Annotated in this window: 52 protein-coding genes (1 of these 52 only partly in view); 22 read left to right on the plus strand and 30 right to left on the minus strand. The window is 69.1% G+C overall.

What is annotated here, in order from left to right; genetic code table 11:
• The first annotated feature begins 32 nt into the window (after positions 1-32).
• Positions 33-3497: a bifunctional proline dehydrogenase/L-glutamate gamma-semialdehyde dehydrogenase gene (locus KIH31_RS01390; protein WP_214425271.1), complete on the plus strand. Its 3465-nt coding sequence runs from the start codon at positions 33-35 to the stop codon at positions 3495-3497.
• Between the two features lie 148 nt (positions 3498-3645).
• Here the strand turns inward: KIH31_RS01390 and menD are convergent, their stop codons facing one another.
• Both menD and KIH31_RS01400 read right to left on the minus strand, forming a co-directional pair.
• Positions 3646-5358, minus strand: coding sequence for a 2-succinyl-5-enolpyruvyl-6-hydroxy-3-cyclohexene-1-carboxylic-acid synthase (gene menD, locus KIH31_RS01395; protein ID WP_214425272.1), 1713 nt, complete (start codon positions 5356-5358; stop codon positions 3646-3648).
• A 128-nt stretch (positions 5359-5486) separates the two neighbouring features.
• The gene (locus KIH31_RS01400; protein WP_214425273.1) at positions 5487-6515 is read right to left on the minus strand and encodes an o-succinylbenzoate synthase; all 1029 of its coding nucleotides are present in this window, start codon (positions 6513-6515) and stop codon (positions 5487-5489) included.
• A 101-nt stretch (positions 6516-6616) separates the two neighbouring features.
• Between KIH31_RS01400 and KIH31_RS01405 the strand changes: the two genes are divergently transcribed.
• The gene (locus tag KIH31_RS01405) at positions 6617-6979 is read left to right on the plus strand and encodes a VOC family protein (RefSeq protein WP_214425274.1); all 363 of its coding nucleotides are present in this window, start codon (positions 6617-6619) and stop codon (positions 6977-6979) included.
• A gap of 61 nt (positions 6980-7040) precedes the next feature.
• Positions 7041-7991, plus strand: a complete 951-nt coding sequence (locus KIH31_RS01410; protein ID WP_214425275.1) for a phosphatase PAP2 family protein — start codon at positions 7041-7043, stop codon at positions 7989-7991.
• Here KIH31_RS01410 and KIH31_RS01415 read toward each other — a convergent pair.
• The 6 genes from KIH31_RS01415 to pdhA all read right to left on the minus strand — a co-directional run bounded on the left by KIH31_RS01415 (position 7955) and on the right by pdhA (position 15327).
• Positions 7955-9169, minus strand: a complete 1215-nt coding sequence (locus KIH31_RS01415; RefSeq protein ID WP_307857496.1) for an MFS transporter — start codon at positions 9167-9169, stop codon at positions 7955-7957. The two genes, KIH31_RS01410 and KIH31_RS01415, sit on opposite strands and share 37 nt — an antisense overlap.
• A 30-nt stretch (positions 9170-9199) precedes the next feature.
• Positions 9200-10849, minus strand: a complete 1650-nt coding sequence (locus KIH31_RS18030) for a MinD/ParA family protein (RefSeq protein WP_250545336.1) — start codon at positions 10847-10849, stop codon at positions 9200-9202.
• 121 nt (positions 10850-10970) lie between these two features.
• Entirely contained in the window at positions 10971-11786 is an 816-nt protein-coding gene (locus tag KIH31_RS01425; RefSeq protein WP_214425276.1) for an MBL fold metallo-hydrolase, read from the minus strand.
• A 41-nt stretch (positions 11787-11827) separates the two neighbouring features.
• Positions 11828-13180, minus strand: a complete 1353-nt coding sequence (locus KIH31_RS01430; RefSeq protein ID WP_214425277.1) for a dihydrolipoamide acetyltransferase family protein — start codon at positions 13178-13180, stop codon at positions 11828-11830.
• A gap of 1 nt (position 13181) precedes the next feature.
• Entirely contained in the window at positions 13182-14207 is a 1026-nt protein-coding gene (locus KIH31_RS01435; protein ID WP_214425278.1) for an alpha-ketoacid dehydrogenase subunit beta, read from the minus strand.
• Between the two features lies 1 nt (position 14208).
• Positions 14209-15327 carry a pyruvate dehydrogenase (acetyl-transferring) E1 component subunit alpha gene (gene pdhA, locus KIH31_RS01440; RefSeq protein WP_214425279.1) on the minus strand — a complete coding sequence of 373 codons (1119 nt, stop codon included), beginning with the start codon at positions 15325-15327 and terminating at the stop codon, positions 14209-14211.
• Positions 15328-15487: 160 nt separating this feature from the next.
• Here pdhA and KIH31_RS01445 point away from each other — a divergent pair, with 160 nt between their 5' ends.
• The gene (locus tag KIH31_RS01445; RefSeq protein WP_214425280.1) at positions 15488-15940 is read left to right on the plus strand and encodes an Lrp/AsnC family transcriptional regulator; all 453 of its coding nucleotides are present in this window, start codon (positions 15488-15490) and stop codon (positions 15938-15940) included.
• Between the two features lie 17 nt (positions 15941-15957).
• Entirely contained in the window at positions 15958-17508 is a 1551-nt protein-coding gene (locus tag KIH31_RS01450; protein ID WP_214425281.1) for an FAD-dependent monooxygenase, read from the plus strand.
• Between the two features lie 34 nt (positions 17509-17542).
• Here KIH31_RS01450 and KIH31_RS01455 read toward each other — a convergent pair whose 3' ends face one another.
• The 9 genes from KIH31_RS01455 to KIH31_RS01495 form a co-directional block, all read right to left on the minus strand.
• On the minus strand, positions 17543-18313 hold the full coding sequence (locus tag KIH31_RS01455; protein ID WP_214425639.1) for an enoyl-CoA hydratase/isomerase family protein: 771 nt from the start codon (positions 18311-18313) through the stop codon (positions 17543-17545).
• A gap of 80 nt (positions 18314-18393) precedes the next feature.
• Positions 18394-19563 (minus strand): 1,2-phenylacetyl-CoA epoxidase subunit PaaE, encoded by a 1170-nt coding sequence (gene paaE / locus KIH31_RS01460; RefSeq protein WP_214425282.1) that lies wholly within the window; start codon positions 19561-19563, stop codon positions 18394-18396.
• Positions 19563-20108 (minus strand): 1,2-phenylacetyl-CoA epoxidase subunit PaaD, encoded by a 546-nt coding sequence (gene paaD / locus KIH31_RS01465; RefSeq protein ID WP_307857526.1) that lies wholly within the window; start codon positions 20106-20108, stop codon positions 19563-19565. Before paaD ends, paaE begins: the two co-directional genes overlap by 1 nt.
• Positions 20109-20124: 16 nt before the next feature.
• Positions 20125-20958: a 1,2-phenylacetyl-CoA epoxidase subunit PaaC gene (paaC, locus tag KIH31_RS01470; protein WP_307857497.1), complete on the minus strand. Its 834-nt coding sequence runs from the start codon at positions 20956-20958 to the stop codon at positions 20125-20127.
• A complete protein-coding gene (gene paaB / locus KIH31_RS01475; RefSeq protein WP_214425283.1) occupies positions 20955-21266 on the minus strand; it encodes a 1,2-phenylacetyl-CoA epoxidase subunit PaaB in 312 nt (103 codons plus the stop codon). The genes paaC and paaB overlap by 4 nt, the downstream gene beginning before the upstream one ends.
• Positions 21263-22273: a 1,2-phenylacetyl-CoA epoxidase subunit PaaA gene (paaA, locus tag KIH31_RS01480; protein ID WP_214425284.1), complete on the minus strand. Its 1011-nt coding sequence runs from the start codon at positions 22271-22273 to the stop codon at positions 21263-21265. The genes paaB and paaA overlap by 4 nt, the downstream gene beginning before the upstream one ends.
• 340 nt (positions 22274-22613) lie before the next feature.
• Entirely contained in the window at positions 22614-23762 is a 1149-nt protein-coding gene (locus tag KIH31_RS01485; protein ID WP_214425285.1) for a mannitol-1-phosphate 5-dehydrogenase, read from the minus strand.
• On the minus strand, positions 23759-25780 hold the full coding sequence (locus KIH31_RS01490; protein ID WP_214425286.1) for a PTS mannitol transporter subunit IICBA: 2022 nt from the start codon (positions 25778-25780) through the stop codon (positions 23759-23761). Before KIH31_RS01490 ends, KIH31_RS01485 begins: the two co-directional genes overlap by 4 nt.
• Before the next feature lie 14 nt (positions 25781-25794).
• Positions 25795-26562, minus strand: a complete 768-nt coding sequence (locus KIH31_RS01495; RefSeq protein WP_214425287.1) for a TetR/AcrR family transcriptional regulator — start codon at positions 26560-26562, stop codon at positions 25795-25797.
• A gap of 71 nt (positions 26563-26633) precedes the next feature.
• Here KIH31_RS01495 and KIH31_RS01500 point away from each other — a divergent pair, with 71 nt between their 5' ends.
• From KIH31_RS01500 to KIH31_RS01515, 4 genes are all read left to right on the plus strand, one after another.
• Complete coding sequence (locus KIH31_RS01500) at positions 26634-28784, plus strand: S9 family peptidase (protein ID WP_214425288.1); 2151 nt, start codon at positions 26634-26636, stop codon at positions 28782-28784.
• Between the two features lie 105 nt (positions 28785-28889).
• Positions 28890-29351, plus strand: coding sequence for a hydroxyphenylacetyl-CoA thioesterase PaaI (gene paaI / locus KIH31_RS01505; RefSeq protein ID WP_214425289.1), 462 nt, complete (start codon positions 28890-28892; stop codon positions 29349-29351).
• A gap of 107 nt (positions 29352-29458) precedes the next feature.
• The gene (gene paaK / locus KIH31_RS01510) at positions 29459-30724 is read left to right on the plus strand and encodes a phenylacetate--CoA ligase PaaK (RefSeq protein WP_214425642.1); all 1266 of its coding nucleotides are present in this window, start codon (positions 29459-29461) and stop codon (positions 30722-30724) included.
• A gap of 42 nt (positions 30725-30766) precedes the next feature.
• Positions 30767-31375, plus strand: coding sequence for a TetR/AcrR family transcriptional regulator (locus KIH31_RS01515; protein WP_214425290.1), 609 nt, complete (start codon positions 30767-30769; stop codon positions 31373-31375).
• 86 nt (positions 31376-31461) lie between these two features.
• Here the strand turns inward: KIH31_RS01515 and KIH31_RS01520 are convergent, their stop codons facing one another.
• Positions 31462-32232 carry an alpha/beta fold hydrolase gene (locus KIH31_RS01520; RefSeq protein WP_214425291.1) on the minus strand — a complete coding sequence of 257 codons (771 nt, stop codon included), beginning with the start codon at positions 32230-32232 and terminating at the stop codon, positions 31462-31464.
• Positions 32233-32537: 305 nt separating this feature from the next.
• Between KIH31_RS01520 and KIH31_RS01525 the strand changes: the two genes are divergently transcribed.
• Positions 32538-34232: a phospholipase C gene (locus tag KIH31_RS01525; protein WP_214425292.1), complete on the plus strand. Its 1695-nt coding sequence runs from the start codon at positions 32538-32540 to the stop codon at positions 34230-34232.
• 104 nt (positions 34233-34336) lie between these two features.
• On the opposite strand, the gene paaZ is transcribed toward KIH31_RS01525, so the two are convergent.
• The gene (gene paaZ / locus KIH31_RS01530; protein WP_214425293.1) at positions 34337-36439 is read right to left on the minus strand and encodes a phenylacetic acid degradation bifunctional protein PaaZ; all 2103 of its coding nucleotides are present in this window, start codon (positions 36437-36439) and stop codon (positions 34337-34339) included.
• A gap of 178 nt (positions 36440-36617) precedes the next feature.
• Between paaZ and KIH31_RS01535 the strand changes: the two genes are divergently transcribed.
• Together KIH31_RS01535 and KIH31_RS01540 are read left to right on the plus strand one after the other, a co-directional pair.
• Entirely contained in the window at positions 36618-36977 is a 360-nt protein-coding gene (locus KIH31_RS01535; RefSeq protein ID WP_250545409.1) for a hotdog fold thioesterase, read from the plus strand.
• A gap of 61 nt (positions 36978-37038) precedes the next feature.
• The gene (locus tag KIH31_RS01540; protein WP_214425295.1) at positions 37039-38127 is read left to right on the plus strand and encodes a glutamate--cysteine ligase; all 1089 of its coding nucleotides are present in this window, start codon (positions 37039-37041) and stop codon (positions 38125-38127) included.
• A gap of 67 nt (positions 38128-38194) precedes the next feature.
• Here the strand turns inward: KIH31_RS01540 and KIH31_RS01545 are convergent, their stop codons facing one another.
• Genes KIH31_RS01545 through KIH31_RS01555 form a run of 3 tightly spaced genes read right to left on the minus strand, consistent with a single transcriptional unit; the run spans position 38195 to position 41033 of the window.
• The gene (locus KIH31_RS01545) at positions 38195-39049 is read right to left on the minus strand and encodes a 3-hydroxyacyl-CoA dehydrogenase family protein (protein ID WP_214425296.1); all 855 of its coding nucleotides are present in this window, start codon (positions 39047-39049) and stop codon (positions 38195-38197) included.
• A complete protein-coding gene (locus KIH31_RS01550; protein ID WP_214425297.1) occupies positions 39046-39849 on the minus strand; it encodes an enoyl-CoA hydratase/isomerase family protein in 804 nt (267 codons plus the stop codon). Before KIH31_RS01550 ends, KIH31_RS01545 begins: the two co-directional genes overlap by 4 nt.
• Positions 39849-41033, minus strand: a complete 1185-nt coding sequence (locus tag KIH31_RS01555) for an acetyl-CoA C-acyltransferase (RefSeq protein WP_214425298.1) — start codon at positions 41031-41033, stop codon at positions 39849-39851. The genes KIH31_RS01550 and KIH31_RS01555 overlap by 1 nt, the downstream gene beginning before the upstream one ends.
• 190 nt (positions 41034-41223) lie before the next feature.
• Here KIH31_RS01555 and KIH31_RS01560 point away from each other — a divergent pair, with 190 nt between their 5' ends.
• From KIH31_RS01560 to KIH31_RS01575, 4 genes are all read left to right on the plus strand, one after another.
• On the plus strand, positions 41224-41436 hold the full coding sequence (locus tag KIH31_RS01560; RefSeq protein ID WP_214425299.1) for a VOC family protein: 213 nt from the start codon (positions 41224-41226) through the stop codon (positions 41434-41436).
• A gap of 135 nt (positions 41437-41571) precedes the next feature.
• Positions 41572-42516, plus strand: coding sequence for a 1,4-dihydroxy-2-naphthoyl-CoA synthase (locus KIH31_RS01565; protein ID WP_214425300.1), 945 nt, complete (start codon positions 41572-41574; stop codon positions 42514-42516).
• Between the two features lie 33 nt (positions 42517-42549).
• Complete coding sequence (gene menE, locus KIH31_RS01570) at positions 42550-43665, plus strand: o-succinylbenzoate--CoA ligase (protein ID WP_214425301.1); 1116 nt, start codon at positions 42550-42552, stop codon at positions 43663-43665.
• A gap of 20 nt (positions 43666-43685) precedes the next feature.
• Positions 43686-44567: a 1,4-dihydroxy-2-naphthoate polyprenyltransferase gene (locus tag KIH31_RS01575; RefSeq protein ID WP_214425302.1), complete on the plus strand. Its 882-nt coding sequence runs from the start codon at positions 43686-43688 to the stop codon at positions 44565-44567.
• Here KIH31_RS01575 and KIH31_RS01580 read toward each other — a convergent pair.
• Positions 44564-44881: a DUF4229 domain-containing protein gene (locus tag KIH31_RS01580; RefSeq protein ID WP_214425303.1), complete on the minus strand. Its 318-nt coding sequence runs from the start codon at positions 44879-44881 to the stop codon at positions 44564-44566. The genes KIH31_RS01575 and KIH31_RS01580 overlap by 4 nt on opposite strands.
• A 66-nt stretch (positions 44882-44947) precedes the next feature.
• Between KIH31_RS01580 and KIH31_RS01585 the strand changes: the two genes are divergently transcribed.
• The 3 genes from KIH31_RS01585 (at position 44948) to KIH31_RS01595 (ending at position 47584) form a co-directional block, all read left to right on the plus strand.
• The gene (locus KIH31_RS01585; protein ID WP_214425304.1) at positions 44948-45319 is read left to right on the plus strand and encodes a PLD nuclease N-terminal domain-containing protein; all 372 of its coding nucleotides are present in this window, start codon (positions 44948-44950) and stop codon (positions 45317-45319) included.
• A 70-nt stretch (positions 45320-45389) separates the two neighbouring features.
• Positions 45390-46325, plus strand: coding sequence for an ABC transporter ATP-binding protein (locus tag KIH31_RS01590; protein ID WP_250545337.1), 936 nt, complete (start codon positions 45390-45392; stop codon positions 46323-46325).
• Between the two features lie 5 nt (positions 46326-46330).
• Positions 46331-47584 (plus strand): ABC transporter permease, encoded by a 1254-nt coding sequence (locus tag KIH31_RS01595; protein WP_214425305.1) that lies wholly within the window; start codon positions 46331-46333, stop codon positions 47582-47584.
• An 11-nt stretch (positions 47585-47595) separates the two neighbouring features.
• On the opposite strand, the gene KIH31_RS01600 is transcribed toward KIH31_RS01595, so the two are convergent.
• The 6 genes from KIH31_RS01600 to KIH31_RS01625 all read right to left on the minus strand — a co-directional run bounded on the left by KIH31_RS01600 (position 47596) and on the right by KIH31_RS01625 (position 52785).
• A complete protein-coding gene (locus KIH31_RS01600; protein WP_214425306.1) occupies positions 47596-47844 on the minus strand; it encodes a hypothetical protein in 249 nt (82 codons plus the stop codon).
• 17 nt (positions 47845-47861) lie between these two features.
• Complete coding sequence (gene ccsB / locus KIH31_RS01605; RefSeq protein ID WP_214425307.1) at positions 47862-48926, minus strand: c-type cytochrome biogenesis protein CcsB; 1065 nt, start codon at positions 48924-48926, stop codon at positions 47862-47864.
• On the minus strand, positions 48926-50632 hold the full coding sequence (locus KIH31_RS01610; protein WP_214425644.1) for a cytochrome c biogenesis protein ResB: 1707 nt from the start codon (positions 50630-50632) through the stop codon (positions 48926-48928). The genes ccsB and KIH31_RS01610 overlap by 1 nt, the downstream gene beginning before the upstream one ends.
• Before the next feature lie 20 nt (positions 50633-50652).
• Positions 50653-51402 (minus strand): cytochrome c biogenesis CcdA family protein, encoded by a 750-nt coding sequence (locus KIH31_RS01615; RefSeq protein WP_214425308.1) that lies wholly within the window; start codon positions 51400-51402, stop codon positions 50653-50655.
• Complete coding sequence (locus KIH31_RS01620) at positions 51402-52043, minus strand: TlpA disulfide reductase family protein (protein WP_214425645.1); 642 nt, start codon at positions 52041-52043, stop codon at positions 51402-51404. Before KIH31_RS01620 ends, KIH31_RS01615 begins: the two co-directional genes overlap by 1 nt.
• 79 nt (positions 52044-52122) lie before the next feature.
• On the minus strand, positions 52123-52785 hold the full coding sequence (locus KIH31_RS01625; protein ID WP_214425309.1) for a histidine phosphatase family protein: 663 nt from the start codon (positions 52783-52785) through the stop codon (positions 52123-52125).
• 221 nt (positions 52786-53006) lie between these two features.
• Here KIH31_RS01625 and KIH31_RS01630 point away from each other — a divergent pair, with 221 nt between their 5' ends.
• The 3 genes from KIH31_RS01630 to KIH31_RS01640 all read left to right on the plus strand — a co-directional run bounded on the left by KIH31_RS01630 (position 53007) and on the right by KIH31_RS01640 (position 55054).
• Complete coding sequence (locus KIH31_RS01630) at positions 53007-53555, plus strand: YceI family protein (protein ID WP_214425310.1); 549 nt, start codon at positions 53007-53009, stop codon at positions 53553-53555.
• A 134-nt stretch (positions 53556-53689) separates the two neighbouring features.
• Positions 53690-54280 (plus strand): hypothetical protein, encoded by a 591-nt coding sequence (locus KIH31_RS01635; RefSeq protein ID WP_250545339.1) that lies wholly within the window; start codon positions 53690-53692, stop codon positions 54278-54280.
• A gap of 114 nt (positions 54281-54394) precedes the next feature.
• A complete protein-coding gene (locus tag KIH31_RS01640; RefSeq protein WP_214425311.1) occupies positions 54395-55054 on the plus strand; it encodes a hypothetical protein in 660 nt (219 codons plus the stop codon).
• A 3-nt stretch (positions 55055-55057) separates the two neighbouring features.
• Here the strand turns inward: KIH31_RS01640 and KIH31_RS01645 are convergent, their stop codons facing one another.
• Positions 55058-55726 carry the 3' portion of a redox-sensing transcriptional repressor Rex gene (locus tag KIH31_RS01645; RefSeq protein WP_374224834.1) on the minus strand. The gene runs 54 nt beyond the window's last position, so the window shows 669 of its 723 coding nt (coding positions 55-723); the start codon falls outside the window, past its right edge; it ends in the stop codon at positions 55058-55060.

Raw genomic sequence — 55726 nt, forward strand, 5'->3', positions numbered from 1 at the left:
CCCTGACGAAAAGAATGAAGACAAAGCCCACCATGACTCACTCCCTCCAGACGGCCCGCACCGCCGGGATCTCCGAAGCCGACGCCGCCGCCGGCACCCTTGCCGACGACGCCGTGCGCCTGGTCCGCCGCTGGCTGGCCGAAGCGGCCACCATCCCGTCCGACGCACAGGCGCAGCAACTGGCCGGCGTCCTCAAGGACCCGGACGGGCTGGGCTTCACCGTCGGCTTCGTGGACGGGGTGATCCGGCCGGAGGACCTCTCCGTCGCTGCCGCCAACCTGGCGGCACTGGCCCCGCGGGTGCCGGGCTTCCTGCCCTGGTACATGCGCAGCGCTGTTCGTGCCGGCGGTGCTTTGGCACCGGCACTTCCGTGGCTGGTCATCCCGGCCGCGCGCAAGGTCCTCCGCGGGATGGTCGGCCACCTGATCGTGGACGCCACGGATGCCAAGCTCGGACCGGCCATTGCCAGGATCCGCAAGGACGGCGTGCGGCTGAACGTGAACCTGCTGGGCGAAGCTGTGCTCGGCGAGCGGGAAGCAGCACGGCGCCTGGCAGGCACCCATGCGCTGCTGGCTCGGGACGACGTCGACTACGTCTCGATCAAGGTCTCGGCGACCGTCGAGCCCCACTCTCCGTGGGCGTTCGACGAAGCCGTGGCCCACGTGGTCGACAAGCTCACCCCGCTGTTCGAGCGCGCCGCCGCATTCCCGCGGCCCAAGTTCATCAACCTGGACATGGAGGAATACAAGGACCTGGACCTGACCATCGCGGTCTTCACCCGGCTCCTCGACAAGCCGGAGTTCAAGAACCTCGAGGCCGGCATCGTGCTCCAGGCCTATCTCCCGGACGCCATGGCTGCCATGATCCGGCTGCAGGAATGGGCCGCGGCGCGGCGTGCCGCGGGCGGCGCGGGCATCAAGGTCCGGGTGGTCAAGGGCGCCAACCTTCCAATGGAGCAGGTCGAAGCCTCCCTCCACGACTGGCCGCTGGCGACCTGGGGAAGCAAGCAGGAAAGCGACACCGGCTACAAGCGCGTCATCAACTATGCGCTGGACCCGGAGCGAATCAAGAACGTCAGGATCGGCGTCGCCGGCCACAACCTGTTCGACATCGCCTACGCCTGGCTGCTGGCCAAGCAGCGCGGCGTCGAAGCAGGCATCGACTTCGAGATGCTGCTGGGGATGGCGCAAAGCCAGGCCGAAGCGGTCCGGCGCGAGGTCGGATCCCTGCTGCTCTACACCCCGGTGGTGCATCCGGCCGAGTTTGACGTCGCCATCGCCTACCTGATCCGCCGGCTGGAGGAAGGCGCCAGCCAGGAAAACTTCATGTCCGCGGTCTTCGAACTCTCGGCGAACGAGCCGCTGTTCGAGCGCGAGAAGAACCGCTTCCTCGCCTCGCTCGCTGCCCTGGACGACTCCGTTCCCGCCCCGAACCGGAAGCAGGACCGCAACCGCCCCGAGGAGCCCGCCCCGCGGGACTCGTTCGCCAACACCCCGGACACGGACCCGTCACTTCCGGCGAACCGGGACTGGGGACGGGCCATTCTGCGCCGCGTGCCAGGCTCCGTCCTGGGCAACGACACCGTCGCGGCGTCCGCCCTGGGCGATCCGGAGTCGTTGAATGCCGTGATCGACGACGCGGTCGCCGCCGGCACGGCGTGGGGCTCCCTCTCCGGAGCCCAGCGTGCGGAGGTCCTCCACCGCGCCGGGGACGCATTGGCCGCCAACCGGGCGAAGCTGATGGAAGTAATGGCGTCCGAGACCGGGAAGACCCTGGACCAGTCCGACCCTGAGGTCTCCGAGGCCATCGACTTCGCCCACTACTACGCCGAGCTCGCCCGCGGGCTGGACGATGTCGACGGCGCCGCGTTCATCCCTTCCCGCCTCACCGTGGTGACGCCGCCGTGGAACTTCCCGGTCGCAATCCCTGCCGGCTCCACGCTCGCTGCCTTGGCCGCCGGCTCCGCCGTCGTCATCAAGCCGGCAGGACAGGCCCGCCGGTGCGGCGCCGTCATGGTTGAAGCGCTCTGGGAGGCCGGCGTGCCCCGCGATGTCCTTAAGCTGGTGCAGCTGGACGAGCGGTCGCTGGGACAGCAGCTCATTGCGCACCCCAAGGTGGACCGCGTCATCCTCACGGGTGGGTACGAGACCGCTGAGCTGTTCCGCTCCTTCCGCAACGACCTGCCGTTGCTGGCCGAGACCTCGGGCAAGAACGCCATCATCGTCACTCCGAGCGCGGACTTCGACCTCGCCGCGAAGGACGTCGCCCAGTCCGCTTTCGGCCACGCGGGGCAGAAATGCTCCGCAGCGTCGCTGGTCATCCTGGTGGGCTCGGTCGCCAGCTCCAAGCGGTTCCGCAACCAGCTGATGGACGCCGTCCAGTCCCTGAAGGTGGGCTACCCCGTCGATCCGCTCACCCAGATGGGCCCGGTCGTCGAACCCCCGCAGGGCAAACTGCTCGAGGGCCTGACCGTCCTCGGCGAGGGAGAAACATGGGTGCTCAAGCCCGAGCAGCTGGATGATTCCGGCCGGTTGTGGAGCCCGGGCGTACGCGCCGGCGTCAAGCCCGGTTCGCACTATCACCTCACCGAATTCTTCGGTCCGATCCTCGGCGTGATGACCGCCGACACGCTGGAGGATGCCATCCGGATCCAGAACCAGGTCGACTACGGCCTGACGGCCGGCCTCCATTCCCTCGACCCGGAAGAGCTGGGGCTGTGGCTGGAGAACGTCCAGGCCGGCAACCTCTACGTCAACCGGGGCATCACCGGCGCCATCGTGCGGCGCCAGCCCTTCGGCGGCTGGAAGAAGTCGGCTGTGGGCGCGGGAACCAAGGCCGGCGGCCCCAACTACCTGGTCGGGCTCGGCGACTGGCGCACCGCGGCGGCCGCCTCGACGTCGCCGGTTACGCACCCGGGCGTCCAGCGGCTTCTCGCGGCAGCGCGCACCAGCAGCGTGGTGGACGCCGACGAGATGCGGATGCTCGAGCGCTCCGCGGCCAGCGATGCGCACGCGTGGGACACCGAGTTCGGACGGGCCAAGGACGTTTCAGGCCTGGCGGCCGAGCGCAACGTGTTCCGTTACCGGCCGTTGCCGGTCACCGTCCGGCTGGGAACCGCGGGGTCCGTGGCGCGGACCGTCCGGGTACTGGCTGCCGGGGTGCTGGCTGGCTCCGAGGTCAGCGTGTCCACCGCCGTCGAGCTGCCGCAGGAACTGATGCGGGTGCTTGCTTCCCTCGGCATCCGCTGCGCCGTGGAGGACGACGACGCCTGGCTGGCTCAGGTGCGCCGCGCCTGCCCGCACCGGGTCCGCCTGGTAGGCGGGGATGCGCAGGCACTGGCGGCCGCGGTCGCAGGGAGGCCGGACCTGGCGGTGTACTCGCACGAGGTCACCGAGGCCGGACGCGTGGAGCTGCTGCCGTTCCTGCATGAACAGGCCGTCAGCATCACGGCGCACCGGTTCGGCACCCCGAACAGGCTCTCCGAACACCTGATCTGACAACTGGGTCTGAGAGCCTGGTCGGAGGGCCGGGGGCAGTGCCGGGCGAGGAATTCGTCCGGCACTGCCCGCGGCCCTCATCTTTGCTTTCAGGCCCATCATCCCTGCCTTCGGGGCGGCGTTTCTGCCTTGCGGGGCGCCCGCGAAGTCAGCCGACGGCGGAGGCCACCGCCGCGCGGATGCCCGCGTGCAGCGCCCGCAGCCCGGCCCGGCTCCCCCGGACCTCAAAGACCGAGCGCCCCGCCACCGGCGCCGCGAGGGAGGCACCGAGCTGCCCGGCGTCGGCCGCCTGCGCATACTCCAGCCCGTAGGCCGCGGCGAGGGCCCGCAGATCAGCCCGCTGCGGGGTCCCGAAAAGCCGTTCCACCGCGGAAGTATAAGCCGCATGCTCACCCAGCGCACCGTGCTCCAGGGTGGAGAAGATTCCGCCCCCGCCGTCGTTGAACACCACGAGCTGCAGCTGCGGCTCCGGTTCGCCGGGGCCCAGCAGGAGACCCCCGGCGTCGTGCAGGAAGGTCAGATCGCCCAACAGCGCGCGCACCGGCCTGCCGGTGGCGAGGGAGATGCCGCTGGCGGTGGCGACGGTCCCGTCGATCCCGGCCAGGCCGCGGTTCGCGTAAACCTTGCCCTGCTGCTGCGCCGCCGGGGTTCCGGTGAGGTCAACGTCCCGGATCGGGTTCGAGGAGCCAAGGACCAGGTCCGCGCCGCCTGCTCCCCAGACCGCGCGGGCCACGTGCAGCCCGGTGAGGCCAGGGGCGGCGGCGAGGACGGTGGACACGGCGGCATCCGCCTCGGCGCCGGCGCGCTGCCAGCGCTCGAGCCAGCCGTCCTCGCCGTCGCCGGCGAAGCAGCCCAGCTCGTCCAGGTCGCTGATGATGTGTTCGGGACGCCGTCCCGGGGTGAACCAGGCCGCCGGGCCGGGCAGGTACAGGGCGCGCTCGACGTCGGTGCGGGCCAGCAGCGCGGCGACGGGGCGGGAGAGCGTCGGGCGGCCGAAGACCACGACCCGCTCGATGTCCGGGCCGATGTGCCCGAGCAGCAGCCGGTACGGGCCGATGGCAAGGGGGCCGAACCGGGCGTTTGAGGAGGGTTCGGCGAGCAGCGGGAGTCCGTGGCGGCGCGCGAACGTCTCGGCGACGGGCCCGGCCGCATGCCCGGCGACGACGACGGTCCGTCGCCGCGGGCGGCTCCCCTCGGCCGAACGGCCACTAACGGCGGCTTCCGGCGCCGGAAGCCCGCCGTTAGCGGCCGTTCGCGCGGGATCCGGACCGGCGTCGGGAGCGGGCGGCGTTGGCTCCGGGACCCAGACCGGCTCGGCCGCGCCGGGCACCAGCGGATCGCGGAAGGCCAGATTGAGCTGCACCGGACCGGCCGGCCGCTCGTTGCCCCCTCGGGCCGCGGCCAGACCCTCCCGCACGGCGGGGCCGGGATCCGCGCCGGCGGCGACGTCGACGGCGTAGCGCACATGGGTGCCGAACAGGCCGGCCTGGTCAGTGGTCTGGTTCGCGCCGGTGCCGCGCAGTTCCTCCGGCCGGTCCGCCGACAGCACGATCAGCGGGACCGCGGCGTGGTTCGCCTCCATCACGGCCGGCAGCAGGTTACCGACCGCCGTGCCCGACGTCGTCACGACGGCAACCGGGCGGCCGCTGCCGAGTGCGAGCCCGAGCGCGGTGAAGGCGGCGTCGCGCTCGTCAATCCGCACGTGCAGCCGGAGCCGGCCCGCGGCCTCGGCTGCGGCCAGGGCATACGCCAGCGGCGCGCTGCGGGATCCGGGGGCGACGACAACGGAGCCGACTCCGCCGTCGATCAGCGCCTGGACGGCGAGCCGGGCTGCGGCCACGGAGCCAAGGGATTCAGTCACCCCTCCATTCAACCGCACCCCGCCCACGCCGGCGCCCCGCACCAACGCCGCCCGCCCCAGCCCCGGCGCCCCGCACCAGCCCTGCGCGAACGGCCACTTAAGGCGACCTCCGGCGCCCGGAGGCCGCCTTAAGTGGCCGTTCGCGCGGGGGACGAAGCGCCTTCCTGCGACTCGAGCAGGCCGTGGACGCGGCGCAGCCGGTCGAGCCACCACTGCCGGCGCTCGGGGCTGGCGGCGTGACGCTGCAGCAGCTCCTCGTCCACGTCGGGCTCACGGACCTGCAGGTACCCGTCCTGCGGCACCAGCGGGGTGCGGGCGACGTCGGCGGCCATCAGCGAGACGGTTCCGAGCCCGCAGGCGTACGGCAGCTCCGGCAGGGCGGCCGCGAGCGCGAGGCCTGCCCGGATGCCCACCGAGGAGTCCAGGGCCGAACTGACGACAGCGGGAAGCCCCGCTCCGGCGACGACGTCGAGGGCGCGGCGCACGCCGCCGAGCGGGGCCACCTTCACCACGATCAGGTCCGCGGCGCCCCGGCGGGCCACCAGCAGCGGGTCGGTCTCCTTGCGCACGCTTTCGTCGGCGGCGATCAGCACCGGCACTCCGGCTGCAGCAAGGCGTTCGCGCAGTTCCGCGAGCCCGTCGATCTCCGCCACCGGCTGCTCGGCGTATTCCAGCCCGAATTCGGAGAGCCGCGCGAGCGCCGCAACAGCCTCCGGCACGGACCAGCCGCCGTTCGCATCGACCCTTAGCTTCGCGGCCGGCAGTTCGCGCCGGACGGCGGCGACCCTGGCCAGATCGTCCTCAAGCCGCTGGCCCCGCTCGGCCACCTTGATCTTCACCGTGCCGGCGTCCCCGAACGGTGCGAGCACCGCAGGCACCGCTCCGGCCTCCACCGCCGGGACTGTTGCATTGACCGGGATGCGCGTCCGGCGTTCGGCCGGGAAGCCACGCCATCCGGCCTCGACGGCGGCGGCCAGCCAGCGGGAGCTCTCCGCGTCGCCGTATTCCGTGAACGGGCCGAACTCTGCCCAGCCGGCAGGCCCTCGCAGCAGCATGGTCTCCCGGGTAAGCACCCCACGGAACTTCACCCGCATCGGCAGGGCCACCACCCGGGCTCCGGCGGCCACTTCCTCAAAGCTTGGGGTCCCGTTCGTCATCCGACCACTGTACGCCGCGACCCCATCGGAGCCGCCCCCGCCCGCGCAGCGGCTCCTGCCCGCCCGTTCCCTCCGCTTTCGGCTCATGGCAGGATGACGGCATGAAAATCAACCGACAAATCGTTGTTTTCGACGCTGCTGACCTTTCTGCCGAAAGCTCTTTCTGGGCGGCCCTGCTCGGCGGGACCGTCCAGGCGGACGAGGACTGGCACACCGTCTACGTGGAGGGTGAGCCGCGGCTGGCCGTCCAGCTTGCGCCGAACCATGTGGCACCCGAGTGGCCGCATGGGACGCCGCAACAGATCCACCTCGACCTGTACGTCGACGACATCGACGCCGCCCACGGCGAGGCTCTCACACACGGCGCGAAACTGCTGCAGGAAGCCGACGACCTCAGGGCCGCCGAGGGGTTCCAGGTCTACGCGGATCCCGCCGGACACCCGTTCTGCCTCTGCTGGGGCTGACCGCACGCAGCCGCAGCACCGGCCAGCGCATCCTCAGGGTGGTGTGCGACCCTAGATAACAATGAGATCGCAGTCCGCCGACAAACCCCGGCTCCGCCCGGCCCAGGTGCCCGCGGCTTCCCACCCGAGCCTCTTCCTGCTTGCCGCGGGGATCTGCCTGGTCGGCTTGATCGGCGTCTACCTGTTCTTCGTGCGCACCACCACGGGCCAGTACATTGACGAGTCCGCCCTTGAGGAGGCGACCGCACTCGCCCAGGGTCGTACGGCGAAGGCCACCACCCAGTTCCTGGACTACCTTCCGGTGATTTCACTGGTCCTTGCCAGCGCAGCCGTGCTGTTCGTGGCCGTGCGCTTCCGCCGCCGGCTCGCGGCCGTGGTTGCCGTCGTCACCGCGGCCGGGGCGAACCTGTCCACGCAATGGCTCAAGGCCGACGTCTTCGACCGCCCGTTCCGCGGCATCTCCACCCTTGACTTCAATTCGCTGCCCTCCGGGCACACCACTCTCGCCGCGTCCGCCGCTGCGGCGGTGTTCCTCGTCGTCGCACCCCGCTGGCGTCCGCTGGCAGCATTCGGGGGCGGAAGCTACGCCGTCGCCACGGGCGTCTCCACCCTGGTCAACCAGTGGCACCGGCCGGCCGACGTCGTCGCCGCCTTCCTCGTGGTGGGATTCTGGACCGCCCTGGGCGGGCTGGCCATCCTGCGGACCGGAACGGACTGGAACACCTGGGACGGCTACGGCGAACACTGGGCCTCCTCGCAGCTCTGGCCGCTGCTCTCGGCCCTTGCCGGCGTCGGGGCGGCGGGCGTCGCGGTGTACTCGTTGGCGCAGATCGCTCCCGGCTCGGCGCAGCACGTGAGCACCGTGAACTACCTCTGGGCGGGCGCCTGCCTGATCGTGATCTTCGGTTACCTGCTCACCGTTGCCGGGACGGTCCTGTTCGGCGGCGCGGCGGGCCGCCGTCCCCGTCCCGAGCTTCAGTCAGCTGCGCGCCGGGTGCGCGGCACCCAGTAGCCCAACGCCGCCGCGGCCGCGAAGCCCAGCAGCGCGGTCGCCAGGATCCCGGCGGTCAGCGACACCGCCGCAGTGACGCCGGACAGAATGGCCGGGCCGCCCGAGGAGCCAATATCGGAAAGGAACCGCCAGACGCCCAGGAACTGCGGCCTGCCGTGCGCCGGCGAGTAGTCGGCTCCCAGGGTCATCACCATGCCCGAACCGATGCCGTTGCCGAAGCCGATCAGCAGCGACGCCAGCAGCAGGGACACCGGGCCCACCGTGAAGGGCATCAGCAGCAGCGCCGTCCCCATCAGCACCATGGACGGAATGGTCACCCAGGACCGGCCGCGGCGGTCCATCACCTTGCCCGCCGGGTAGAACATCAGCATGTCGATGGCACCGGAAAGGCCATAAATGATTGACGTCGACGCCGGGTTCAGTCCCAGATGGTCCGCCCACAGCGGGATCACCACCTGCCGCGAGGCCCGCACCGCGCTGACCAGCAGCACACCCAAGCCCACTGTGAGGAAGACGCGGGAGTGGCTGCGGGTGATGGAGCGCAGCGTCGGCGGAGCCTGCGGGGCTCCAGGTGCCTTGAGGCCGTGGGCGGGAAGGTCCGGCAGGGTCAGCGCGACGCCGCCGGCCACGAGCAGCACGGCCACGCCCACCCAGTAGGCCCCGGGCAGGCCGGCAAAATGCATCACCCCGGCGCCGATGAACGGGCCGAGGAAGATGCCGATCCGCATCACCCCGCCGAGCGTGGACAGCGCCCGCGCCCGGAAGGCCGGGGGCACGGCCTCGGTGAGGTAGCTCTGCCGCGCAAGGTTGAACACGGCCGAGGACATCCCCACCATGAACACTCCGGCGGCAAAGAGCCACAGCCCCGGTGCGAGGACGCAGGCCAGCAGTCCCGTCGCACCCCATAGGGCCGCCACGATGATGGCGCTGCGCTCGCCGAAGCGGGCGGTGATCAGGGAGGCGGGGATGTTCGTCAGGAGCGATCCGATGCCCAGCAGGGTCACGATCAGGGCAGCCAGTGCCACGGAGGCACCCAGGCTCTTCGCGCTGAGGGCGAGCACCGGCAGCACGGCACCCTCGCCGAGCCCGAACAGCAGCGAGGGCCCGTACGCGGCCACGGCGATGCCCCGGAAGCTGAATCCGGAGGGCACTGTTTCGTCAGGAGTTGGCAGGCTCACTGCTGACTACGCTCGCGACCGCGGCCGGACTCAGCGGTAGCCGTCGACGATCGCGGCAGCGATCTGCTTGTAGGCGCGCTTGGTGGCGGGCCGGAGCGCGTCGAGGGACACCAGGTCGCCGTCGGCCACTCCCCTGTCGTGCGGGACGGCGATCAGCTCGCGGCAGATGCCCGAGAGGTGGTCCATGATGGCCTTCTTGTCCACCCGGGAGGACACCTCGTCCTTGTCGGTGATGACGACGACGGCGTTGCGCGCCAGTTCCTCGTAACCGTGGCTGGCCAGCCACAGCAGCGTGCTGCGCGCCCGCTTGGCCCCGCTGACCGCGTAGCCGGCGGCGATGATCAGGTTGTCCGCGGACTGCAGGATCCCGCTCATGGCGTTGTGGGTCACGCCGGTGCCGCAGTCGGTCAGCAGCACGGAATAGTAGTTGGAGATCAGCGCCCTGACCCGCAGGTAATCCTCCGCGGTGAGGGAGTCGGAGAGCTCCGGGTCCTGCTCGCCGGCGATGAGGTGGAACCGGCCTGCGTGCTGGGTGTAGCGCGAGAGGGCGGTCAGCGACTGGACGGAGTCCAGGTTGGCGAGCAGGTCAGTGATCGTCTTGGGGCTCGAGGACTCGTAGATGCTCTCACCGAGGGCACGTTCGGCCAGGTCGCCCGAGTCCGGGTTGGCGTCGATGGCGCACGGCGGGTCCCCCCGGTATTTGGCCAGGGTCAGCCCCACGCCCACGGTGGTCGAGGTCTTGCCGATGCCGCCCTTGAGCGAGAGGATCGCCGTGTTGAAGCTGCCCTGGAGCTGGCGGGAAATCCGGCGCTCAAGGTCGTCGTCGTACTGCTGGCGGGCACTCGGGCCCAGGTTGAGCTTGCCGCCGGTCATCGAATACAGCGCGGCGCGGACGCCGGTGGTCGGGCGCGGCTTGGCCGGGCGGATGAACGCACCGGGCTGCTCGGCCGGTTCCGCGGCGTAAGAGCGTTCCGGCACCCGTTCGACGGCGGCGCGCTGGCCCGGCGCCCGGCGGGGGCGCATCGGAGGGGCTGCGGCCATGCTCCGCAGCGGCGCGCCCGCCTGAAGCCCGGCCCCGGCGGCGGATGGACCGGAGTCGGGGAACGGCTCCTGGTGGTGCCGGTGTTCCTGGGCCTCATCGGCCGGCCGCGGGTCGCGGCGGGGCTCCGGGTCGATCCGGGGCTCCGGGTCCTCATCCGCGGGCTCTGCGGGCAGGCGTCCGGGTTGCTCCGGCCACGCGGCCGGCTCGTCGGGGTCTGCTGCGTCGGGGTCTGGCGCCTCGGGGTCTGCTGCGTCAGGGTGTGCTGCCTCGGGGTCTGCTGCCTGGGGGTGTGCTGCCTCGGGCTGCAGGGCGGCCGTGGAGAGCGCGCTGGTCTGCACCGGCCGGTACGGTTCGGCGGGATCCGGACCGATGCCGCCGTCGTCCGAAAGCTCATCCGGACCGGAAACCCGCTCGCTCAGGGCATCTTCATCCACGAACACCCAGTGGTCCGAGGCGGTCCGGTGGTCGATGCCGCGTACGAGGACCCGCCGGCCCTGCCGCCGGGCTTCTTCCGCGAGCAGGGCGTAGGCAGCGGACCGTCCGTCGGGGAATCCCTCCGTGCCGATGCGCTCGTCATCGATGGTCGCAGTGCCATCCAGATGGACTTCGACCACAAAATGTTCGGTCGTTTCGGGCATTTCGGCTTCTCCGTCGTCCTGGTGTGCCGACGCGTCGCCCCGTCCGCCCACTTCCCCTTGGGTTCGAACCAGTCTAGGCACATGCGCTCATGCAGCGGCTAATCCCCGCAGCAGGCGTTGGTCACACCCCGCGGTGCAGCTTCATCAGCCGGTGGATGAACCAGCGCGACTGTTCGGGCCCGTACGGCAGGATCGGGACGGCCTTCGTGGCGTCGTTGGGCATCTCGCGGGTGGCTTGCCGGGCGGACCGGACGGCTGTGGCCATCGTGTCCGCCATGGTGCGGACGAAGGCGTCACCGACGGGTTCGCCATGGCCCGGGACAAGGTATTCGTAGTTGTGCCGCAGTGCCGACACATGGCGCAGCACGTCCACCCAGCGTTCCGGATAGGAATCCTCGAAGGACGGGTGGAACCCCTGCTCGACGATGTCGCCGGCGAAGAGGCAGTGTTCGGTGCCCACCAGCAGGTCCCCGTCGGTGTGGGCCGGGCCGAGGTGAAACAGCGTGGCGGTGCTGCCGCCGAGGTCCAGCTTCACCGGTTCGGTGCCGACGAGCCGGTTCGGCACCACGATGCCGCAGTCCTCTGCGTCCGGGTCCGCGACCTCCGGCTCCACGGAGGCGGCCAGCTTGCGCTGCTCTTCCCCGTGGTTCTGGATGGCCGCGGCGCAGTTGCCATGCGCCCAGAACTCGGTGACTCCCGCCTTCGCAAAAACGGCGTTGCCAAAGAAGTGGTCGAAATGGGCATGCGTGTTGACGACCACCAGCGGCAGTTCAGTCACCTCCCGGACGGCAGCCAGGATCTCGTTCGCCTGCCGGGGCCCGCACCCGGTGTCGATCACCAGCGCCCGTTCCTCCCCGACCACCAAACCGGTGTTCAAAGCTGCCCCGGACGTACCGAGCACGTAATTTCCCGGTCCGACCTCGCGCCACTGCGACATTGCTTCGCCACCCTTCCACTGCTGTTTGGCCTTGTGTCCTATCAAAGGTCTACCAGCACCGAGCCCGGGTTTTCCACGGCATCGGCAACGAACCGCAGGAATCCGCCGGCCGTCCCGCCGTCGCAGACCCGGTGGTCGAACACCAGCGCCAGTTCCGTCACCTTCCGGACTGCCAGCTCACCATCCACCACCCACGGCTTGTCGATGATGCGGCCGACGCCGAGGATCGCCGCTTCCGGGTAGTTGATGATCGCGGCAGAGCCGTCGACGCCGAACACCCCGTAGTTGTTCAGCGTGAACGTGCCGCGGGTGAGCTCTTCCGGGCTGGCTTTGCCGCTGCGCGCGACGTCGGTGAGCCGACGGATCTCGGCGTCGAGCTGGCGCACGCTGAGCAGGTGGGCGTCCCGGACGGAGGGCACGACGAGCCCGCGGTCCGTCTGCGCCGCGAACCCGAGGTTCACGCCGCCGAAGGAGACGATGCTGTCGCCCTCGACGCGGGTGTTCAGTTCGGGGTACCGCTGCAGGCCGGCGGTGACGAAGCGGGCGATGAAGGACAGCAGCCCGGGGGCGTGCGGATCCTTCCGTTTGAGGGATTCGCGCATCCGGACCAACTCGGTGGCGTCCACGTCGACCCAGACGGTGGCCTCGGGAATCTCCCGGCGGCTGCGGACCATGGCTTCGGCGACTGTCCGGCGCACTCCGCGCAGCGGCGTCCGGGTGACGGACAGGCCGGTGCGCGGGTCGGTCCCTGACCCGGGCGTCTCTGCACCGGGTGGCTGTGTCCCGACTGGCTCCGCCCCGGTGGCCTCCGTCCGGCTGGCCGCCGCGGGGATTGCTTCGAGGACGTCCCGGCGCAGGATCAATCCGCCGGGGCCCGACCCGGTCAGCGCGTCCAGGGCCACAGCGTTGTCCCGCGCCAGCCTGCGCACCAGCGGCGAGACCACCAGCGGAGGCTGCCCCCGGCGGGGCGCCGGGAAGTCAACGACCACGGCACCGGACGGCGCCTGGGCCGCGGCAGCGGCACCGCGGGGCCGGCGGCTGCGCTTGGCTTCCCCGTGGCCGGAGGTGCCGTAGCCAATCAGCACGTTGCCGGATCCGGCCTTCTCCTCCTCGCGGTAGGCCTCGGCCGCCGGGTGCACGGGCTCCTCTTCGGCCGGCGCCACGGTGACCAGCGGCTTGCCGACGTCGATGCTCTGTCCCGGTTCGGCGTGCAGCACCGCGACCACCCCTGCATACGGGGACGGCACCTCGACGACGGCCTTGGCGGTCTCGACCTCCGCGACCGGCTGGTCCACCTCGATCTGCTCGCCCTGCTTCACCAGCCAGGTCACGAGCTCGGCTTCGGTCAGGCCCTCGCCCAGGTCGGGCAGCAGGAAAACCTTGGGTTCGGGCATCTCAGTCCTCCCACTGCAGGTCGTCGACGGCGTCCAGGATCCGGTCCACGCCGGGCAGGTGGTACTTCTCCAGCTTCGGCGCCGGGAACGGGATGTCGAACCCGGTGACGCGGCGCACCGGCGCGGCCAGTGAGTGGAAGCAGCGTTCCTGGACCCGGGCGACGATCTCGGACGCCACGGACGCAAACCCCGAGGCCTCGGCCACCACTACCGCCCGCCCGGTGGAGCGGACGGCGGCAGTGACGGTTTCGTCGTCGAACGGGACCAGCGAACGCAGGTCCACTACCTGCAGCGACCGGCCCTCGGCGGCCGCGGCGTCGGCGGCGGCGAGGGCCGTCGGCATGGATGGTCCGTACGTGATCAGGGTGGCGTCGGTGCCCTCGCGGGCGATCACGGCCCTGCCGATGCGCGGCTCACCCGGGGCTCGCAGCGCGTCCAGTTCGACCGTGTCCTTGGACCAGTAGAGCTTCTTCGGCTCCAGGAACACGACCGGGTCCGGATACTCGATCGCTTCGCGGAGCATCGCGTAGGCATCGGCGACCGTGGCCGGTGCGAGCACTGTCAGGCCCGGGGTGTGCGCGTAGTAGGCCTCGGAGGAGTCGCAGTGATGTTCGACGCCGCCAATGCCGCCGCCGTAAGGAATGCGGATGACCATCGGGAGGCTGACGTGGCCCTTGGTCCGGTTGCGCATCTTGGCGACGTGGCTGACCACCTGCTCGAACGCAGGGTAGGCGAAGGCATCGAATTGCATCTCCACGACCGGCTTCATGCCGTTCATCGCCATGCCCACGGCCATCCCGACGATCCCCGACTCGGCCAGCGGCGTGTCGAAGCAGCGCTCCTCGCCGAAGCGCCGGGTGAGTCCGTCGGTGATGCGGAAGACGCCGCCGAGGGGCCCCACGTCCTCGCCGAACACCACCACGCGCGGGTCCGCCTCCATCGCGTCGGCGAGCGCCGTGGTGAGCGCCTTGGCGAAGGTGAGCTGCTGGCCGGCTGTTGCGGCCGGGGCCTCGGTCACGGCTGTCATGTCAGGCCTCTTCCCGGGAAAGTTCGTCACGCAGCAAGGCTTCCTGCTCGCGCAGCTGGGGGGTCTGCTCGGCATAGACGTGCCGGAACAGTTCGGTCGGGTCCAGCCGGGGCTCGGCGTTGAGTCCGTCGCGCAGCACGCGGGCCATGTCCTCGGCGGCCGCTGCGATGCTGGCCTCCTCCTCCGGCGTCAGCAGGCCGGCGCCGGACAGGTAGGCCTGCATCCGGCTCAGCGGGTCGCGGGCCAGCCAGGCTTTGACCTCGTCGTCGCTGCGGTAGCGGGTCGCGTCGTCGGCGTTCGTGTGCGCCTGCATCCGGTAGGTGTGGGCCTCCACCAACGACGGGCCGCCGCCCTGGCGGGCGCGCTCCACCGCGTGGCCGAGGACGGCGAGGACCGCGGCGACGTCGTTGCCGTCCACGCGCTCCCCCGGCATCCCGTAGCCGACCGCTTTGTGGGCCAGCGACGGGGCAACGCTTTGGTGGCGCAGGGGTACGGAGATGGCGTACTCGTTGTTCTGCACGAGGAAGACCGCCGGCACATGGAAGACCGCTGCGAAGTTGAGGGCCTCGTGGAAGTCGCCCTCGCTGGTGGCGCCGTCGCCGCAGAGGGCCAGCACCACCGTGTCCTCGCCTTTGAGCTTCGCCGCATGGGCGACGCCGACGGCGTGCAGCAGCTGGGTGGCCAGCGGCGTGGCCTGCGTGGCCACCTTGTGCTCGTACGGGTCGTAGCCGCTGTGCCAGCTTCCGCGCAGCAGTTCGAAGACGCCGACCGGCTCGACACCGCGGGCGATGACGGCGACCGTGTCGCGGTAGGTGGGGAACAGCCAGTCCTCGTCCCCCAGGCAGAGGGCGGCTGCCACCTGGCAGGCTTCCTGCCCGTGGGAGGACGGGTAGACCGCCATCCGCCCCTGCCGGACCAGCGCACCGGCCTGGTCGTTGACGCGGCGGCCGATCACCAGCTGCCGGTAAGCCTCCAGCAGTCGCGCCCCGTCCGGCAGCAGGTAGCCACCGTCCCCGCTGCCCGGAACCAGCCGGCCGGCTTGGTCGATCAGCTGCACCGGTGCGGCGGAGGGAAGGAGGAAATCCCCGCCCCGGACCTCGGCGTCCACGGAAGAAGTCATCGTTGAGCTCCTCACAAAGATGTTGTGTTCCACCAGTATGGATTCGCGGCGCTTTTCGTATCCAGGTATCCGCAAAACTGTGGAATCTCTCCCCCAAAATGCCTATCCTTGTGAACAGATTGTCTTTGTGACGCGGCTAACAGCGGGAGGGTGTGGACGAATGGCGGAGACCGCCCCGGTGCCCTTGGACGAAGTGGACCGCCGGATCATTTCCGAGCTGACGCAGGACGGCCGGATGTCGGTCACCGCGGTGGCCGAGAAGGTGCACATTTCGCGTGCTCACGCCTACTCCCGGATCTCCCGGCTCACCGGCGAGGGCGTGCTGACCAAGTTCACCGCGCTGGTGGACCCGATCAAGGCGGGGTTGAAATCCTCCGCCTACGTCACGCTCAAGGTCCGCCAGCATTCCTGGCGGGAACTGCGCGAGAAGCTGCGGGCCATCCCCGAGGTGCACCACATCGCCCTCGTCGGCGGGGACTTCGACGTCATCCTGCTGGTGCGCGCGGTGGACAATGTGGACCTGCGCCGGGTCATTTTCGACCAGCTGCAGTCGATGCCGGGAGTGCTCGACACCCAGACCTTCCTGGTTTTCGAGGACCTCGACACCCGCTGAGCCACAGAGGAGTTGCCATGACTGCGTTGCCGTCCACTGAGTTGCCGACTACAGCCGACGTGCTCGTCGTCGGCGCCGGACCCACCGGCCTGATGCTCGCCGTCTGGCTGCGGCGGCTTCGGATCGACGTCGTTCTGGTGGACGGGAAATCCGGTCCCACCCGGGAATCCCGGGCGCTCGCCCTACAGGCCCGCACCATGGAGATCTACGAGCAACTCGGACTCGTCAGCGCGGTGCTGGCCCAGGTCCAGCCCGCCGCGGCGCTGCGCCCCGGATTCGAGCGCCGGGCGCTGGGCGTCCTGCCGATCGGCTCCTTGGGCACGGGTCTGACGCCGTTTCCGCGGCTGTACATGATGGAACAGAGCAAGACAGAACGCCTGCTGGGCGAGGAACTGGTCCGGCTCGGCGGCACGGTGCACTGGGATACCCGGCTCGAGGCCCTCACCCAGCACGCGGCGGTGGACGGGACACGTCAGGTGACCGCGGAGGTGGGAGGGCCGGCAGGCTCAACCACGATCACCGCCCGCTACTGTGTCGGAGCCGACGGCGGGTCCTCCACCGTGCGGCGGCTCTGCGGCATCCCGTTCGAGGGCATCACGAACGCCCAGACCTTCTACGTCGCCGATGCCGTCGGAGTGCAGGGCCTGGATCATGGCTCCATCAATCTGCGCTTCGGCAGCCGCAACCTCCTCCTGTCCTTCCCGATGGTCGGAGAGGACCACCACCGGCTGCTCGGCACTGTGCCGGATGACAGCACCCTTGATCTGTCGGAGGACGCCGCGCGCCGGATCCTGAAGGAGACGTTCGGCGTGACCTACGCGGAACGGACCTGGTTCTCTACCTACCGCATTCACCACCGCGTAGCCTCCGCCTTCCGGCAGGGGAACGTATTCCTGGCCGGCGACGCCGGGCACGTGCACTCCCCCGTCGGCGCGCAGGGGATGAACACCGGCCTGCAGGACGCACACAACCTCGCCTTCAAACTCAGCGACGTCCTCCGCGGGAAGGCACCTGACACGTATCTGGACCGCTATGAGGCGGAGCGGCGGCCGGTGGCACTGCGCCTCGTGGGCACCACGGACAAGCTGTTCCACGCCGTCACCTCCCCGGGCCGGGCTGCCCGGGCGCTGCGCAGGATCGCCCCGGGGCTGATCTTTCCGGTGGCGACGCGCGTTGTCCCACGGCTTCCCGGAGCCTCCCGGTTCTTCCAGTACGTCTCGCAGATCCGGATCCATTACTGGATGAGCGACGAGGAAAAAGCTGCCTCGGGCGGCAAACGGGACCGCGTCGTCGGCCGGCGCCTGCCGTGGACCGGACCAAACTTCGCCCCGCTGCAGGACCTCTGCTGGCAGGTGCATGCCTACGGCGCCGCGGACAGGGAACGTCTGACGGAGTTGGGCCGGCGGCTCGGTGTCCCGGTGCACGCCTTCCCCGCCGCGGCGGACGCCGGGTTGGAGGAAACCAAGTACTACCTTGTGCGGCCGGACGGTTTCGTGGCGGCCGCCGCCGCCCGCGGGGAGGCCGAGTCAGTGCTGGCCAAGGCGCTGCCGTGGACGGTCATGGGGTGACCAGCGCGGGCTGCGGCGGCTGAGCCGGCGACGCTCAGGCGCCCTTGAACACCGGCCTGCGCTTCTGCTGGAAGGCGGCGAACCCTTCCGCGTAGTCGGCGCTGCGGCACAGCTCGCCCTGCGCCGCGTTCTCTTCGTCGATGGCGGCCCACAGGCCCAGCCGTTGGTCGCGGATGCGGGCCACGAGCTCCTTGCTCGCGGCGAAAGCACCGGTGGCACCGTCGGCCACCCGGGCGACGATCCCGCGGGTCGTCTCCAGCAGCGACGCCTCGGGCATTGCCCGGCTGAACAGGCCCTGGGCAACGGCGTCGGAACCGCTCATCAGTTCCGCGGTGTAGATCAGGTCCAGGGTGCGGTGCGCCCCGAGCCGCTCGGTGAAGAGCCAGTGTCCGCCCGAGTCGAGGGTGGCGCCCAGGTTGGCGAACGGGGATCCGATCTTCGCTGTCTCGGCCACGTAGACCACGTCGGTGGCCACCAGCAGGCCCAGGCCGACGCCCAGGCAGGCGCCGTGGGCGGCCGCGAAGGTCGGTGCCGGGAACGCGCTCATCTTCTTCAGCAGCGGCGTGACCAGGCCGCCCAGGTAGCCGAGCGCGTCGTCGGTCTCGGGGGAAACGCCGGCGATGTCCCGTCCGGCACAGAAGGCCCGGCCCTCGCCGCGCAGCAGCAGCGCCCTGACCTCAGCAGCTGCGGCGTCGTCGTAGGCACGGCCCAGGTCGGCCAGCGCCTGCTCATCGAGGGCGTTGAGCTTCTGCGGTGCGTTGAGCACAATTTCGGCGATGCCGTCCCGGACAGACAGGTCGATCATTGACATTCAGACTCCTTGGCTGGGGTTGGCCGGGCGGGTCGGCCAGGCTTCGGGGTTCGTCAGGCGGGCTCGGTGAAGCATCAGGCGTCGAAGTCGACGGCCACCTCGTCGGTCGTCGGGTGCGACTGGCAGGTCAGCACGTAGCCCTTGGCCACCTCGTCCGGTTCGAGGGCGTAGTTCTCATCCATCTCGACCGAGCCGGAGACCACCTTGGCCCGGCAGGTGCCGCAGACTCCGCCGGCGCAGGCGAACGGCACATCCGGCCGGACCCGCAGCGCCGCGTTCAGGATGGACTCGCGGGCGTGCGTGGGGCTGGAAACCTTTCCGGTCAGCCCGTCGAGCGTGAAGCTGATCGAGTAGTTCCTGGCGGATTCGTCGACGACGACGGGCCGGCCGGCCTGGCCTTCCGGCCGGTCGGGGGTGCCGGTGCTGAACAGTTCGAAGCGCACCTTTTCGGCGGCCACGCCGCGGGCCGCGAGGGTGTCGCGGCACAGCTGCACGAGCTCGAACGGCCCGCACAGGAACCATTCGTCGACGTCGTCGGTGTCCAGCACCGTTTCGAAGAGCGTGGCGAGCTTCGCGGCGTCGATCCGCCCCGAGAGCAGGGGCGAAATGCGCTGCTCGCGCGAGAGCACGTGGTGCAGACCGAGCCGGGACGGGTACTTGTCCTTCAGGTCCGCCAGTTCCTCGAGGAACATCACATCCATCGCGGCCTTGTTGGCGTAGACGAGGTCGAAGGTGGTCTCCGGCGACGCCGCCAGCAGCGTCCTGGCTATTGCGATGACCGGGGTGATGCCCGAGCCCGCCGCGAACGCCACGAAGCTTCCGCCCGCCTTGGCGCCCTCGCCGAGCAGTTGCTCGGGGTGGTTCATTTCGGTCATGCCGTGCCGCGAGATGAATGCACCCATCGGGCTCATCACGTCCAGGACATCCCCGGCCTTGAGGTTGGCGTTGGCCCAGGTGGAGAACAGGCCACCCAGATCCCGCTTGATGGCCACGCGGATCTCACCGGGCACCGGCTCGGCGCAGATCGAATAGCTGCGGCGGATCTGCTGGCCCTCCAGCTCCGTGCGCAGGGCCACGTACTGGCCGGGAAGGTAGTCGTACTGGCCGGCGAGCTCCGCGGGCACCGCGAAGCTGACTTCAATGGCATCCTCGGTCAGCCGGCGCACGGCGGACACCGTCAGCGGATGGAAGACGGCGCGCCGCGGGGACGCCTGCTGCGGGGTTTCCTGGAGAGCTTCGGTCATCAGAGCACCTTGAAATAGTCAAACGGTTCCTTGCACGCCTGGCAGACGTACAGCGCCTTGCAGGACGTGGACCCGAAACGGGTCAGTTCCTTCGTGTTGAGCGAGCCGCACTGCGGGCACTTCACGCTCAGGGACAGCCGGACCGGCCCGGAATGGCCGCCGGCGGCGGAGCGGCCCGAGGGCGGCGCAATACCGTACTCGGCGAGCTTGGCTTTGCCCGCTTCGGTCATCCAGTCCGTGGTCCACGCCGGGGCGAGGACCAGGCGGACGTTGACGCTGGCATATCCCGCGCCGGCGAGCGCGGCCGCGACGTCGTCCTTGATCGCGTCCATGGCCGGGCATCCGGAGTAGGTCGGGGTGATCGCGACGTCAGCCCGCAGGCCGGTATCGTCCCGCTGGACGGCGACGTCGCGCAGGATGCCCAGGTCCTCGATGGTCAGCACCGGGATTTCCGGGTCGCACACGGTGGCGGCGATGTCCCAGGCGGCGGCAGCCTCGGGCTCCAGCGGCCGCGTGCCCTTCAGTGCGGTGGGGGTGGTGTCCACGACTGTCACCGCCGGCTCACCACGTGGCCCCTGGGTGCTCGCGGGCGAGCACCTGCATCTCGGCCAGGATGAAGCCGAGGTGCTCGGAGTGGTTGCCCTGTCGGCCGCCGCCGCGCGCGGCGGGCACCTGCGGAACCTCGAGCTCGGCCTCGGCGAGGGCCGCGGCGATCGCCTTGTCGAACGGCTCCCGAAGGCTGGAAGGCCGGACGGCGGCATTGCCGAGGGAGTCAATGAGCGCGTCGTCCCTGAAGAGTTCCTCCACGTAGGGCCAGGTCAGCTCGAGGCCGTGCACCATGCGGCGGCGGGACTCCTCAGTGCCCAGCGCCAGCCGCTGCAGCCACTGGTAGCTGTGGTCCTTGTGGTACTCGACTTCCTTCAAGGCCTTGGCGGCGATCGCGGCCAGCGTCGGGTCGCTGGAGCCGGTGAGCCGGCTGTAGAGCTCGTGCTGATAGAAGGAGACGACCAGCTGCCGGGCGATGGTGCGGGCGAAATCCCCGTTGGGCTGCTCGAAAAGATGCGCAGAGCGGAACTGGTCCTCGCCGCGCCAGTAGGCCAGATCGTCCTCGGTTTTGCCCCAGGAGCCTCCGGCGTACGTCAAAAAGGACCGGGCATGGCCGAGCAGGTCCAGCGCGATGTTGGCCAGCGCGACGTCCTCTTCCAGTTCAGGTGCCCGCGAGATCCACCAGCCCAGGCGCTGGGCGAGGATCAGCGAGTCGTCGCCCAGCCGCAGCGCGTACTCGGCCACGGGTTCCGGCGCAGTGTGCTCGGCGTTGGCGACGGCGATGTCCTCCGGACGCAGCGCGTTGCCAGGGGTAATCCGGGTGGCCGACTCCGAGGCGAATCCGCTCACAGGTGCTTCACCCCTTCGCTCTTCGTGTAGTAGGTGGCATGCCGGTAGTCCTTGCCCTGCGGGGATTCGAAGAACGAACCCTTGGCATCGGGGTCGCTGGCGGCGATCGCGTCAGCCGGCACCACCCAGATGGACACGCCCTCGTTGCGGCGCGTGTACAGATCGCGGGCGTTCCGCAGGGCCATGGCCGCGTCGGGCGCGTGCAGCGAACCGGCATGCACGTGGGAGAGCCCTCGCGAGGAGCGGACGAACACCTCCCAGAGCGGCCAGCGGTGGTGCTGTGGCTGGTTCTGGGCGGTTTCACTCATGATGCTGCTCCTGCAAGTTCTTCGTGGCGGCGGGCGGTGCGCTCGGCGTAGGCCGCAGCGGCTTCACGGACCCAGGCGCCCTGCTCATGGGCCTCGCGGCGCCGTTCCAGACGCTGCGAGTTGCACGGCCCGCGGCCGGCGAGGACGTCCTTGAATTCGGTCCAGTCGAGTTCGCCGAAGTCCCAGTGGCCGGTTTCCTCATTCCAGGCCAGGTCCTTGTCAGGCAGGGTCAGTCCGAGCGCCTTGACCTGCTCGACGATCATGTCCACGAACCGCTGGCGCAGTTCGTCGTTGCTGAACCGCTTGATGTTCCAGTCCATGGACTGCTTCGAGTTGGGGGAATCGGCGTCGGGCGGCCCGAACATCATCAGCGCCGGCGCGTACCAGCGGTTGATCGCGTCCTGCGCCATCTTTTTTTGCGCCGCGGTGCCGTTCGCCAGCTCGAGCAGGATCTCGAAGCCCTGCCGCTGATGGAAGGACTCCTCCTTGCAGATCCGCACCATGGCGCGCCCGTAGGGTCCGTAGGAGGCCCGGCACAGCGGGACCTGGTTGCAGATCGCCGCGCCGTCGACCAGCCAGCCGATTGCGCCGATGTCCGCCCAGGAGACCACCGGGTAGTTGAAGATCGAGGAGTAGCGGGCCTTGCCGGCGATGAGCTGCTCGGTCATCACGTCCCGGGGCGTGCCCAGCGTCTCGGCCGCCGAGTAGAGGTAGAGCCCGTGCCCGGCCTCGTCCTGCACCTTCGCCATCAGGATCGCTTTGCGCTTCAGGCTCGGCGCCCGGCTGATGAAGGTGGCCTCCGGCTGCATGCCGATGATCTCCGAGTGCGCATGCTGGGATACCTGCCGCACCAAGGTTCGGCGGTAAGCCTCCGGCATCCAGTCCTTGGGCTCAATACGCGAATCCTCCGCGATCACCCGTTCGAAGTTGGCCCTGCCGGCGGCGTCCTCGGGGGATTCGCCGGAGCCGTCCACTGCATGGAGAGCGGCGTCGTTGTTTCCTGCCATGGGGAGATCACCTCGCTGTGCGCTCCGGGCATGGAGCCCCGGAGATAATTACCGACCGTTCGTTCAGAATATCGACGGGGGTTCGCGCCGTCAAGCGAACGGGGCGCTCCGGGCGGCCCAGCCGCATCGCCTGCCCGGTCCGTGTCCAATTGCCGGGTTTCCATCAGCCACTGTCGTTTCAGTCAGCCGCCCGTGTTGCACCGACAGCAGCTGACCAAAACAGCAGCGAAATACGTGGCAACGGTTTGCGTAGCACGGGCACCAGTCCAGGCCGGAAACGCCGGAGGGCCGCACTGCCGAAGCAGCACGGCCCTCCCGCCCAGGACCCGGACGGTCGCCCTCAGCCCTTGACGGCGAGGGCCTCCACCTCGGCGAGCACGCCGGGGAACAGCGGGTGGTCCGGCTCAAGCCCGGTGATCCGCCGCACGGCCTCCAGCGGCTCCTCGGTCCGCAGGATCTCCTCCAGTTGCACGCTCTCCTGGTCCTCGGGCACCCGGAAGCGCAGAGCAGCCCCGATCGCAGCCAGCAGGGCCGACGGCGTGGTCCCCCGCTCGGCGAGCTCCGCCGCGGGTCCGATGAACCGCTCGTGCCGGCTGAGCTTGCGCAGCGGTGCCCGGCCCACCCGCACCACCGTGTCCGGCAGGTAGGGGTTGGCGAAGCGTGTGAGGATCTTCTGCACGTACGCCTCCTGCTCGGCCTCGGCGAAGCCGTGCTTGGCAACCAGCAGCGCCTTGGTCTCCTCAAGCACCGCCCGGACCTTGGCGGCCACCGCGGGATCGGCGAGCGCGTCGGAGATCTTCTCGTGCCCGGCGGCGAAACCGAAGTACGCGCTGGTGGCGTGCCCGGTGTTGACCGTGAACAGCTTGCGTTCGATATAGGGAGCAAGGTCCTCCACCCAGGTGACGCCGGGGATGTCGGGCTCGGCGCCCTTGAACGGACCACGTTCCACGGCCCACTCAAAGAACGTCTCCACCGTCACGTCCAGGCCCTGGCCCGGCTCCTGGTTGGGCACGATCCGGTCCACCGCGGTGTTCGCGAACACCGCTCGGCCCTCCAGTGCCGGTGCATCCGCGGGGTAGGCCTTGCGGATCTCCTCGGCGAGCAGATCCGTGGCGTTGATCGCGTTCTCGCACGCCATCACCTGCAGCGGCGCCGCGCCGTCGGCTCGGGCGGCGAGGCCGCGGGCGATCACGGGCGCCACGAACCTGAGAATGTTCGGCCCGACGGCGGTGGTGACGACGTCGGCCCCCGCGATCTCCTGGACGACGTCGTCTTCGGCGGTGCCGGAGTTCAGCGCACTGAAGTCGTCCACGGTGAGGGTGGCCGAGTCCTCCCCCACCGTGTGGACCTGGTAGCTGTCGGCGGCGCGAAGCTGGTCGATCAGCGCCTCCGCGACATCGGCAAACACGACGTGGAAGCCCCCCTGGTGCAGCAGCAGTCCGACGAAGCCGCGGCCAATGTTGCCCGCACCGAAGTGGACTGCCCTCACTTTTCGTTCACCTTTCCGAGGATGGCCAGGATTTCGTCCTGCCCGGCGGCCTGTTCAAGCTCGGCCACCTTCTCCTTGTCGGAGAAGATCCGTGCGATCGCCTGCAGGATGCCGAGGTGCTCGTCGTTGGCGCCGGCAATGCCGACCACGAACTTCACCGGCTTGCCGTTCCAGTCAATGCCGTCCGGGTAGCGGACGAAGGACATGGCGGACCGCTTGATCAGGGACTTTGCCTGGTTGGTGCCGTGCGGGATCGCCAGCAGGTTGCCCATGTAGGTGGACACCGACTGCTCGCGCTCGAAGATGGAGTCGATGTAGGCCGCCTCCACCGCGCCGCTGTCGACCAGCAGCTGGCCCGCTTCACGCATCGCCGCGTCACGGTCCGTCGCAGTGCCGGTCGGGATCACCCGGTCCCGGGTGAGGATCCCGGCCTCGGCGGTTCCGCCGCCGGCCGCAGAAGGCGCGGCGGCCGCGGCTGCGGCGCCGGCCGGGGCAGAGACGCCGGCAACCGAGGCTGCGGCGGGAGCAGGGGCTCCGCCTGCCATCGCCGGCTCGCCGCCGGCAGCCGGGCGGGCGTTCTCCTCGCGGATGAGCTCAACGACCTCGTCGTACGCCGGACTGTTCATAAAGTTTTCAACCGAGACGTGCCGGGCGCTCTGGGTCTTTGCCTGGGCGCGGTCGGTGAGGTCCTGGTGGCTGACGACCAGGTCGTATTCATCCTTCAGGGCGGCGATGGAGGCGTTGGTGACCTTGACGTCGTTGAACCCGGCGGCCTTGATCTTGTTCCGCAGCACTGAGGCGCCCATGGCGCTGGAGCCCATGCCGGCGTCGCACGCGAAGACGATGCTGTGGATCGGTCCGGCCGCGGCTCCGGCTGCGGCGCCGCCGGTCAGGGCGGAGGCCACGGAGCTCTTCTTGCCCTTCATGGATTCCATCCGGCCGGTCGCGGCGAGCAGGTCGCCCTCGTTGCTCTTGTCCTTGCTGGTGCGCAGGATGATAGAGGCGACGATGAATGAGACCGTGGCAGCCAGCACCACCGAGAGCAGCACCCCGAACAGGCTGTTCACCGGCGCCATCGCCAGCACCGCGAAGATGCTGCCGGGGGAAGCGGGCGCTCGCAGCCCTGCGCCCGTGACCACGAGGGTGAAGATGCCGGTCATGCCGCCGGCGATGGTGGCCAGGATGATAACCGGCTTCATCAGCACGTACGGGAAGTAGATCTCATGGATGCCGCCGAGGAACTGGATCAATGCAGCCCCGGGGGCCGAGGCTTTGGCCAGGCCCTTGCCGAAGAGCGAGTAGGCCAGCAGCAGGCCCAAGCCAGGGCCGGGGTTGGCTTCGAGCAGGAACAGGATCGATTTGCCCTGCTCCAGGGACTGCTGGGTGCCCAACGGAGTGAGAATGCCGTGGTTGACGGCGTTGTTCAGGAACAGCACCTTGGCAGGCTCGATCAGGATCGAGGTGAACGGCAGGAGCCCGTTGTTGACGAGGAACTGCACGCCGCCGCCGGCCGCGCTGCTGAAGGCGGAGACCACCGGACCGATGGCCAGCATGCCGAAGACCGCCATGATGGCTGCGACGATGCCGGCCGAGAAGTTGCTGACGAGCATCTCAAGGCCGGCCTTCACCTTCTCGTGCCAGAGCTTGTCTGCGTGCTTCATGACCCAGGCGGTCAACGGACCCATGATCATGGCACCCATGAACATGGGAATCTCCGTGCCCACGATCACACCCATGGTGGCAACTGCGCCGACCACGCCCCCGCGCACCTCGTAGACCAGCTTGCCGCCGGTGTAGCCGATCAGCAGCGGCAGGAGGTAGGTGATCATCGGAGCGACCAGCTTGCCCAGCGTCTCGTTGGGAGTGAAGCCGGTCGGGATGAAGAACGCAGTGATGGCGCCCCAGGCAATGAACGCCCCGATGTTGGGCATGATCATTCCCGAAAGGAAGGTGCCGAACCGCTGCACCGCCACCCGGGCGCCGGCGCCTCGGGGGGCGGCTGTAGCTGCTGTACTCATAATCGTTCCTCTTCTTAGGGGTTGTAGAAACGGTCTGTTTCGGAGCGGGTAGCAGCGCCGGGAGTCCTGCTGGAGATCCGGTGCAGCCATTCAAGGAAAAGCTTGAGTTCGGAGCTGGAGAGCTGCTCCGGATTGGAGGCTTCGAGCGCGGCGTTGAGCGCGATGGCGGCCACCACCACCGACGATTCCGCGCTTGCCAGTCCCGCAGGGGACAGCGAGCCGTCGGCTTGGACCGCCGAAATGACCGCCTCGCGGGTCATCTCGGACAGGTGCAGGTCCCGCTCCGTTTCGGGGGCGGAGATGAGCATGAGGGTGACGCCCACGTTGGCCGCGAGGATGCTTCGCGCGGCCTGCTGCGGGGACACCCTCAGGGCACCGGCGATGGCGGCCTTTTCGAGCAGCTCCTTCATGGATCCCTCGGCGTCGGCCACCAATGCGGGGCGACGTTCAGGCCGGATGTTGCCGAACATCACCAGGTAGAAGCTGGGGTGCTCGAGGCCGAACTGCACGTGCCGGTCCCAGACCCGGCGCAGGTCCTCGAGCGGATCGCCGCTGGGCGCGAAGTCCCGTTCCTCCGCCAGGTACTGCTCGAACCCGGAGGCCACCACCGCATCGAAGAGCGCTTCCTTGTCGCGGAAGTGGTGGTACAGGGTGGGGGCCTTGACCCCCGCCATCTGGGTGATCTGCCGGGTGGAGACATCCCCGCCGGCGGACTTCGCCAGCAGGGCAGCAGCCGCCTGCAGCAGCCGCTCCCTCGCCGGCAGACCCTCGTTGCTTCGCACGGCGCTACCTTAGCACCTATAGCACTGCTATATGAAGTGGGTCACACTGTCGCGGCGGCTAGTGTTGTGCCATGACGCTGACACCGCCGCCCGCCAAAAAGGTCCCCACCGAGCGCACACACCACGGCCACACCTTCGTGGACCACTACGAATGGCTGCGGGACAGGGACAGCGCCGAGGTCAAGGCCCACCTCGAGGCGGAGAACGCCTACACGGATGCGGTCACCGCCGGGCAGGAGCCGCTGCGCCAGGCGATCTTCGACGAAATCAAGAAGCGGACGCAGGAGACCGACCTCTCGGTGCCCGGGCGCAAGGACCAGTGGTGGTACTACAGCCGCACCGTGGAGGGCCAGGCCTACGCCATCCACTGCCGCGTCGCGGCGCGGGACACCGGCGACCAGGCCGCGGACTGGACGCCTCCGGCCGTGGAGGCGGGCCGGCCGGTGGACGGCGAGCAGGTGCTGCTGGACGGCAACGCCGAGGCCGAAGGCAAGCCGTTCTTCTCCCTCGGGGGCGCCGCCGTCACCCTGGACGGCAACCTGTACGCGTACGCGGCGGACTACGCCGGGGACGAGCGGTTCACCCTGCGGGTGAAGGACCTCTCCACCGGAGAACTGCTGCCCGACGTCGTCGAGAACGTCTTCTACGGGATCGCTTTCTCCCCGGACGGCCGCCGCCTCTTCTACACGGTGGTCGATGACTCCTGGCGCCCTTACCAGGTGAAGGCGCACACCCTCGGCACCCCGGTGGAGGACGACGTCGTGCTCTACCAGGAGGACGACGTCGCCATGTGGACAGGCTTCGAGCTGTCCGCGGACAGGATGTCGCTGGTGGTCTCGATCGGGTGCTCGGAATACAGCGAGACGCGGGTGCTGGACCTGGCCGACCCGGCTGCGGAACTGCTCACCGTGATCCCGCGGGACGCCCGGATCCTCTACGAGGCCGAGCCGGTCACCCTCGACGGCGAGCGCCAGTTCATCCTGACGCACAACCGCAACGCGGTGAACTCGATGGTCAGCCTGCTGCCGGCCTCGCAGCTGGGCAGGCCGTTGGAGGACCAGCGGTGGACCACCGTGATTGCCCACGATGACGAGGTGCGCGTCAACGGTGCCGCCGTCACGAAGACGCACCTGCTCGTCTCAGTGCGCAAGGACACCATCGAGACCGTCCGCCTGCTGCCGCTCGAGGGCCTGGGCACGGACCGGCAGCAGGAGGCGGCGGAGCCCCGCTTCGATGAGGAGCTCTTCACCTGCCACCTCTCCGGTTCGGACTACGAGTCGCCGCAGATCCGGTTGGGCTACACCTCCTTCCTCACCCCGCCGCGCGTCTACGACTACGTCCTGGCCACCGGTGAACTGCTGCTGCGCAAGGAAACACCTGTGCTTGGCGGCTACGATCCGGAGCGCTACGTGGCCGAACGGGCATGGGCGACGGCGTCGGACGGCACCCGGATCCCGCTCTCGGTGATCCGCCGCGCGGAACTGGCGCAGGACGGCAGCCACCCGGCCGTCATCTACGGCTACGGCAGCTACGAGGTGAGCATGGACCCGGCCTTCGCCGTCGCCCGGCTCTCGCTGCTGGACCGCGGCATCATCTTCGTCATCGCCCACATCCGCGGCGGCGGCGAGCTGGGCCGGCCCTGGTACGACGCCGGCAAGAAGCTGAACAAGAAGAACACCTTCACCGACTTCGTGGACGCCACGGACTGGCTCGCCTCCTCCGGTTGGGCGGACCCTGCCCGGATCGCCGCGATGGGGGGCTCCGCCGGCGGCCTGCTGATGGGCGCGGTGGCCAACCTGGCGCCCGGGAAGTACGCCGCCATCCTGGCCCAGGTGCCGTTCGTGGACGCGCTGACCACCATCCTGGATCCGGACCTGCCGCTGTCGGCCCTGGAGTGGGAGGAGTGGGGCAACCCGATCGTGGACCCGGAGGTCTACGAGTACATGCGCTCCTACACCCCGTACGAAAACCTGCGCCCGGCCGCCTACCCGCGGATTGCCGCAGTCACGAGCTTCAACGACACCCGCGTGCTCTACGTCGAGCCGGCCAAATGGGTGGCGGCACTGCGCGAAGTCACCACGGGCGGCGCCCCGGTGCTGCTGCGCACCGAGATGGACGGCGGCCACGGCGGCGCCAGCGGCCGGTACGAGCAGTGGAAGAACAGGGCATGGGACTACGCCTTCCTCGCCGACGCGCTGGGCGCCACCGAACTGCTGCGCTGATCTTGTCGCCCTGAGCCGGGCCGGCGACTCCCCCGCCGCTTGACAGCGGCACCCCCGCGGGTATTACCTAATGAACATTCGGTAAATAACTGTGAGAGGTGCCACATGCCCGACATCGACGTCGAGTCGCTCACCGCTGACCTTGCGCATCCGATCCTGGAGAACGACTACGCCACCCGCTGGATGGGCGTCGAGGTCCTTACCCTCGAACCGGGCCTGGTCCGCATCCGCATGAGGGTGCGCCAGGAGATGCTCAACGGCTTCGGCATCACCCACGGCGGAATGATCTTCGCCTTCGCGGACACGGCCTTCGCCCTCGTCTGCAACGACCCGCTTGGCGACGGCGGCACAAGCACCGTCGCCACGGGTGCCGACATCAGCTTCCTGCGCGCCACCCGCCTGGACGACGAGCTCACGGCCACCGCCACACTGCGCAGCCACCAGGGCCGCACCGGAATCTACGACATCCAAGTGACCACACCGGGCGACGACGGCAGCGACGTCGTCGTCGCCGAATTCCGCGGCCGCAGCCGCACCGTCAGCAACACCGCCATCAGCAAGAAATAAGAGGCTTCCCCGTGACCACCCTTGCCACCGCATCAGCCGCCGACTCCGCCCAGCCCGCAGCCGCCACGGGCGCCGACCAGCCCGCTACCCTCGACGCAGAGGAGCGCATGAGCCGCGACGAGCTCGAAGCGCTTCAGCTCCGGCGGCTGCAGCACACCGTCGCGTACGCCTACGAGAAGGTCCCCCTGTACACGCGCAAGTTCGACGACGCCGGGGTGCACCCGAGCGACCTGAAGGAGCTCAGCGACCTCGCGAAGTTCCCGTACACGACCAAGGAGGACCTGCGCCAGTCCTACCCGTTCGGCATGTTCGCGGTCCCCCAGCGGGAGGTTGCCCGCATCCATGCCTCCTCCGGCACCACCGGACGCCCCACCGTCGTCGGCTACACGAAGAACGACCTGAGGAACTGGGCGAACCTGGTGGCCCGCTCGATGCGCGCCTCGGGGGTACGGCCGGGCCACAAGGTGCAGGTCTCCTACGGGTACGGCCTGTTCACCGGCGGCCTGGGCGCCCACGCCGGCGCCGAGGCGCTGGGCACCACCGTGATCCCGATGTCCGGCGGCCAGACGGAGAAGCAGATCCAGCTGATCCAGGACTTCGAGCCGGACGTCATCATGTGCACGCCCACCTACCTGCTGACCATCATGGACGCCATGCAGCACATGGGCCTGGACCCGCGGGCCACGTCGCTGAAGTACGCCGTTCTCGGCGCCGAGCCGTGGACCGAGGAGATGCGGCACGAACTCGAACTCGGGCTGGGCATTGACGCCTGCGACATCTATGGCCTCTCGGAGGTCATGGGCCCGGGGGTGGCGGGCGAATGCGTGGAAACCAAGGACGGCGCACACATCTGGGAGGACCACTTCCGCCCCGAAATCGTCGACCCGTTCGACATCTCCAAGGTGCTCGGCGACGGCGAGCACGGCGAACTGGTCTTCACCTCCCTCACCAAAGAGGCACTGCCGATCATCCGCTACCGCACCAAGGACCTGACCCGGCTGCTGCCCGGGACCGCCCGGCCCTCGATGCGCCGGATGGGCCGGATCACCGGCCGCAGCGACGACATGATCATCCTGCGCGGCGTGAACCTCTTCCCCTCGCAGGTGGAGGAGATAGCGCTGCGCATCCCCGCCCTGAGCCCGCATTTCCAGCTCGAGATCACCCGGCCCGGACGGATGGACCAGCTCACGGTCAAGATCGAGCCCCGCGACGGCACCACTGCCGAGCAGCGCGAGGCGGCCGGGGCGGATCTGGCCAAGCAGATCAAGATCCACATTGGCTCCACCGCCCGGATCCACGTCGTCGAGCCCGGCAGCCTCGAGCGCTCCAACGGCAAGCTGCGCCGCATCTATGACCTGCGGGAGAAGGCCTGAGCGGCCCCGGACCGACCGTCCGGTCATGAGAGACTAGCCGGTATGCCCAGCTCCAACGGAACCACCACCGCCGCGCGCCGCGGCCGCCCCGGCTACGACCAGCAGTCGGTCCTGAAGATCGCCGTCGACGTCTTCAACCGGCACGGCTACGACGCCACGTCGATGGGCATCCTGGCCGACAACCTGGGCATCTCCAAGTCCGCGATCTACCACCACGTCCCGTCCAAGGGGGACCTGCTGCGGCTCGCGCTGGAACATGCGCTGGGCGGCCTCGAGGCCATCCTGACGGCCCCGGGCGCCAACGAGGGGCCGGCGGACGCGCGGCTCGAGTTCGTACTCCGGCACACGGTCGCCGTGCTGGTGGACCGGCTGCCCTTCGTGACGCTGCTGCTGCGGCTGCGCGGGAACACCGACGTCGAGCGGGAAGCACTCGAGCGCCGGCGCGCCTTCGACCACCGCGTGGCGGCGCTGGTGGCGGCGGCGCGCGACGAGGGCTCGGTCCGCAAGGACATCGACCCGCGCACCACCACCCGCCTGATCTTCGGGATGATCAACTCGATCGTGGAATGGTACCGGCCCGGCGGGACGCTCTCCCCCTCCAAGCTCGCGGACGACGTCGTCGCCGTCGCCTTCGAGGGCCTGCACAGCTGACCCGAAGACCCGCGTTCCCCTGCGCGAACGGCCGCTAACGGCGACTTTTTCCGACGAAAGGTCGCCGTTAGCGGCCGTTCGCGCAGTCAGCGGAAGAAGCCGATGAGCACGGGCGCGAGGACGTCCGCGGCGACGGCGTGGTCCTGGCCATCGATCTTTTGCGCCCTGGCTCCCGGAACGGCGGCCACGACAGCCTCCGCCGACGCCGCGGCCCACGCCGGGCTCGCCCCGCCGTACAGTGCCAGCGTGGGCGCGGTGACGGCGGCGAGCCGCTCTGCCGGAACCGAGCCGTCCCCGGTGATGGCGACGTCGTACGGGAGCGTATGGGCCAGTTCCAGCAGGGCCGGCCACCACGGCGTCTTCGTCATGGCCTCGTCGAAGTCCGCTCCGGTGAACCGGATGAACATTTCGACGGCGGCTCCCCGGTCCCCCGCCGCCAACGCCTTATCCAGCCGCGCCGGCAGCCCGGCCTGCGCCTCGTTGTCCTCGGACTGGGTCAGGTACGGCGGTTCGTACACCGCGAGCCGGCTGACCCGCTGGTCTGCCGCGGCGGCCTCGAGGGCCAGGATCGCCCCGGACGAGTGGCCGTAGACGCACACGTTGTCCCCGGCTGCGTCGATCACGGCCTGCAGGTCCTCGACTTCGCGGGCGACGGCGTAGGGCTGGGAGTCGGTGCTCTGCCCGCGGCCGCGGCGGTCGTAGGCGTAGACGGTGAAGTGCGGGGCCAGTTCGGTGGCGAGCGGTCCCGCGGAATGCCTGCTGTTCAACGCTCCGCCGACCAGGATGACGGCCGGCCCTGAGCCGCTGCTCTGGTAGGCGATAGTTGTTCCGTCAGCAGAGCGGGTGGTCATGGACATGGCAATCCCCCTTCATCCGGCGGCCCGGGCGGCTCCGGCCGGTACGGGGTGAAACCCTAGTGGATCCGGGCCCGCTTCTGAAGAGGCATTCCTCCCGGCGAGCGGCCAGCAACGGCGGCCTCTCTTCGGAACATCCCGCCGTTGCCGGCCGTTCGCGCCCCGGGTGAACTCTTGCGGAACAAACCGGAAATACCGGATTTTCGGGCCTTACCGCCAAGTAGATTGCTTTTGGCAACAACCACTTTCCTCGCTCCGAGGCAGCTGGGCGCCGGCCACGGCCGCGCCCACGGAATGATTGGACACCCATGAAGTACATCAACAAACGCGTCGCGGCCGTCACGGGCGCCGCAGCGCTGGCCACGTCGGCATTCGGTGCCGGATTCCTCGGCATGCCTGCCGCCAGCGCACAGGACAGCGCCGGCTCCACGGCCACCCCGATCAAGCACGTTGTGGTGATCTACGGCGAAAACGTCTCCTTCGACCACTACTTCGCCACCTACCCCAAGGCCGCCAACACCCCTGGCGAAACCCAGCAGGGCTCGGGCGCGAAAGCCGCGACCTTCAAAGCCTCGGACGACACTCCGAAGAACATCAACACGCTGGCCAACGCCGGCCTGCTCGCCCCCAACAACCCGAACTCGGCCCAGCCGGAGCGGCTCTCCCCGTCGCAGGCAGTCACCTGCGACCAGAACCACGAGTACACGGCCGAGCAGAAGGCCTACAACGGCGGCGCGATGGACAAGTTCGTCGAGAACACCAGCACGGACGCCTGCGGCACCAACCAGTACGGCCGCAAGGGCCTGACCATGGACTACTACGACGGCAACACCGTCACCGGGCTGTGGAACTACGCGCAGAACTACGCGATGAGCGATAACCACTTCAGCACCACCTTCGGCCCCTCCACCCCGGGCGCGCTGAACCTGGTCTCCGGCCAGACCCACGGCGTGAAGGAATTCACCGCCGCGGGCCAGCCCGCCACCACCCCGTCGGCCGGCAGCTACACCGTGCGCCAGCCCGACGCCAGCGGCGTCGGCACCGTCATCGGCGACCCGGACCCGGTCTACGATGACTGCTCCAACTCCAGCCACGCCAAGTCGAACAACCTCGCCGGCATGACCGGCACCAACGTCGGCGACCTGCTCAACAAGAAGGGCGTGTCCTGGGGCTGGTTCCAGGGCGGCTTCGCTCCGACGACGGCGGCCACGGCCTCCGCGCCGGCTGCCTGCAAGTCCAGCCACACCAACGCCGCCGGTGCGACCGTCACTGACTACTCGCCGCACCACGAGCCGTTCCAGTACTACGCCTCCACCGCGAACCCGCACCACCTGGCCCCGGCCAGCGACGCGGAGATCGGCCACAGCGGCCAGGCCAACCACCAGTACGACCTGAGCGAGTTCGACAAGGTCGTCAACACGGACAATCTGCCCGCCGTGTCCTTCCTCAAGGCCGGGATGTTCCAGGACGGCCACGCCGCCTACTCGGACCCGATCGATGAGCAGAACTTCATCACCAAGACGATCAACCAGATCCAGAAGTCCAAGAACTGGGACAGCACCGCCGTCGTCCTCGCCTATGACGACTCTGACGGCTGGTACGACCACGTCGCCGCGAAGGTGAAGAACTCCTCCAACACGGCCGACGACGCCGCCTGGTGCCAGAACGCCGCGGCCAGCGGGGTTCCGATGGCCGGCGGCTACGCCGACCGCTGCGGCCCCGGCCCGCGCCAGCCGCTGGTGATCGTCTCCCCCTTCGCGAAGAAGAACTTCGTGGACCACACTCAGACCGACCAGGCATCGATCCTGCGCTTCATTGAGGACAACTGGTCCACCGGCCAGATCGGCGACGCCTCCGCGGATGCGACCGCTGGTTCGCTGAGCGCCATGTTCAACTTCCACCATGAGCGCCAGGACAAGGTGCTGCTCAATGAGCAGACCGGCGCCGTCGCCTCGATCCTGCACGGCAACCACGCCCGCGGGGACGAGCGCAGCGGCCAGTAGGCACACCGCGCTGCAGCGAACGGCCGGTTACGGCGGCTTCCCGCGAGGGAAAGTCGCCGTAACCGGCCGTTCGCGCTTAAGCCTTGCTGCTCGGGTCTTAGTGCTTAGTGCTTTTCGACGAGGGTGAGCACGTCATAGGCCGCGACGATCTCGTCCCTCTGGTTGTGCAGGACGGCGTCCCAGCGCACCTCGCCGTATTCGTCCGTCACGCGCGGGGTGATCTGCTTGCAGGTCAGGGTGACGCGGATGGAGTCCCCGGCGGCCACCGGCGTGATGAAGCGCAGGTTCTCCAGCCCGTAATTGGCCAGCACCGGCCCCGGTGCGGGCTCGACGAAGAGCCCTGCGGCCCAGGAGAGCAGCAGGTAGCCGTGCGCCACGATGCCGGGGAAGAACGGGTTCGCCTCCGCCGCCTCCTGGTTGGTGTGCGCGTAGAACGTATCCCCGGTGCTCTGCGCGAAGGCGCTGATGTCCTCCAGGCGCACCTCGCGCAGGCCGGAGGCCACGCCGTCGCCGATCCGCAGCGTCGTGAGGGATTTCCGGAAGGGGTGCTCGACGTCGGCCGATCCCCCGAAGGCAGGGTCCCCCGCCAGCCGCTGGGCCGCGCCGGTGTGCCAGACCCCGGTGACGGCCGTAAGCATGTCCGGGGAGCCCTGCAGGGCGGTGCGCTGCATGTGGTGCTTGACCGAGCGGATGCCGCCAAGCTCCTCGCCGCCGCCCGCGCGCCCGGGTCCGCCGTGCACCAGGTGCGGGACCGGGGAGCCGTGCCCGGTCGAGGTGCGGGCGTCGTCCCGGTTGAGCACCAGCACGCGGCCGTGGTGTGCGGCGATGCCCGTCACGAGGGCGCGGGCAGTGTCCGGGTCGTTGGTTGCGACCGTGGCCACCAGCGAGCCGGACCCGAGGGCGGCCAGCCGCACGGCGTCGTCGAGGTCCGTGTAGCCGATCACCGAGGTGACCGGGCCGAAGCATTCCACCGAGTGGATCTCGGGGGTTTCCGGGTCCTCCCAGGTCATGACGACCGGACCCATGAACGCTCCCCGGGCATCGGTGCCGGTGCCCTCCGCGCGGGTGACGGCCGGGTCATCGAGCGTGCCGTAGGCGATCTCGCCGCCGGCGTCGATCAGCCGCTGGACCGAGGCGCGCACGTCGGCGAGCTGCTCGAGCGAGGCCAGCGCGCCCATGGTCACGCCCTCCGCCCGCGGGTCCCCGAGCACCACGCGCTGGTCCACCCGGGCCGCGGTGGCTGCCACCACCTCTTCGACCAGCTCCCGGGGCACGATGGTGCGGCGGATGCTGGTGCACTTCTGCCCGGCCTTGACGGTCATCTCGGTTACCAGGGACTTGATGAACGCGTCGAATTCCGGCGTGCCGGGGACGGCGTCAGGGCCCAGGATGGCCGCGTTGAGCGAGTCCGTCTCGGAGGTGAAGCGGACCCCGCCCTGGACGACGTTCGGGTGGCCCTTGAGCGCGTTGGCAGTGGAGGCCGAGCCGGTGAAGGAGACCAGGTCCCGGTAGTCAAGCACGTCGAGCACCGTCCGCGCGGACCCGGAGATGAGCTGCAGCGAACCGGCCGGCAGGATGCCGGACTCGACGATCACGCGCACGGCTGCCTCGGTGAGGTACCCGGTCGGGGTCGCCGGCTTGACGATGCTGGGCACCCCGGCCAAAAATGCCGGCGCAAACTTCTCCAGCATGCCCCAGACGGGGAAGTTGAACGCGTTGATTTGCACGGCGACGCCGGGGATCCGGGTGTAGATGTGCTCGCCGAGGAAGGAGCCGTCCTTCGAGAGGGTCTCCACCGGGCCCTCGACGATGACATTGGCGTTGGGCAGTTCGCGCCGGCCCTTCGAGGAGAACGTGAAGAGCACCCCGATGCCGCCGTCGATGTCGATCATCGAGTCGATTTTGGTGGCGCCGGTGCGGGCGGAGACGTCGTAGAGCTCCTCGCGGCGGCCGTTGAGGTAGGTGGCGAGCTCCTTGAGCTTGAGCGCCCGCTCATGGATGGTGAGCTGCCCCAGCTCGCGCTGGCCGACCGTGCGGCCGTGGGCGACGACGGCGGCGAGGTCAAGGCCGTCCGTGCTGACCAGGCCGAGAATTTCACCGGTGCTCGCATCGCGCACCTCGGCACCGGAACTTACGGCGGCGGGGGTCCACCAGGCATCGAGCACGTAGCTCGGGACGACGGCGGTTTCAGTCGCGGCAGCGGTCATCGTTGACGGTTCCTTCCGGGAAACAGCGGCGCCCGGAGATAAACTGACCGGGCGTTCGGTAATATAGCTAGCGTACATGAAGGTGCTGCGATGCACAGCAGCTGCGAGGAGGCCCCCCTTGAGCGAGCAAAGCCCTGCCGAACCCTGGACGATCGTGCTCGGCGAGCTCGACGAGAAGATGGGCGTGAAGATCCTTGAGCAGTCCGCCGAGCGCGTCGTGGCGACCATGCCCGTGGAGGGGAACCGGCAGTCTTTCGGGCTGCTGCACGGTGGCGCCTCGCTGGCGTTCGGGGAGGCGATTGGCTCCTGGGCGGCGGTGATCCATGCCGGACCGGGCCGGTCCGCCGTCGGCGTCGATGTTTCCGCCACGCACCACCGCTCGGCGCGCAGCGGCACTGTCACAGGCATCGCCACGGCCCTGCACCTGGGCCGCACCACCACCAGCCATGAGGTGGTCCTCTACGACGAGCAGCAGCGCAGGCTCTGCACGCTGCGGATCACCAACCTCATCCTGGACCGGCCCAAGCCCGGCGAGTAGGCCCCGGCGGATTCCTCCGCCGCCCCTGTCCGGGAGCGGATTCGTCCGCCAGAATTGCTGCATGCGCACCGTCGGTGTGGAGGAGGAACTCCTTATTGTGCAGCCCGGCACGGGCAACCCGCTGCCGTTGGCGGCTCAGATGCTCGCGCGCCACGAACGATCCGGCCACCAGCAGCGGATCCCGCCGCTCAGCGCGGAGCTGCAGCAGGAACAGATCGAGTGCGCCAGCCAGCCGCACGCGTCGCTGGAAGAGCTCGGCCGTGACATCGCCGGCGGCCGTGCCCTGGCCGGGAGCCTTGCCGCGGAATTCGGGGCAGAGGTGGCGGCGCTCGCAAGTTCGCCGCTGCCGGTCACGCCGCACACGTCCGCGGGCAGCCGCAACGACGCCATGACCGACCAGTTCGGGTTGACCACGCGCGAGCAGCTCACCTGCGGCTGCCATGTGCACGTGGCGGTCGAATCGGACGAGGAGGGCGTAGCCGTGCTGGACCGGCTGGGCCCCTGGCTGCCCGTGCTGGCCGCCCTGAGCACGAATTCCCCGTTCTGGAAAGGCTCGGACAGCGGCTATGCGAGCTTCCGGATTCAGGCCTGGAGCCGGTGGCCGACGTCGGGCCCGACAGCGCCGTTCGGGTCGGCCCGCGCCTACCGGACCCTGGTCGATGAGTTGATCACTTCGGGGGTGCCGCTGGACCGGGGCATGATCTACTTCGACGCGCGCCTCTCCGAACGCTTCCCCACCGTGGAGATCAGGGTCGCGGACGTGTGCCTGGACGCCGACGACGCCGTCCTCCTCGCCGGTCTGACCCGCTCACTGGTGGAGACCGCCGCCGAGGACGCGCGGCGCGGGCGCACGCCGCCGGACATACCGGTGCCGCTGCTGCGGCTGAGCTCCTGGCGTGCCAGCCGCTGGGGCCTTGACGGCCTGCTGATGCACCCGGGCGACGGCCGGCTGTGCCCGGCGCCCGAAGCCGTGGCGGCGCTGCACCGGCATGTGTTCCCCGCCCTGGAGCGGCGGGGCGACGAGGACCTGGTCGGGGAGCTGCTCAGCCGGGCGCTGGCACGCGGCAACGGCGCCCGGCGGCAGCGGACCGTTTTCCGCCGGTCGGGTTCGCTCGCCGCCGTCGTCGCCGACGCCGTTGCAGCCACCTAAGCCGCGCGCCGCGGCCTAGGACCGCGCACTGCGGGGTAAGGCGCGCGGGCCAGGTCTCGGGTCCTGCCTACGCCTCGGACCAGTCGAAGAAGCCTTTGCCGCTCTTGCGGCCCAGCTCCCCGCGCGCCACCTTCTCGCGCAGGATCGCCGGCGGGGCGAACCTCTCCCCCAGCATGGACTGAAGGTACTTGGCGATGCCCAGGCGCACGTCGAGGCCGACAATGTCGGTGGTCCGCAGTGGTCCGACCGGGTGCCGGTAGCCCAGCACCATCGCTGCGTCGATGTCCTCGGCGGAGGCGACCCCCTCCTCGAGCATCCTCATCGCCTCCAGAGCGATGGCGACCCCCAGCCGGGAGGAGGCGAAGCCCGGCGCGTCATTGACCACCACGGCTGTCTTGCCCAGCGTCTGCACCCACTCCTTGGTCGCGGCAGCCAGCTCGGGGCCCGTGGCCGGCCCGAGGACCACCTCCACCAGCAGGGACGCCGGCACCGGGTTGAAGAAGTGCAGGCCGCAGAACCGCTCCGGCCGGCGTAGCTGCCCGGCGAGCTTGGCGACGGACAGGGACGAGGTGTTGGTCGCCAGCCACGCATCCGGGCCGAGCCGGCCCTCCACCTCGGCGAGCGCGGCGGACTTCAGCCCGAAGTCCTCCGGGACCGCTTCCACCACGAGGCCGCAGCCGGTGAAGTCACCGTAGTCGGTGGAGGTGCGCAGCTTCGCGGCATACTCCTCGGCCGTGCCGTCCGCGGTGCCGCGCTGCACGCTCTTGGCGACGGCGTCGAGTACGCGCGTACGCGCTGCGTCGGCGGCAGGCTCGTCCCGCTCGACGACGACCACGTCGGCTCCCGCGATGAGGAACGCGTGCGCGATCCCGGCTCCCATCCGGCCGCCGCCAAGCACTCCGACCCTGGAGGGTACGCTCATCGTTCTTCCTTTCCGGCCGGAGCGTCGCTCGGGCCTGCCGGCGCCGGGGCGTCCTTCGCCCGGGAGGCCTTCCTGTCCAGGAAGGCCTGCATCCGGTCGAATTTGGCCTGGCTTTCAAAGAGGATTCCCTGCGCCAGCTCGTCGATGACCGGATGCGCGGCGGCGGGAGCATGGAACACGGATTTGGTGATCCGCAGCGCGAGCGGGTCCTGCCGCCCGATGCGGTCCGCGAGGGCATGCGCGGCCGCCAGCAGCTCACCGGCAGGGTGCAGTTCGGTGACCAGGCGTGCCGCGAGGGCCTCCTCGGCGTCGAGGATCCGGCCGGCGAGCAGGATCTCCTTGGCCAGCGGCTCCCCCACCAGTTCCTTCAGCCGCCAGCTCGCGCCTGCGGCGGCGAGGATACCGAGGCCCGCTTCGGGGTTGCCGATCTTCAGCCCGGGCGTGCCGATCCGGAAGTCGGCGGCGAAAGCCAGCTCCGCGCCGCCGCCGAGGGCGTATCCGTCCATCGCGGCGATCACCGGCAGCGGCAGCTTCGCGATCCGGACGAAGATGCCGGAGTTGATGCCGGCGAGCGCATCGTCGCGCCGCCGCTCGCGCAGCTGGGCAATGTCCGCACCGGAGGCAAAGATGCCCCCGGTGCCGGCGAGGATGAGGATGCGCGGACTGCGCTCAAGTTCGGCGCAGACGGAGTGCAGCTCCTCGACCATCGTCTGGTCGATGGCGTTGCGGACGTCCGGCCGGTCCAGCAGGACGGTCCAGCGGTCGGGGCGTTCTTCGACCTTGAGGGTGCGGTAGTCCATCAGACACGCTCCAGCAGCATGGCGGTGCCCTGCCCGACGCCGACGCACATCGTGGCGAGGCCGCGCCGGGCGTCCTCGCGTTCCATCCGGCCGAGCAGCGTGATGGCGATGCGTGCTCCGGAGGAGCCGAGCGGATGCCCGAGCGCGATAGCACCGCCGTCGGCATTGACGATTTCCGGGTCGAGGCCCAGCCGGCGGATGCAGGCCAGGGACTGGGTGGCGAACGCTTCGTTGAGCTCGACGGCACCGATGCTGTCGAGGGAGAGCCCTGTCCGCTCGAGCACCTTGCGGGTCGCCGGCACCGGTCCAATGCCCATGATCTCCGGGGGCACGCCCGCCGACGCGCCATCCAGGATGCGGGCACGCGGAGCCAGCCCCATGCGTTCGACGGCGCTCTCGGACGCGACCACGATGGCGGAGGCGCCGTCGTTGAGCGAGGAAGCGTTGCCGGCGGTGACGACACCGCCGGACTTGACCACCGGCCGCAGTCCGGCCAGAACCTGCAGGCTGGTTTCGGGGCGCGGTCCCTCGTCCACGGTGACCGTGCCCCTGCGGGTTTCAACCCCGACGATCTCGGCGTCGAACCGCCCGGACGCGATGGCGGCGAGTGCGCGCTGGTGGGAGCGCAGCGCGAATGCGTCGGCATCCTCGCGGGTGATGCCATCCACGGCCGCCACTTCCTCAGCGGTTTCCGGCATCGAATAGGTGGCCTTGTCACGCTGCTTGAACAACGGGTTGGTGAAACGCCAGCCGATCGAGGTGTCCACCAGTTCGCCGGGCCGGGCGAAAGCCTTCTCCGGCTTGGCGAGGACCCAGGGAGCGCGGCTCATGGACTCGACCCCGCCGGCGACGACGACGTCAGCGGCCCCTGCTTTGATCATCTGCGAGGCCATGATGATGGCGGAGAGGCCGGATGCGCACAGCCGGTTCACCGTGATGCCGGGAACCTCGTCCGGCAGGCCGGCGAGCAGGGTGGCCATCCGGGCGACATTGCGGTTGTCCTCGCCGGCCTGGTTGGCGCTGCCGAGGATGACCTCGTCGATCGACGCCGGGTCGATGCCTGCCCGCTGGACCGCCTCCTTGACCACCAGTGCGGCCAGGTCGTCGGGCCGCACGCCCGAGAGCACGCCCCCGTACCGGCCCACCGGTGTCCTCGCCCCGCCCACCAGATACGCTTCCGCCATCGGATCTCCTCGCGTCATTGCGGCAGGGTGAACCCGCTGCTTATTACCGACCGTTCGTTCTATAAATATTCCATGCGCGTTCCCGCACGGTCAACCGGACGCTATCGCGGGCTCCGGCGCGCCGGTTCCGGGTCGGAACCTGCGCGCACCTCTCTTGGCATCGCGCCCTGCGCACTTTAGGCTCCCGGGCATGGCGTACGTCATCCAGGTAGCGGTCGACACCAAGGACTCCCATGCCCAGGCGGACTGGTGGGCCGAAACCCTCGGCTGGGTGGTGGAACCCAGCGATCAGGCCTTCATTGACGCGATGATCGCCCGCGGGAAGGTAACGAATTCTGCATCTCCTGACCCCCGCCGGGACCTGGTTCCCCGCGGGGGCCTGGTTCTCCGCCCGGGGAGGTGAAACGGGCGTCCTGCGCGCGAAGGGCCCGGTGCGGGCGGTTTCTCCTCCCGGTGCGAATAGCAGCCCGGCTCCGGGTCCCTCCTGTGCCAGCGCCCCGGTTCCGGCCGGTGTTCGCGCTGGCCTTAGACTCGGTAGGTGAGCACAGATCTTCCCGGCAAGGTTTCAGACCTCTTCGACCCGGTCCGGTGGCGCACCGTGCAGGGCTTCGACTTCGAGGACATCACCTACCACCGCCAGGTTGACCGCTCCGGCTCCGCCCCGAAGGACCTTCCCACGGTCCGGATCGCCTTCAACCGTCCCGAGGTGCGCAACGCCTTCCGCCCCGGCACCGTGGACGAGCTCTACCGGGCCCTTGACCATGCCAGGATGACGCCGGACGTCGCCACCGTGCTGCTGACGGGCAACGGCCCGTCCCCCAAGGACGGCGGCCACTCGTTCTGCTCGGGCGGGGACCAGCGCATCCGTGGCCGCGACGGCTACCGGTACGCAGAGGGCGAGACGAAGGAGACCATCGACCCGGCCCGCGCCGGCCGCCTGCACATCCTTGAGGTCCAGCGGCTCATGCGCACGATGCCCAAGGTCGTCATCGCCGTCGTCAACGGCTGGGCAGCGGGCGGCGGCCACAGCCTGCATGTGGTGGCGGACCTGACCATCGCTTCCCGTCAGCACGGCAAGTTCAAGCAGACTGACGCGACTGTCGGCTCCTTCGACGCCGGCTACGGCTCGGCGCTGCTGGCCCGGCAGATCGGACAGAAGAACGCGCGCGAAATCTTCTTCCTCGCCCGCGAATATTCCGCCGACGACATGGTCCGGATGGGCGCCGTGAACGAGGCAGTGGACCACGAACGGCTGGAAGAGACCGCGCTCGAGTACGCCGCGGACATTGCCCGCCAGTCCCCGCAGGCCATCCGAATGCTCAAGTTCGCTTTCAACCTCGCCGACGACGGCCTGGCCGGCCAGCAGGTGTTCGCCGGGGAAGCGACGCGGCTGGCCTACATGACGGATGAGGCAGTCGAGGGCAAAGAGGCCTTCCTCGAAAAGCGCGACCCGGACTGGTCCCGGTTCCCCTACTACTTCTAGGCGCCTGACCGGCTCCGCAACTTCTAGGACAGCATGGAACTGGACCCTATCCTCACCGCCCTCGCCGCAGCCCTCGCCGGCGAGGGGCCCGCCGTCGAACTGCTTGCCGGCCCGGCCCCGGAAGACCGACCCGGTCCGGAGGACGAATTCGAGGACGTTGCCGTCATCGTGAACACCTCCGGCTCGACCGGGACACCGAAGCGGACCGCCCTCTCCGCGGGCGCACTGGCTGCCTCCTCGATGGCCACTGCCATGGCCCTGCGCGGCGAGGGGCAGTGGCTGCTCGCCCTGCCGGTGCACTACGTCGCAGGGGTCCAGGTCCTGGTCCGCTCGCTCTATGCCGGCACCCGGCCCTGGGCCATGGACCTCTCCGCCGGGTTCACCCCGGAAGCCTTCACCGCCGCGGCGCAGGAACTGACGGACCGCACCCGTTTCACCTCGCTGGTCCCCACCCAGCTGCGCCGCCTGCTGGAGAACCCCTCCCCCGGCACGCTGGACGCGCTGCGCCGGTTCAACGCGATCCTGCTCGGCGGCGGCCCCGCCCCCGGGTCCCTGCTGGAACAGGCCCGCACCGAGGGTCTGCAGGTCGTCACGACCTACGGCATGAGCGAGACCTGCGGCGGCTGCGTGTACGACGGCGTCCCGCTGGAGGGCATGCAGGTCAGGCTCGACGGCGAGCGGATCCTGCTGGGCGGGGACACCGTCGCCGCCGGCTACCTGGGCCGGCCGGACCTGACGGCGGAGCGCTTCTTCGAGGAGGACGGCGTCCGCTGGTACCGCACCGAGGACCTGGGCGCCCTCGACGCCGAGGGGCGCCTGACGGTGCTCGGCCGGGCCGACGACGTCATCATCACCGGGGGCCTGAAGGTGTCCGCCGCGCAGGTCCAGAAAGCCCTCGAAGCCATCGACGGCGTGCAGGGCGCTTTCGTCACCGGCCTGCCGAGCGAGGAATGGGGCCAGACCGTTGCCGCGTTCGTCGCCGGGTCCGATCCGGCGCACGTGCGCGATGCCGCCGTCGAGGCACTCGGCCACCGGCTTGCCCCGAAGATCATCCACTGCGCCGCCGGGCTCCCGCTGCTGCCCAACGGCAAGCCGGACCGGATGGCCATGACAGAGACCCTGCGCAGCGCCGGCGACGCCGGACACTGACCCAACCCGAAAGGACGCCGGTGGCTACACCCGCACAGTGGATCGAGGGCGCGCGCCTGCGCACCCTCCCGATGGCAATTGCGCCCGTGATCATCGGCTCCGCCGCTGCGTACGACCTGGACGGCTTCAGACCGCTTAATGCCGTGCTCGCGGCCCTGGTCGCGCTGCTGCTGCAGGTGGGAGTCAACTACGCCAACGACTACTCGGACGGCATCCGCGGGACCGACGACGTGCGGGTCGGGCCGCTGCGGCTGGTCGGCTCCGGTGCGGCGACGCCTCGGCAGGTCAAGTACGCCGCCTTCCTGTCCTTCGGGCTGGCCATGCTCGCGGGCCTCGGCCTGGTGCTGGTCTCACAGGCTTGGTGGCTGCTGCTGGTCGGCGCCGGCTGCGTGCTGGCCGCCTGGGGGTACACCGGGGGCAGCAACCCGTACGGCTACCTCGGCCTGGGTGACGTGTTCGTCTTCGTCTTCTTCGGCCTGGTGGCCACCCTCGGCACCACCTTCACCCAGGCCGGCCAAATCAGCCTGCCCGCCGTCGTCGGCGCCGTCGGCACCGGCCTGATCGCGACCGCCCTGCTGATGGCCAACAATGTGCGGGACATTCCGACCGACATCGAAGCGGGCAAGCGCACGCTGGCGGTGCGGCTTGGGGACAGGCGGGCCCGGCTGAGCTACGTGCTGATGCTGGCGGTGGCGATCCTGCTGGTGCTGGCCCTGGTACCCACGCACCCGTGGACCCTGGTGGTCCTGCTGCTGATCCCTGCCTGCCTGATGCCAAGCTGGCTCATGCTCAAGGGCAAGAAGCGCAAGAGCCTGATCCCGGTCCTGAAGCAGACCGGGCTGATCAACCTCGGCTACAGCGTCCTGCTGGCCGCGGCGCTGGTGCTGCCGAAGCTGTTCTAGAGGCCCTTGGCCTTGGGTGCGCGGCGGTCCGCGTCGACGGCGATGTCCGGGTGTGCGTCCACCAGTGCGTCCTCGACGTCGGCGTCCTGCGCCTCGGTTTCCCCGCGCACCGTGTGCCCCTTGCCCGCGAAACGGGTCCTCAGCTCCGAGGTGGCGGCGTCACGCTGCTTCTGCAGGAACAGGAAGCTGATGCAGAAGGCGACGACGGCCGCCGCGATGCTGCCGTAGACGACGCCGAGTCCCACCGCGTAGAAGAGGACGAACAGTGCCAGGAACAGCACGAAACGGATCAGGAAGTACTTCAGAAAACCCACGGCTCCAGTCTACCCGCGCATCACTACCCGGGGTTCGCCGGAGGCGACCAGCGGTAGACTGGTGACATGCCTCGAGTGCTGGCCGCGATCGCCTTGATCGCACTTTTCGTCTACGGGCTGGTGGACTGCATCCGCACCGACCATCGCGATGTGCGGGCGATCTCCAAGACGGCCTGGATCGTGGTGATGGTGGTCCTTCCCGTGCTGGGCGCCGTGATGTGGCTGATCTTCGGCAGGCCGCGCGGCTTGCAGGCACCGGCTTCCTACCCCGGGCACCCGACGGCACCCGACGACGACCCAATGTTCCTGCGCAATTTGGAGACCCGGCGCCGGCAGCAGGCCGAGACCGAGCGGCTGCGCCGGATCCGCGGCGAAATCGAAGCCCGCGAACGCAAACTGCGCCGCGAAAACCCCGATTCGGACAAGCCAAGTTCCTGAACGGGACAAGGGTTTCCACCGGCGCGGTGACAAGCAGGAGAGCATTCGCGCCGCCGCTAGAGTGGGGGTCATGACACTGGGGGATGCCGCGGCAGCCGAACCGCTCGTGCACATTCACGGTTTCCGGATGGACTTCGGCGACAAGACCGTGATCCGGGACCTGTCCTTCGACGTCACTGCGGGTGAGACCTTCGGATTCCTCGGCAGCAACGGATCCGGGAAGACAACGACCCTGCGCGCGCTGCTGGGCATCTACCAGCCGACGGCCGGCACCTTGCACATCGGCGGGAAGACCTTCGAGCCCAAGGACGGCGCACGGCTGGGCTACCTGCCGGAAGAACGGGGCCTCTACAAGAAGGAGGCCGTGCTGGACGTCATGGTCTACTTCGGCCGGCTGAAAGGGCTGGGCAAGGCGGCGGCGAGATCCTGGTCGCTTGCCTTCCTGGAGCGCGTCGACCTGGCAGACAAGGCCACCTTGCGGCTGGACAAGCTCTCCAGCGGCCAGCAGCAGAAAGTCCAGCTCGGCGTGACGATCATGAACAACCCCGAGCTGCTGATCCTGGACGAACCGACCAAGGGTTTCGACCCCGTCAACCGCCGCCTGCTGATGGACATCATTGAAGACCAGCAACGTGCCGGATCGACAGTCATCATGGTGACCCACCAGATGGAGGAAGTGGAGCGTCTCTGCGACCGGGTGATCCTGCTCAAAGACGGCGTCTCGCGGGCCTACGGCACCGTCGCCGACGTCCAGGACCAGTTCGGCGGGACGGTTTACCGCGTGCGCCACGGGGGCAGGATTCCGGCCTCCGCCTTATACGACGTCGTCTCGGACGCCGGGGGCCTGGCGGACTTGTCGCCGCGGGAGGGTGCCGATGAGGCCACTGTGCTGCGGTCCCTCGTTGACGCCGGCATCTCCGTCAGCAGCTTCATGACAGTCCGCACCTCCTTGGACGAGATCTTCATCAAGGTCTACGGCGAAGAGCACGCCCCGAAGGGAGCCTGATCCGCATGGCACGACACAATCTGGGCACCGTGGTCGGTTTCGAGTTCACCCGGACCGCCAAGAAGCGGCGCTTCTGGATCGCGACGCTGGCCATCCCCATGGTGCTGGCCGTGGTGTTCCTCCTGGTCTACACCAGCAACACCTCGACCCACAGCACGTCGGACGCGCAGAAGAACGCCCGCTTCACCTTCAGCTACACGGATGCCTCCGGCCTGATACCGCCTGGTCTGGCCGCACGGCTTGGCGGCCAGGTCGCACATGATCCCGCCGCCGCCGTCGCCGACGTCAAGGCGGGCCGCGCCGACGCCTACTTCTCCTATCCCGCCGACCCGTCCACGGCTCCGGTCGAAGTGTTCGGAGTGGACAAGGGCATCTTCGAGAACGGCAAGTACGATGCCGTCGCGAAGCAGCTGCTGATCCTGGCCGCGCAGCAGAAGATCGGTTCTCCAGTCCTCACCGCCGCGGCGGGCGGCGACGTGCAGGTCCACGCGGAGACTTTCAAGAACGGTCAGCTCTCCGGCGGCATCAACGCCGTCGTGCCGCCGCTGATCTTCCTGGTCATCTTCTACGTCAGCCTCATTCTTCTCTCCAACCAGATGCTCAACAGCACCTTGGAAGAGAAAGAGAACAGGGTGACGGAGATGATCCTGACCACCCTGAACCCCACCACCCTGATCATCGGGAAGGTGATCGCCCTCTTCCTCGTCGGCATCGTGCAGATGGCTGTGTTCCTCAGCCCGGTCGCCGCGGGCTACCTGTTCTTCCGGGACAAGCTGTCTCTGCCTGATCTGGACCTGGCCCAGCTCGAGTTCCAGCCTTTTCCCATGCTCACCGGCGCGCTGCTGCTGCTGGGCGGCTTCACCGTCTTCACCGGAACGCTGGTGGCGATCGGCGCCGTCATGCCCACGGCCAAGGAGGCCGGCACGGTCTTCGGCCCGCTGATGGCATTGATCTTTGTCCCGTTCTACACGGTGAGCCTGATCGTCTCCGACCCGCACGCGCCCATCGTGCAGATCTTCACGTACTTCCCGCTCTCCGCCCCGGTTACGGCGCTGCTCCGCAACGGCTTCGGCACCCTCAGCCCGGCAGAGTCCATCGCCGTGATCGTGGAGCTTTACCTCGTCGGGTTCCTGCTGCTGCGCCTGGCCGTCCATTTGTTCCGGTACGGCTCCATTGAATACTCCCGCAAGCTTTCCCTCCGGGATGCCTTCCGCCGGCCAGCTCCGGGCCAGCCACGACCGGTGCGCCCGCAGGAGTAGGCACTGACCGTCTATCCGATGCAGGAATAGTCATAGTCAAAGCTGGAGCGGTACTGCGCGATGCTGACCCTTCCGCCGGCAGTGAGCGTGCCGGCGGAGCAGAGCCGCTTGGCCGAGGTGAGGTTCGTGGCGCCCGCGAGCCAGCTGTCGACGGCGTACAGGTTGCTGGACGAGGGCACCGTGCCGGCTATCCGGGACCACTGGGAACCGGTGGAGTAGAGACCCGTCTGCGCTCCAATGCTGGTGAAGTAGTCGGTCATGCCCGCCCGGTGAGCCCCTAGCTCGGCAGCCCCGCGTAGGAGTGCAGGCCGGAGAAGAAGACGTTGACAATCGTGAAGTTGAAGACCACGCACAGGTAACCGACGATCGAGAGCCAGGCGGCGCGGGTGCCCGTCCAGCCTCGGGTGGCGCGGGCGTGCAGGTAGCCGGCGTAGACCACCCAGATGACAAACGTCCAGACTTCCTTGGTGTCCCAGCCCCAGAACCGGCCCCAGGCCTTTTCGGCCCACAGCGCGCCGAACATCAGGGTGAAGGTCCAGGTGACGAAGCCGATGGTGTTGATGCGGTAGGCCAGGTTCTCCAGGCTCAGGGCGGAAGGCACCTGGCGCATGAACGGCATCCTGTCCGGCTTGCCGGCTGCGAGCGCGGTGGTGCGGCGCGACTGCAGCAGCTGCAGCACGGACATGGCGAAGGTCAGGGTGAAGAGCCCGGCGGAGAAGACCGCAACGGAGACGTGGATGACGAGCCAGTAGCTCTGCAGCGCGGGCACGAGGTGCCCCACCGGGGTCTGGAAGGCCGTCTCGGCGGCGATCAGCATGATCAGGGACAGGCCCACCACAAAGGTGCCTAGGAAACGCAGGTCCCGGCGGGTGAGCACCAGCAGGAAGACCACTGTCACAATGAGGCCGCCGGTGGTGCAGAACTCGTACATGTTGCCCCACGGCACACGGGCCGCGGCGATCCCGCGGGTGACGACGCCCACGCCATGGATCACGGCGGCCAGCACGGTCAGCGCGACGGCGACCCGGGCCACTACGCGGCGTTCGCCGCCGTAGCGCATGGAATCATCCGCGGTCAGGCCGCCTCCGCCGCTGCTCTTCGCGGCGGCCGGCCGCTCGGCGAGCCCCTCAGGCCCGCTGGAGCCGCCCATCCCGGCGGAAGCACCGGCACCGGCGAGCACCGGCACCCGGGCTGCGGCAGCGGACCGGGCCTCGACGGCTTTGGTCGTCTTGCTGCTCCGGGCCAAATCGATGGTGAACGAGATGAACGCCACGGTATAGGCGACGCCGGCCAGCAGCATGAAGAGCTCACTGTACTGACCCAGGGTTTCGTTGATTCCCATTACTGATCCTTCACTGATCCTTCGTCGGAGCCCGCGGGGACTTGCTGTCCGTCACGGTGTGCCGCAGGGTTCATTGTAGTTTCCGTGTCCTTGCCGGACAGCCATTCCTTCTCGAGCAGGGCCCGGATGGCTGCTCCTTCGGCGGCGAGCCGGTGGTCCTCGCCGCGGGCCAGCAGTCCGTACTCGACCATGGTCCGGCCGTCCGGGTGCACCCCGGCCCGCACCCAGGCGCGCCGCCGGGCAATGAACAGGGAGGCCACCAGCCCGGCGACGGCGATCAAGGCGAACACCAGAGCGCCGGCCTGGCCGGGGTTGTAGTGCACGTCCAGCGCGACGTAGCGCTTGATGCCGTCGAAGCTGATGGAGCCCTTGCCCTGCGGCAGCGTGTAGCTCTTGCCCGGCGAGAGCACGATGCCCTTGGCGGGCAGGTCGCGGCCGTTGAGCTGGGTCAGGCCCTTGGTGTCGAGGGTGAAGACGTTCTTGGCCTGGCCCTTGTCCAGGCCAAGGTCGCCGTAGAACGAGTTCAGGTTCAGCTGCGGGTTCAGCGGGTCCGGGTCCGAGCCGAAGGCGACGCCCTTGCTGTCCATGATGGCTGTCGGCAGGAAGAAGCCGACGAAGCCCAGCTGCGAGGGCCTCGCGTCGGGGACCTTGATGGTGAGCAGCGACGTGTAGGCGCCGTCGGTCGGAACCGACACGACGGGTCCCTGCATCGCAATCTTGCCCTGCCCGTCGCGCACGGTGACCACCGGCGCGTAGCCGTTGCCGACCAGGTAGATGTTCGTCCCGCCCAGTGACACGGGGTCGTTGACCTTCAGCACCTGCTTTTGCTCAGCTGACGTCGGGGATGCCTTGGTGGTCAGTGCTGCGTTGAAGTCCAGCGGCTGGCCGTAGTGGCCAGGGGACTCGCGGTCGAACGTGACGGTGAACTTGTCCAGGCGCACCGAATACGGCTGGAGCTGGTCCGGGTTGAAGTTCGTGCCCGGGCTGAAGCTGTCGTAGTCCACGAGCGTGTTGACGAAGGTCTCCCCCTCCACCAGCGTGCGCTGGCCGCTGTAGCCGAACAGGCCGCCGATGGCCACCGATACGAGCACCCCGATCAGGGAGGTGTGGAACACCAGGTTCCCGAGTTCCTTCACGAACCCGCGCTCAGCGCCGACCGAAGGCCGGTCGCCGTCGGCGTCGCGCAGCTCCACCCGGTAGCCGCGCCGCTTGAGGATCCGCGCCGCGTCACGCATCGCGTCACCGGCTGAAACCCCGCGGTCCGCAGGCACCACGAGCGTGCCGTATTCGGGCAGCCGCGAGAGCCTGGTGGGGGTGCGCGGCGGCTGGGAGCGCATCGCCTTGGCGTGCGCGATGGCCCGCGGCACCACGCAGCCGATCAGGGAGATGAACAGCAGGATGTAGATCGCGGAGAACCAGACGGACGAGTACACGTCGAACATCTGCAGCTTGTCCAGCCACGGGCCGGTGACGGGGTTGTCCTTGAGGTACTGGGTGACCACCGACGGATTCACCGGCCGCTGCGGGAACAGCGAACCGGGGACGGCTGCCACGGCCAGGAACAGCAGCAGGAACAGGGCCGTCCGCATGCTCGTCAGCTGCCGCCAGGCCCACCGCAGCATGCCCGCGAAGCCGAGGCTGGGCAGCACCGCCTCTTTGGCTGCCGGCCCCGTGGTTCCGGGTTCTTCGTCCTTGACCTTCGTCATGTCACCGTCCGTTTTGGTCATCAGACCGGAAGCCTTACTGTTCCGAGCCAGGATTGCAGTTCATTCACCCATGCCGTCCAGATCCCCGTTGCCATCAGCGCACCGACCACCACGAGCAGGCCGCCGCCGGAGAGCTGAAGCGCCCGGCGATGCCGCTTGAAGAAGGCCATTGCGCCCATCCCGCGGCGCACGCCGAGGGCAATCAGCAGGAACGGCAGGCCAAGGCCCAGGCAGTAGATGAAGGTCAGGAAGGCGCCCTTGACGGCGTTCGCATCCCCCGAGATGGCCAGCAGCTGCACGGCGGAGAGTGTCGGGCCGATGCACGGCGCCCAGCCGAGGCCGAACGTCAGTCCCAGCAGCGGCGCCCCCCAGAGCCCGGCAGGGACCCGCGCGTGCAGCTTGACGTCGCGTTGGAACCAGCCCAGGCCGCCCATGAAGATCACGCCCATCACGATGACGACGACGCCCATCACCTGCGTCAGCCAGCCCGAGGACAACCGCAGCCACGCCCCCAGCTGACCGAAGACGGCGCCGTAGGCCACGAACACGGCCGAGAAGCCGAACACGAACAGGCCGATCCCGGCGAACATGCGCCCGCGCTTCTGCTTCTGCAGGTCCACCCCGGTCAGACCTGTCACGTAGCCGAGGTAACCGGGCACGAGGGGGAGGACGCAGGGCGAGAGGAAGGAGACAAGGCCGGCGAGCAGCGCCACCGGCACCGCCAGCAGCAGCGAGCCGTTGAGGATCGTTTCGGCGAAGGGATTGCCCACTAGCGTCCGGCCACGGCGTCGGAGATGAGCGCCTTGAGGGTGCTCTTGTCCGCCACCCCCAGAATGCGGGCGGCCACACGGCCCTGCTTGTCCAGCACCAGGGTGGTGGGAACGGCGGCCGGGGGCACGTAATCGGTCATGCCGAGCAGGACGGCGCCGTCCTTGTCGTTGAAGCTGGGGTAGGTCAGGCCGAAGCTGCGGTTGAAAGCCTCAGCCGTGGCCGCTTCGTCACGGACGTTCACGCCGTAGAACAGGACGGACTGCGCGGCGAATTCCTTGTGCAGTGCCTCCAGCGAAGGCGCCTCCAGCCGGCAGGGCGCGCAGCCTGCGTACCAGAAGTTCAACACCGAGACCTTGCCAGCCAGATCCGCCGCGGAGACCTTCTTACCGTCGAACAGGGTTCCGGAGAACTGCACCGGGGGCTTGCGTTCCGAGGGGGCGAACACGGACACGGAGCCGTCGCCGGCGATGTAGTTCTTGTTGTCGCCCGCCTTGGCTTGGGCCGCCAGCGGATCCTGGCCGGCGCAGCCGGTGAGGGCGGCGACAGCCAGGCTGGCCGCCACTGCCGCGAGGAGGCCGCGTCGGCCGAGCTTGCGGAGGCCGTGCTTGCTGTTCACCGTGATCTTCTTCGCTGTGCGCATCGGTTTGGGGTTCATCGATTTGGGGTTCATCGGTTCGGGGCTCATTGGTTCCGGGTCCATGGGTCGGGGGTCCGCCATGTCAGGCGCCCGGCGTCGCGGAGGCGCCGGGCAGCAGCGCCGCTGCGGGTTCGCTGTAGTCCACCGACACGATGCGTTCATCCTCGAACACCAGCGACGTGACGGAGGTCAGGGTGCATTCGCGTTTGCGCGGGTCATGCCAAAGCGGCTTGCGCTCGGCAGCCCGGCGGGCCACCCAGATCGGCAGCTGGTGGCTGACGAGGATCGCTTCCGCACCCTCGCCGCCGGTGGCCAGGGCCTGGCGCCGTGCGTCCCGCGCTGCCTCCAGCACCCGTGCGGCCTGCGCCTTGTACGGCTCGCCCCAGGAGGGACGGAACGGGTTGACGAAATAGGGCCAGTGCGCGGGCCGCATCAGTTCTGCCCGGTTCACCCGCAGGCCCTCGAAGTGGTTTGCCGCCTCGATGATCCGCTCATCCGTCGCCACCTCAAGGCCCAGTGCTGCCGACGTCGGCGCCGCCGTTTCCTGCGCCCGGGTCAGCGGGGAAGAGGCCAGGTGCACGATGCGCGCCCCGGCAGCGGCGCGGTCGGCGAAGAAGCCGGCCGCGACGTCGGCCATCTCGCGGCCGAGATCGGAGAGGTGGAACTCCGGGAGCCGCCCATAGAGCACACCGGCAGGGTTATATACCTCACCATGGCGCAACAAATGGACAGTGATCCGGGGCATGTCCTAAGTTTCGCAGAATTTCTACACAATGACGAACTGAAAGGAAGGCTGGGAACTTGCCGTGAAGATGCGTCTCGCGCGTGTCGGAGCCCCGGCCCGGAGCCCGCAGAAAGTTTTTTGGAAGGGGACGGAATAAAAGATACGTTTGCATGCTTCTACCTATCGACGGCGTTCTTCCGGATGCCGACAGCAGTCCGACAGCTCTCAACTTAGGAGTAGAAATGACCATTCCTTCTGGCCTGACCACCGGTACCTGGAACCTCGACAACGCCCACAGCGAGGTTGGCTTCAGCGTCCGCCACGCCGGCATCAGCAAGGTCCGCGGCAAGTTCAACGATGTCTCCGCCACCCTTGAGGTCGGCGACAGCCTGGCTTCTTCCAAGGTCAACGCCGCCGTCAAGACCGCCAGCTTCGACTCCGGCGACGCCAACCGCGACGGCCACGTCCGCGGCGAGGACTTCTTCGACGTCGAGAAGTACCCGGAAATGACCTTCACCTCCACCCACATCACCGCCAAGGGCGAGACCTACGATCTCACCGGCGACCTGACCATCCGCGGCATCACCAAGCAGGTTGTCATCGAGACCGAATTCAACGGCGTTGCCGTCGATCCGTTCGGTGCCACCCGCGCGGGATTCTCCGGCGAGACCGTGATCAGCCGCAAGGACTTCGGCCTGACCTGGAACGCGGCCCTGGAAGCCGGCGGCGTGCTGGTCGGTGACAAGGTCACCATCTCCCTTGAGGTTGCCTTCGTCGCTCCGAGCGCCTAAGCAGTCCGCAGCCGGTCCGGCAGCAGGCCCGCCCCGACACTGTCGGGCACCGGCCGCTGCCGGACCGTCGCATTTAACGGCATGTAGTGCCTGTGCCCCGCTGCCAAGCGCGACGGCGGTCTACGCTGGCTCCCATGAGCAACATTCCGGAACCAGCCCCGCAGCCGGGGCCCGAGGGCGGCTTCGAAGCGCCCACTCCCCCGCCTTCCTTCCGGCCCCCGGCCGCCGCCAGGCCCGAACCGGGACGGCCCGCGAACGGTTTCCGCTTCGGCAAGACTGCCGGCGGCCGCCGGGGCGTCAACGACGTCATGCCCACCGGCATCACCGGAATGTTCCGCGCCTCCGCTCTTCCGACGGAACTGCGCATTTCCTACTACATTTGGCTGCTCGGCGGCCTGCTCAGCGTCGTCGTCAGTGTCCTCTTCCTCGTCGGCACTCTGCTGGTCTCCACAGCCGTGGCCGAGGCCGGCCAGGGTGCCGCCTTGGCGCTGGCGTTTGGCAGCCTCGCCGCTTCCCTCGTGCTTGCGGCGGCGCAGATCCTCTTCGCCCTGCGGATGAAGGAAGGCTACGAGTGGGCCCGGATCGCGCTCACTGTCGTCGCCGCGCTCTCCCTCGTGGCCGCCGTCGTCTTCCAGAACTGGCTGAGCTTCCTGGTCTCAGCGGTGGCCACCGTGCTGATGTGGCTCCCGAATGCACAGGCCTGGTTCCGCCGCCCGTCTGTCTGAGGGCGCGCCTGCGGCTGCGGAAAACAGCCGCTGCCTTCCCGCCGCGCGCGGGCCTGCGCGATACGCTGTGCTTGACCTCAGGCAAGGCCCCGCAACAGAGACGAAGGACGAGCAATGAGCACCCCTCCCGTTCCGCCGGAGAACGAGCCGCAGCCGCCGCAGTACGGACAGAACCCGCCCCAGTACGGCCAGCAGCAGCCCCCGGCCTATGGCCAGAACCCGCCGCAGTACGGCCAGCAGCAGCCTCCGGCCTACGGACAGGGACCGTCCCCCTACGGCCAGATTCCGCCATACGGCCAGCAGTACGGCGGCTACCAGGGCGCCCCGATGGGAACCGGCAAGCCGGTGGAACGTCCGCGGGAGGTCAACATCGCCTTCTGGCTCATCGTCGCGGCCGGCGTCCTGAGCCTGATCGCCATTCCGTTCAACATCGCTGCGGCGCGCCAGCTAAGCCAGGGCCAGCTGACTACCAGCAACGGGCAGAGCATCAGCCCCGAGACCTTCAACTCGATGCTCACCGGCGTCGCCGTCGTCACGGCCATCATCATCGCCGCCCTGTATGCGCTGGTTGCCGTCTTCGTGCGCCGGGGAGCGAACTGGGCGCGGATCCTTGGAACCGTGTTCGCGGCCATCTCACTGCTGAGCCTCATCGGTTCGACCCTGCCGACCGTACTGCAGGTGCTGCTTGGCGTTGCGGCCATCGTCCTGCTCTACTTGCGGCCCTCGAACGAGTTCTTTGCGGCCCGGAAGCGGGCCAAGCTGGGCCACTACTAGCGGCTACGCTTCGGCAGCACGGGCGCGGGGCGCCGACCCCAGAGTCGGCTCCTGCGCCCGTTGTGCGTGGTAGGCCAGAATCTGCAGCTCGGTTGCCATGTCCACTTTTCGGAGGGTGACGTGCGGGGGCACCTGCAGCGTGACCGGCGCGAAGCTGAGAATGCTGCTGACCCCGACCGCGACGACACGGTCGCACATTTCCTGCGCGACGGGTCCCGGCAGCGCCAGCACCACCATGTTGGCCCGCGTGCGCGCCAGCACCGTTTCCAGGTCCGACACCGGGCTGACCCGCAGCCAGCCGACCTCGCTGCCGACCACCATCTGGTCCGCGTCGAAGATGGCCACCACGTCGAAACCCCGGGACTCGAAACCGGTGTAGCGGGCCAGCGCCTTGCCCAGGTTGCCGGCTCCGACAATTGCGACGCGCCAGTCATGGGTCAGGCCGAGGGCCGCGGCGATCTGCCGGCTGAGGTACTGGACGTCGTAGCCGACACCGCGGGTGCCGTAGGAGCCAAGGTAGGAGAGGTCTTTGCGGACAATCGAAGAACTCACTCCGGAACCTTCAGCCAGTTCTTCGGAGGACACCCGCTCCACCCCGTCGGTGAGCAGCCCGTTGAGCGCCCGCAGGTAGATCGTCAGGCGCGCGACGGAAGCGGGCGGGATCTGCCTTCC

The organism is Paenarthrobacter sp. DKR-5 (assembly GCF_018531425.1).
GTDB lineage: Bacteria > Actinomycetota > Actinomycetes > Actinomycetales > Micrococcaceae > DKR-5.

Bases quoted from the DNA above. Each gene is read 5' to 3' on its own strand.
- ccsB (WP_214425307.1), bottom strand. From the start codon at position 48,926: ATGGGAATCAACGAAACCCTGGGTCAGTACAGTGAGCTCTTCATGCTG.
- KIH31_RS01405 (WP_214425274.1), top strand. From the start codon at position 6,617: ATGAAAATCAACCGACAAATCGTTGTTTTCGACGCTGCTGACCTTTCT.
- paaA (WP_214425284.1), bottom strand. From the start codon at position 22,273: ATGGCAGGAAACAACGACGCCGCTCTCCATGCAGTGGACGGCTCCGGC.
- paaK (WP_214425642.1), top strand. From the start codon at position 29,459: ATGAGCCGCGACGAGCTCGAAGCGCTTCAGCTCCGGCGGCTGCAGCAC.
- pdhA (WP_214425279.1), bottom strand. From the start codon at position 15,327: ATGACTTCTTCCGTGGACGCCGAGGTCCGGGGCGGGGATTTCCTCCTT.
- KIH31_RS01600 (WP_214425306.1), bottom strand. From the start codon at position 47,844: ATGACCGACTACTTCACCAGCATTGGAGCGCAGACGGGTCTCTACTCC.
- KIH31_RS01595 (WP_214425305.1), top strand. From the start codon at position 46,331: ATGGCACGACACAATCTGGGCACCGTGGTCGGTTTCGAGTTCACCCGG.
- KIH31_RS01540 (WP_214425295.1), top strand. From the start codon at position 37,039: ATGCGCACCGTCGGTGTGGAGGAGGAACTCCTTATTGTGCAGCCCGGC.
- paaI (WP_214425289.1), top strand. From the start codon at position 28,890: ATGCCCGACATCGACGTCGAGTCGCTCACCGCTGACCTTGCGCATCCG.
- KIH31_RS01610 (WP_214425644.1), bottom strand. From the start codon at position 50,632: ATGACGAAGGTCAAGGACGAAGAACCCGGAACCACGGGGCCGGCAGCC.
- KIH31_RS01620 (WP_214425645.1), bottom strand. From the start codon at position 52,043: ATGCGCACAGCGAAGAAGATCACGGTGAACAGCAAGCACGGCCTCCGC.
- KIH31_RS01525 (WP_214425292.1), top strand. From the start codon at position 32,538: ATGAAGTACATCAACAAACGCGTCGCGGCCGTCACGGGCGCCGCAGCG.
- KIH31_RS01500 (WP_214425288.1), top strand. From the start codon at position 26,634: ATGACGCTGACACCGCCGCCCGCCAAAAAGGTCCCCACCGAGCGCACA.
- KIH31_RS01625 (WP_214425309.1), bottom strand. From the start codon at position 52,785: ATGCCCCGGATCACTGTCCATTTGTTGCGCCATGGTGAGGTATATAAC.
- KIH31_RS01515 (WP_214425290.1), top strand. From the start codon at position 30,767: ATGCCCAGCTCCAACGGAACCACCACCGCCGCGCGCCGCGGCCGCCCC.
- paaZ (WP_214425293.1), bottom strand. From the start codon at position 36,439: ATGACCGCTGCCGCGACTGAAACCGCCGTCGTCCCGAGCTACGTGCTC.
- paaB (WP_214425283.1), bottom strand. From the start codon at position 21,266: ATGAGTGAAACCGCCCAGAACCAGCCACAGCACCACCGCTGGCCGCTC.
- KIH31_RS01535 (WP_250545409.1), top strand. From the start codon at position 36,618: ATGGGCGTGAAGATCCTTGAGCAGTCCGCCGAGCGCGTCGTGGCGACC.
- KIH31_RS01630 (WP_214425310.1), top strand. From the start codon at position 53,007: ATGACCATTCCTTCTGGCCTGACCACCGGTACCTGGAACCTCGACAAC.
- KIH31_RS01545 (WP_214425296.1), bottom strand. From the start codon at position 39,049: ATGAGCGTACCCTCCAGGGTCGGAGTGCTTGGCGGCGGCCGGATGGGA.
- paaE (WP_214425282.1), bottom strand. From the start codon at position 19,563: ATGACCGAAGCTCTCCAGGAAACCCCGCAGCAGGCGTCCCCGCGGCGC.
- KIH31_RS01490 (WP_214425286.1), bottom strand. From the start codon at position 25,780: ATGAGTACAGCAGCTACAGCCGCCCCCCGAGGCGCCGGCGCCCGGGTG.
- KIH31_RS01445 (WP_214425280.1), top strand. From the start codon at position 15,488: ATGGCGGAGACCGCCCCGGTGCCCTTGGACGAAGTGGACCGCCGGATC.
- KIH31_RS01425 (WP_214425276.1), bottom strand. From the start codon at position 11,786: ATGTCGCAGTGGCGCGAGGTCGGACCGGGAAATTACGTGCTCGGTACG.
- KIH31_RS01400 (WP_214425273.1), bottom strand. From the start codon at position 6,515: ATGACGAACGGGACCCCAAGCTTTGAGGAAGTGGCCGCCGGAGCCCGG.
- KIH31_RS01435 (WP_214425278.1), bottom strand. From the start codon at position 14,207: ATGACAGCCGTGACCGAGGCCCCGGCCGCAACAGCCGGCCAGCAGCTC.
- KIH31_RS01560 (WP_214425299.1), top strand. From the start codon at position 41,224: ATGGCGTACGTCATCCAGGTAGCGGTCGACACCAAGGACTCCCATGCC.
- KIH31_RS01430 (WP_214425277.1), bottom strand. From the start codon at position 13,180: ATGCCCGAACCCAAGGTTTTCCTGCTGCCCGACCTGGGCGAGGGCCTG.
- KIH31_RS01555 (WP_214425298.1), bottom strand. From the start codon at position 41,033: ATGGCGGAAGCGTATCTGGTGGGCGGGGCGAGGACACCGGTGGGCCGG.
- KIH31_RS18030 (WP_250545336.1), bottom strand. From the start codon at position 10,849: ATGCCCGAAACGACCGAACATTTTGTGGTCGAAGTCCATCTGGATGGC.
- KIH31_RS01455 (WP_214425639.1), bottom strand. From the start codon at position 18,313: ATGATCGACCTGTCTGTCCGGGACGGCATCGCCGAAATTGTGCTCAAC.
- KIH31_RS01450 (WP_214425281.1), top strand. From the start codon at position 15,958: ATGACTGCGTTGCCGTCCACTGAGTTGCCGACTACAGCCGACGTGCTC.
- KIH31_RS01550 (WP_214425297.1), bottom strand. From the start codon at position 39,849: ATGGACTACCGCACCCTCAAGGTCGAAGAACGCCCCGACCGCTGGACC.
- KIH31_RS01585 (WP_214425304.1), top strand. From the start codon at position 44,948: ATGCCTCGAGTGCTGGCCGCGATCGCCTTGATCGCACTTTTCGTCTAC.
- KIH31_RS01635 (WP_250545339.1), top strand. From the start codon at position 53,690: ATGAGCAACATTCCGGAACCAGCCCCGCAGCCGGGGCCCGAGGGCGGC.
- KIH31_RS01640 (WP_214425311.1), top strand. From the start codon at position 54,395: ATGAGCACCCCTCCCGTTCCGCCGGAGAACGAGCCGCAGCCGCCGCAG.
- KIH31_RS01410 (WP_214425275.1), top strand. From the start codon at position 7,041: ATGAGATCGCAGTCCGCCGACAAACCCCGGCTCCGCCCGGCCCAGGTG.
- KIH31_RS01390 (WP_214425271.1), top strand. From the start codon at position 33: ATGACTCACTCCCTCCAGACGGCCCGCACCGCCGGGATCTCCGAAGCC.
- KIH31_RS01520 (WP_214425291.1), bottom strand. From the start codon at position 32,232: ATGTCCATGACCACCCGCTCTGCTGACGGAACAACTATCGCCTACCAG.
- KIH31_RS01590 (WP_250545337.1), top strand. From the start codon at position 45,390: ATGACACTGGGGGATGCCGCGGCAGCCGAACCGCTCGTGCACATTCAC.
- menE (WP_214425301.1), top strand. From the start codon at position 42,550: ATGGAACTGGACCCTATCCTCACCGCCCTCGCCGCAGCCCTCGCCGGC.